Source organism: Ruegeria profundi (assembly GCF_049800715.1).
GTDB classification, from domain to species: Bacteria; Pseudomonadota; Alphaproteobacteria; order Rhodobacterales; family Rhodobacteraceae; genus Ruegeria; species Ruegeria profundi_A.
This window is the reverse complement of the sequence record NZ_JBNAFO010000019.1, coordinates 1-50015: the sequence shown is the minus strand read 5'-3', so window position 1 is coordinate 50015 and position 50015 is coordinate 1. Positions and strand designations below refer to the sequence as shown.

Genomic DNA, 50015 nt, shown 5'->3' with positions numbered 1-50015 from the left:
GGAGGAAATTGATGTCGATTAAAGAACCGTTTACGGATTTGGACATTAAGACCGCGGATAGTGGTTTTTATGAGAATAACAGCGTTCCGATTGCGCTGATCAGTAAGGGTGTGATGGTAGCCCTTGTGCTTTGGGCGCTGATTTTTCCGGCGAACGCGAATAGCACTCTGGGCAGCTGGAACTCTCAGATTCTGGAGGTCTTCAACAGCTTCTACGTGGTCATCGTGGGGCTGTTTTTCTTCTTTCTGGCCATCGTTGCGCTGCTGCCGGCCACCGGCAAGCGGGTGATGGGGACGCCCGGCGAAAAGCCCGAGTTCTCAAATTTCTCATGGTTCTCGATGATGTTTGGGGCGGGTCTGGGTGTGGGCCTGATGGTGTTCGCCACCGCCGAGCCTCTGGGCCTGTGGGGCTCGAACCCCGTGGTTGTCGCTGGCGACGTCCCAGGCAATGAGCCCGAGGCGGTCCAGTCGGCCTATCGCTACACCTATCTGCACTACGGCTTCCACGCCTGGGCGATCTACGTGGTGACCGGCCTGTCGCTGGCCTATTACGCCTATACGCGCAACATGCCGCTGACCATCCGCTCGGCGCTGACGCCGCTGTTCGGCAAGCTGATGAACGGCTTCCTGGGCCATGTGGTCGACGTTCTGGGCGTTGTGGCAACGATCCTGGGTGTGTCGGTCACCATCGGCTATGGCGTCAGCCAGTTCATCGACGGTGTCTATGCGATCACCGGGATGGAGTGGATCATGGACCTCAATGGTGAAGTTCCGGCCCCGTCGAAGGTTGGCCTGATTGCAGGTCTGCTGGTGATCATGGGCCTGTCGATCATCTCGGCCGTGTCGGGTGTTGGACGGGGTGTTAAGTACCTGTCGAACCTGAACTTGGTGCTGTCGATCATCCTGCTGGGCACATTTGTCGTCTTCGGCTCGTTCGTCTTTGCGATGACCACCTATGGCACCGCGCTGGTGGACTACATCCTGCACTTCCTGTCGCTGAGCTTTGGCGCCTACGGCCCGCTCTCGGCCGAGGCGTTTGCAGCGGCTCTACCGGCCGAGGCTCAGGCCCATGCGGATGCCCTGATGGGTGGCGCGACCAATGCCTGGGGCAGCTATGACGGCTTCAAGAGCGGCCTGGAAGGCGCGGCAGCGGAACTCGACGAGGCCACTCTGGCCGCGGCCTATGCCGCCGGTGAGCAGGGTCGTCAGTTTGGCTGGCAGGCAGGCTGGACCACGTTCTACTGGGCCTGGTGGATTGCGTTCTCGCCCTTTGTTGGCCTGTTCCTGGCGCGCATCTCGAAGGGTCGCACCGTGCGTGAGTTCATCCTGGGCTGTGTCTTCGCACCGGCGCTGGTCTGCTTTGCATGGATGACGGTTCTGGGCGGCACCGCGATCGATCTGGAACTGGCCGGTGAAGCCGGAGGCGCGATCATCGGGGCCTCGAACACCAACAAGCTGTTCGTGACGCTGTCCTACATGATCGACGGTGGTCTGTTGTCGATGCTGAACGTGATGTGCGTTGTGCTGATCATGACCTTCCTGGTGACCTCGGCGGATTCGGGCATCCTGGTGATGAACACGATCATGTCGGGCGGCAGCCAGGAGACGGGCATCAAGCACCGCATCATCTGGGGTCTGATCCTGTTGGCGGTGATCGGCGCGCTGATCCTTGCAGCGGGTGAGAACAACCCGATGGACGCTCTGCGCAACGCGATGATCATCGGCGCGCTGCCCTTCACTATGGTGATGGGTCTGATGATGGTCGCCCTCGCCAAAGCACTGTTCCGCGACAGCCAGCGTGACAAACACGCCGAGGCACCACAGGCCGCAGAATAAACACACCTAAACACAAACAAGCCAAGCGCCGTCCAAACACAGGGCGGCGCTTTTCGTTGATACAGTGCTGTCTATTAGAAACGGCGATATTGGTTACCCGGCGACGACACTCTGTCGTTGCACACCCAATCCCTCAATCCCAAGCTCTATGCGGTCGCCCGGCTTGAGGTAGGTCTGCGGGTTTTGCCCCATCCCAACGCCCGGAGGCGTCCCGGTCGAGATCACATCGCCCGGTTGCAGTGACATAAATTGCGACAGGTGCGAGATCACCATCGCAACACCGAAATGCATCGTTCTGGTCGAACCGTCCTGATAGCGATGCCCGTTTACCTCGAGATACATCGGTAGGTTCTGCGGGTCCGCCACCTCATCTCGTGTCACCAGCCATGGGCCGATGGGGCCAAATGTGTCGGCGGACTTGCCTTTAACCCACTGGCCCGAGCGGTGAAGTTGAAAATCACGCTCGGACAGGTCGTTGACGACGCAATAGCCTGCAACATGATCCAGCGCTTCTTCTTCCGAGATATACTTGGCCTCTTTCCCGATGACGACGCCCAGTTCGACCTCCCAATCGGTTTTGACCGAGCCGCGCGGAATTTCGACGGTATCGTCCGGGCCATTGATCGCTGAGGTGGCTTTGAAGAAAATCACCGGCTCTTGCGGCAGTTCCATACCGCTTTCGGCGGCGTGATCGGCGTAATTCAGACCGATGCAGATGAACTTTCCCACCTGACCGATGCAGGCGCCAATTCGGGGGGTGCCTTCGACTTTTTGAAGGGTAGAGGGATCCAACGCACGCAACCGTGTAAGCGTTTCATCTCCCAGCGCCTCGCCCGATATGTCGCTAACCTCCCCCGAGAGATCGCGAATCGCACCCTCGGCATCCAGCAGCCCGGGTTTCTCAGCGCCCTTCGGGCCAAAGCGGAGTAGTTTCATATCGGGTTCCTTCGTTGCTCAGATCGTTCAACCGCCTTCAAGGGCTACGGCTGTACGGTGGTATTTCTGCTGACATCGCTCGCAAGGTGCATCCGGCAGCGCTAGACATCCTCGGGAAGCAGATCAGTAGGAATGTCCTGATAGCAGACCGGCCGCAGGAAACGACGGATCGACAAAGTGCCGACCGATGTCGCCCCGAAATTCGTCGACGCCGGGTAGGGGCCTCCGTGAACCATGCTGTCGCAGACCTCGACCCCTGTGGGGAAGCTGTTGGCCAGCAGACGCCCAGCTTTCCGCTCCAGCAGTGGCAGCAGCGCCTGCGCATCGGACTGGTCGCCCGGGTCCAAATGCAAAGTGCAAGTCAGCTGGCCTTCGATGGCGCGCGCAATCTGCTGCATCTGAGCTGTGTCGCGGACGCGGACGACGATGCCGAGCGGGCCAAAGACCTCCTCTTGCAGTTTGTGATCGGCCAACCAGTCATCGCCGGACACCGTGAACAAGTAGGGGGAAGCATCACGCGTCGCGCAGCTGGTGCCTATGATCTGGGTGACCCCGGTGCCCGCAGCAACACGCGAAACCCCCTGACGGTAGGCTTCGGCAATGCCATCGGTCAGCATGGTTTGCTCGGCTACGGCGGACAGGCCAGCTTCGGCGGCAGACTGGAACGCATCCGCCTCGGGGCCGTCAATGACAACCGCGATGCCGGGGTTGGTGCAGAACTGCCCAGCTCCCATGGTCAAAGAGCCAGACCAGCCGGTCCCGATCTCAGCCCCGCGCGCGGCGGCGGCTTGCGGCAGGATGAACATTGGATTGACCGAGCCCAGCTCACCGAAGAACGGGATTGGTTCGTCGCGTTGCGCACATAGATCGAACAGGGCGCGACCTCCTGCCAGACTGCCGGTAAACCCAACCGCCCGGATCAGAGGATGCTGCACCAGACGCGTTCCCACATCCCGCTTACCGCCTTGCACCAAAGAGAACACACCGGGATGCACGCCTGTCGCCTTGATAGCAGCATCAATGGCCTGCGCGACGATCTCACCCGTACCCGGATGCGCCGAATGGCCCTTGACCACGACGGGGCAACCTGCGGCCAAGGCGGCGGCCGTATCGCCCCCCGCGACCGAGAAAGCTAGTGGGAAGTTGGACGCGCCGAACACGGCCACAGGCCCCAGCGGGCGCTGGATCATACGTAGGTCGGGGCGGGGCAGGGGAGCGCGATTGGGCATCGCCGGATCGTGGCGCATGTCCAGATAGTCGCCCGCCTCAATGTGATCGGCGAACAGACGCAGCTGACCGACGGTACGGCCGCGTTCGCCTTGCAAACGGGCCTCGGGCAGGCCGGTTTCTTGCGTTCCGATTTCAGTGATTGCATCGCCGCGTGCGTCAATCTCGTCGGCGATCTTGCGCAGCAAGGCGGCGCGCTCGGCCCGGGTCGACCATCCGAACGAGGCAAAGGCCTCCTCGGCAGCGTCTACGGCACGGTCGACCAATGCGGGCGTGCCAACGGCAAAGTCATGGCTGGGACCATGGGCCGGTTCCGATGTAAAAGTGGCGTCTGCGCCGCCCCATTCGCCAGCGATCAGGTGTTTTCCGGTTAACATGTTGGTTCTCTCTTAAAGCAGGCCGCGTTGGGCGAGGTTTCGCATCAGGTGTGAGGCCCCGAAGGTCCATTCAGGACATTCCGTGGACAGGCGCACCGTGTTTGTCAGTGCCCCAAGCTGTTTATTGGCGATGGTGACGATATCGCCCAGTTTATGTGTGAAGCCGCCTCCGGGTGTGTCGCGGTCCTGGGTTGGGGCAAAGAGCGTGCCTAGAAACAACATCAGTCCGTCCGGATATTGGTGGTGGCGTCCGATGGTCTGTTTCACAAGATCCGCCGGATCGCGGCTGATCTGGGACATCGAAGACGCGCCATTCAGAACAAACCCATCGGGTCCGGTGACAGTCAGCGTCAACTCGGCCTTGCGCACGTCGTCGAGGGTGAAGCCATCATCGAAGAGCCGGATCATCGGTCCGATCGCGCATGAGGCGTTGTTGTCCTTGGCCTTGCTGAGCAGCAGGGCCGAGCGCCCCTCGACATCGCGCAGGTTCACATCGTTGCCCAAGGTTGCGCCCTTGATCTTACCTTGTGAGGTGACGGCCAGAACCACCTCGGGTTCTGGGTTGTTCCAGGTGGAAATCGGGTGCAGCCCGATATCGGCATCCGAGCCGACCGAAGACAAAACCTGCGCTTTGGAGAATACTTCGGCATCTGGACCAATCCCGACCTCCAGGTACTGGCTCCAGAGTCCTTCTTCGATCAGCGCCTCTTTGACCTTTGCGGCCTCATCCGAGCCGGGCGTGATATTGGACAGGCTGTCGCCAATCCGCGCGCCGATGCGCGACCGTATCGCCTCGGCTTTGGCTGGGTCGCCTGCGGCCTGTTCCTCGATCACGCGCTCGACCATTGAACCGGCGAATGTGACGCCGCAAGCTTTGACCGCTTGCAAGTCACACGGAGCGAGCCACTGATGATCCGCGTCAAACGGGCCAAGGTCTTCGCCTTGCGCCGCACGGACGTAATCCGCTGCATCGTCCAGCTCGAGAATATCCCGGACGGTTGGCGCAGTTTTCGACGTAATGTCGACCACGCGACCATCCCGCAGAGTCACAACGCAGGGGCCAATCCCAGCGCGCTCAATACGTCCGAGCCACAGCCCGTTGGAGTCCAGATTTGGTAAAGTCATATCAATCCCTGAGGTTATAGGCCCGCGCGGCGTTGTCACCCATGACGGCATCTCGTTCGGAGCTGCTGAGCTGGCTCAGCAAAAGGTCTGTGGTTTCCAGCCAGCGCTCAAAGCTGCTGGCCAAGGTACAAACCGGCCAGTCGCTGCCCCAGATCAGGCGCGACGGGCCAAAAGTATTCAGAAGGTGGTCCACATAAGGTCGCAGATCATCGACAGTCCAATCGGATGCCGCTTCGGTGACAAGGCCGGACAGTTTGCACCATGCGTTGGTCTCACTCGCTAGGGCTGCCATATCCGCGGCCCAACCCTCGAGTATTGCGTCCCGGATCAGCGGCTTGGAGCCGTGATCAATGACAACCTTCATGTCCGGATGACGGGCCAGTAGATTTCTGAGCGGTCCCAGATGCTGCGGCAAGGTCAATGCGTCGAACGTCAGACCCCGCGCAATAAGTTCGGTAAAAGCGGGGGTCAGAGCGTCGCCGAGCATCCATTGTTGGTCGGCAATATCCTGAATCATTGGGCGCAGACCAACCAACGCCGGGTGCGCATCCAACGCAGCGATTTGGGTCGCCGCATCCGAGGCTTCGAAATCGACCCAACCTACAACACCTTTGATAAATGAGGTCTCGTCCGCCAGGGACAGCATATATTCCGTCTCGGCCACCGTCGGAGCAGCCTGCACCAGCAGCGTACCTTCAATGCCAGCGTCTTTCAGCATTGGGGCCAGATCATCGGGGGTAAAGTCGCGGTAGATCACGTCCAAGTCAGGCGTCAGCCAGCCATAGTCCCCCCGTGCCACGGCCCAGAAGTGCTGATGCGCGTCAATCCTCATCCGATCACGCCCTTTTTCAGGATGATATTGCCGTAGAGCCTGCGCTCGCCCGTTTGAACGATGGCAAACGCGTCCGCCGCACGCTCATAGAAGGCAAACCGCTCGAGCCCCTGAATCTTAGCAGGGTTGTCCGCAGTCGTGTCGATGATCTCCTGAAAATCCTCGACGGTTTCGGGAATTGCGTCCGGATCACCGACTACCTTCATGGTCAGGGCCGGGTCGGTCACGAATGTATCAAGAGGCATCACGGACAGCACAGCCCGCAGCACCTCTCTGGCGGTTGACCCATCCGCCCGGATGCAATCCGGGCCGGTGCTTGTACCGGGAAAGTTCGCATCCGCGATCACGATTTCATCGCCGTGACCCATGGCTCTGAGCGCATGTAGCAGGCTGGGCGACAGAATGGGGTCGATGTTACGCAGCATCGGCGGCCTCACTCGGAAGCGGTGCATCCGGACGGATCAGCCCCTCGGAGCGCAGATCAGACCAGAGGCCCGGGGGCACTTCCCGCTCTAGCAGGTCCACGTTGGATTGCACCTCGGCTGCGCTGACGGCACCCGGCACGACTGTTTTGACGCACGGATGGCCCAGAACAAATTGCAGGGCCGCCGCGATCAGAGGGGTGTCATGCGCAGCGCAAACGGCCTCGATCTTACGGACGCGCGCCAGTATTTCCTCGGGCGCATCGGCGTAGTTGTATTTTGCACCCGGCACGGCTCCGGTCGCGAGGATGCCGGAGTTGTATGGCCCGCCCAGAATGATCCCCACGTCGCGCTTTTCACAAAGGGGCAGAAAGCTGTCTAACGCCTCTTGCTCAAGCAGCGTGTAGCGGCCGGCTAGCAGGAAGCCGTCGAAATCACCCAGACCCAACAGCTTTTCACACACCTGCCATTCGTTCACACCTGCGCCGATGGCGGCAATCTCTCCGGCGTCGCGCAGCTCAACCAGTGCCTTGTAGCCGCCACCGTCGAACAGCTCACGCACCTTGGCGTCGGACATTTCCTGACTGCCCTGGCTGAACACGCAGACGTCATGCACCAGAAGGATGTCGGCATTTGCGACCCCGATGCGCTCACGGCTGGCCTCGTAGGAGCGCATCACCCCGTCATAGGTATAGTCGAATTCGATCCGTTTTTGCGGAACGTCCACGAAAGCCTCGGGCGTGACCTCATGTGGTTCGCAATCCAGCAGCAGGCGCCCGATCTTGGTGGACAGCTGGATGTTCTCGCGGCCAAAGCGGGCAATCGCTTCGCCAAAGCGGCGCTCGGACCGCCCAAGCCCGTATTGCGGTGCGGTGTCAAAGAACCGAATGCCCGCATCATAGGCGGCCTGAAGCGCGGCCTGCGCGTCTTCATTCGACACTTTGCGGTAAAGGTTTCCCAGCGGGGCACCGCCAAATCCCATCCGGGTCAGCGGAACGGGCCGCGCAGTGCGGTTATTGAGCAATTCTGTCTGTGAAACGGTCATCCTGCCTCGCTATGCGACTGTTGCGTGAAGTTGAAAAGGTGGGGTTTTTGCTGCTTGAGTTCCTCGATGCGCGGCATCAACTGTCCCAAGTGGGCGCGCATGGCGTCCTGAGCGGTCTGTTCGTTGCGGCTGCAAATCGCGTCAAAAATGGCTTTGTGTTCCGCCAGTGTTTCCGCAATCCGGCCCGGGGTCGGCAGCAGCAGCATCCGCGCCCGGCTCACCTGCAGAGAAACATTCTGCGCAACGTTGGCGAGGTGACGGAAGCCGGTGAAGTCCATCAGCATGCCGTGAAACTCTTCGTCGGCCTGATAGAAGCCGGGAATATCATCATCTTCGATCAAAAGCTCTTGCAGGCGCATATTGCGGCTGAGGCGTTTGCGCTGATCTTCGGTCAGGTCCCGCGTCACTTTGGCGACGGTTGCTAGTTCGAGTGCTTCACGGAGAAAGGCGCCTTCGCGGATTTCGTCCATCGAGAAATAGGACACACGCGTCCCCGATTGCGGGACCACATCCACCAAACCTTCAGATGCAAGCCGGGCGATGGCGTCCGCAACAGGCGCGCGTGACACGCCTAAACGCTCGCAAACCGGGGCCTTCCGAAGATTCGCGCCCGGTGGAAAGTCCAGCGCCAGAATCGCCGTTTTCAAAGAGTGGTGAACCCGCTGAGCCAGCGACCCTTCGGTGGTCGCAATCTCGGGCAGGAGAGAGGCGTCAATATCTTGGAGCTTGTTCATGATCAGGGTTTAACATTCTAACATGTTAGTTGACAAGAGAAGATCTACCACTTAGCAACATGGGTCAAGCAAGCGGGGAAGTGATGCAAGCACACGACGGCACAAATGTTCTGGAAAAGGCTGCGCGGGACGTGGTTCAGCTGAACCCTGATGACAATATTGTTATTGCCCTGCGTGACTTGCAGGCGGGCGAGCAGCCGACACATGTGCCGACACCTCTGACCTCGCAAGTGGCCCGCGGGCACAAGATTGCGACGATGCCGATTCGGGCTGGCGAAAATGTCATCCGCTACGGCCAGATCATCGGTCAGGCCAAAAACGACATCGCACCCGGGGATCACATCCATGTCCACAATCTGGGAATGGGCGCGCATCAGCAGGACTATGCGCATGCCAGCGCCAATGCTCCGCTGCCGGCGCTGACTGCAGATCGGACGTTTGACGGGTATCACCGTGCCGACGGTCGGGTAGGGACCCGCAACTATATCGGCATCCTGACCAGTGTGAATTGCTCGGGCTCGGTTGCAAGGTTCATTGCAGAGGCGGCCGAAAAGTCCGGGCTGCTGGATGATTTCCCCAATGTCGATGGGGTGGTGCCGATTGTGCATGGCACGGGCTGCGGCATGTCCGGCAAGGACGAAGGCTACGCCACCTTGTTCCGCACACTGGCTGGCTACGCGCAGCACCCGAATTTCGGAGGAATCCTGCTGATCGGACTGGGATGCGAGGTCATGCAGGTCGCAGACCTTGTCGGAGGACGCCCGATCCGGTCAGACGGCGCGTTGCGCTACATGACCATCCAGAACGAGGGTGGTACACGCCGCACGATCGAACGCGGTTTGGATGAGCTGCGGGGAATAGCCGAGCTGGCCAATCAAGCCGAGCGCGCGCCGGCACCAATCAGCGCAATCACCGTTGGGATGCAATGCGGCGGATCGGACGGGTATTCCGGGATCACGGCCAATCCAGCCCTTGGGTATGCCTCAGACCTGCTGGTGCGCCACGGCGGAACAACGATCCTGTCCGAGACGTCCGAGATCTATGGGGCGGAGCATCTTTTGACCTGCCGGGCCGAGACCATCGAAGTGGGCGAAAAGCTCATAGAGCGCATCCACTGGTGGGAAGACTACACCGAGCGCAATGGCGGCGAGATGGACAACAACCCAAGCCCCGGCAACAAGCGCGGCGGGCTGACGACCATTCTGGAGAAATCGCTGGGCGCTGTCGCCAAAGGCGGCACGGCCCCGCTCCGCGATGTTTATAAGTTCGGCGAGAAGGTGGACAAACACGGATTCGTCTTCATGGACAGCCCCGGATTTGATCCATGCTCGGTTACAGGGCAGGTGGCCTCAGGCGCAAACCTGATCGTGTTCACCACCGGGCGTGGTTCGGTGTCGGGTTATCAGCCAACACCCTGCATCAAATTGGCGACCAACTCGGAAATGTATGCCCGGATGGCAGACGACATGGATCTGAACTGCGGCGACATCGTCACCGATGGCGTCGGCATCGAAGCCAAAGGCGAAGAGCTGTTCGAAATCCTGATCCGTGTCGCCTCAGGCGAGAAAACCAAAAGTGAAGAACTTGGCTTTGGGGGCGTGGAGTTCGTCCCCTGGCAAATCGGCGCGGTGATGTAAGCCGCACCGCCCTTGGGGAGAGGGGCAGAATGGGAGGAGAAATGACGAAACTGGTCGACATGACGGGGATTGATAAGCACTTCCCCGGTGTGCATGCGCTGAAATCCGTGCAGTTCGATCTGTTTCCGGGTGAAGTTCACGCGCTGATGGGCGAGAACGGTGCCGGGAAAAGCACGCTGATGAAGATTCTCTCGGGCATCTATCAGCGTGACGGCGGCGATCTGGTGATCGAGGGGCGATCTGTCAGCCCAACCACCCCGCGTGAGGCGCAGGATCTGGGCATCGGCATCATCCATCAGGAACTGAGCCTGATGAATGACCTGACCGTCGCGCAGAATATCTTCATCGGACGCGAACCGCGCAAAAGCTTTGGTCGTCTGGACGAAGCCGCGCTGAATGCGCAAACGGCCGAGATCTTCGCCTCGATGAACCTGAACCTCGACCCAAAGGCGCTGGTCGGCAGCCTCACCATTGCAAAACAGCAGATGGTCGAGATCGCCAAGGCTTTGTCCTTCCGGTCGAAAGCTCTGATCATGGACGAGCCGACTGCCGCCCTGAATGACGCCGAGATCGCCGAGTTGTTCGTGATCATCCGCCGCCTCAAGTCTGAGGGTGTGGGTATCGTTTATATAAGCCACAAAATGGATGAGCTGAAGCAGATCTCGGATCGGGTCACGGTTATGCGCGACGGGGAATATGTCGGCACGGTGGGTGCCGCAGAGACCCCGATCAGCCAGATCATCGCAATGATGGTGGGGCGTGAGGTGAATGAGGAACCTCTGGACGTGCCCGATCTGGGCGATGCTGAGGTTTCGCTGCAAGTTACAGGCTTGAGCCGCAGCAAAGAAATCCAAGATGTCAGCTTTTCGGTTCAGAAAGGCGAGATACTCGGCTTTGCCGGACTAATGGGCGCTGGCCGAACCGAGGTCGCGCGGGCAATCTTTGGCGCTGATCCAAAAGATGCCGGTGAAATCCGAGTGCATGGTCACGTGGTCTCGATCAAGTCGCCGACTGACGCGGTGAAGGCCGGGATCGGGTATCTATCTGAGGATCGCAAACATTTCGGCCTCGCCACGGGGATGAATGTGCGGGACAATATCGCGCTGGCCTCGATGGATCTTTTCACAAGCGCAGGCGGCGTTCTGAACGACAGTGAAATCAGCACCACCGCCAAAGGCTACATCGCGCAGCTGGGCATTCGGACGCCATCAGATGTGCAAGAGGTTCGGCTGCTGTCCGGCGGTAATCAGCAAAAGGTGGTCATCGCCAAATGGCTGCTGCGCGATTGCGATATCCTGATCTTCGATGAACCCACACGGGGCATCGACGTCGGTGCAAAATCCGAAATCTACAAACTGCTTGAGGAGCTGGCAAAGCAGGGCAAGACGATCATCGTGATCTCGTCCGAATTGCCCGAGATCATGCGCCTCAGCCACCGCATCGCCGTGATGTGCGAAGGCCGGCTGACCGGCATTCTGCCCGGCGGAAAAGACACCACACAAGAAGACATCATGCATCTGGCCACGCAACGCGCTGCGGCGATGCAGGTAACGGGGACAATTCAATGACCACAGCTACGGATATCGACAAGAAAAAACCCCTCGGGGGTTTGTCGGAAAGCGGCGCCTACCAGAAAATGCTGGCCTTCGCGAGCTTGATCGCGTTGCTGATCGGCTTTTCGATCGCGTCGCCGAACTTCATGCAAACCTCGAACATGATTGCGATTTTGCAGGCGACCTCGGTCAACGGTGTACTGGCGGTTGCTGCGACTTTGGTGATCATCACCGGCGGGATCGACCTGTCGGTGGGCACGTTGATGACCTTTTGCGCGGTGATCGCGGGGGTGGTGCTGACCTATCTGGGCATGCCGTTGCTATTGGGTGTCGCGGCCGCAATCGCGGCGGGTGCGTTCTGTGGCCTGTGTTCGGGGACCTTCGTCGCCAAGATGAAAATCCCACCCTTCATCGCCACACTCGGCATGATGCTGATCCTGAAGGGGCTCTCGCTGGTGATCTCGGGGACGCGACCAATCTACTTCAATGACACGCCGGGCTTTGACCAGATCTCGCGCGGGTCGCTGATCGGAGAGGTCTTCCCAGCGCTGCCCATCCCCAATGGCGTGCTGATCCTGTTCATCGTCGCCATCGCCGCCTCTTATATCCTGAGCCGCACAGTTCTGGGCCGCTATACCTTTGCGCTGGGGTCGAACGAAGAGGCGGTGCGCCTGTCCGGTGTCAACACCGATATGTGGAAGATCCGCATCTATGCGCTGGCCGGAGCGATCTGCGGCATTGGCGGCATTCTAATCGCCTCGCGTCTGAACTCGGCACAGCCTGCCTTGGGCCTTGGGTACGAGCTGGAGGCCATCGCGGCCGTTGTCATCGGTGGCACATCGCTCTCGGGCGGTCGCGGCACGATCCTGGGCACATTGATCGGCGCCTTGATCATGGCGGTTCTGACCAACGGGCTGCGTGTCCTGTCTGTCGCGCAGGAGTGGCAGACCGTTGTCACCGGCGCGATCATTATTCTGGCGGTCTATGCCGACATGGCACGGCGCAAGAAGTCCGGCTGAGAATAACAAAATAGAAAACGACCAACTGTGGAGGAGAAAACATGTTTTCACGTCGTTTCATTCTGGGGGCGCTGAGTGCCGCAACCCTGGCAGGTCCCGCCTCGATGGCGGCTGCCGAAGAAATCTATATCCCGCTGGTGTCCAAAGGCTTCCAGCACCAGTTCTGGCAGGCGGTGAAGTCCGGCGCAGAGCAAGCAGCGGATGAGTTTGACGTCACCATCACCTTCGAAGGCCCGGACAACGAAACTATGGTGGACCGTCAGATCGACATGCTGGCAGCAGCCCTGGCCAATAATCCCAAAGCCATCGGCTTTGCCGCGCTGGACAGCCAAGCGGCGATCCCGCTGCTGAAACAGGCCAATGACAAAGGCATTCCAATCATCGCCTTTGACAGTGGCGTCGACAGCGACATCCCGCTTTCGACCGCAACCACGGACAACCTTGCAGCGGCCGGTCTGGCAGCGGACAAGATGGCCGAGAAGATTGGCGGCAAGGGTAAGGTTGCCGTTGTGGCGCATGACCAGACCAGCCGCACAGGGATCGACCGCCGCGACGGGTTCGTAAACCGCATCGCTGAGAAATATCCGGACATCGAAGTCGTCACGGTTCAATACGGTCAGGGCGATCACCTGAAATCGACCGAGGTGACCAAGGCAATCCTGACTGCAAACCCGGATCTGAATGGTATCTTCGGCACCAACGAAGGTTCAGCCATTGGTGTTGTGAATGGCGTTCAGGAACTCGGCACTGAAGGTCTGGTCATCATCGGCTACGACAGTGGCAAGGCGCAGAAAGACGCGATCAAAAGCGGTCTGATGGCTGGTGCGATCACGCAGAACCCCGTTGGTATCGGCTATGAAACCGTCAAAGCTGCCGTTTCGGCCCTGAACGGTGAAGAAGTACCGACCCTGATCGACACGGGCTTCTACTACTACGATGCCTCGAATATCGACGACCCGAAAATCTCGGCCGTTCTGTACGACTAAGACCATCCACTCACGAAAACCTGTCCGGCCTGCCCTTACTGGGTGGGCCGGATGCTTTAGAGGTAGCTCGGGTCAACTAGTGGCCATGTGTCCTAGGCCTGGGGTGCAGGCCCGAGTGACTCGCGTATCTTTGTCGTGGCTTCGAGCTGTACACTTGACCCCGCATCCTCACCTTTGCGCAAAGCGACCAGCATACGAGCGGCGCCTTTGCCCATGTTTCGATGCGGAACATGAACAGTTGTCAGGGCCGGAGTTACGATCTCTGCTATTTCAATGTCATCAAACCCGGTGATGGAGACATCTCTCGGCACTTCGAGGCCCATCTTCCGGGCCTGCCTGAGAGCACCAGCGGCAAGAACATCGTTGCCGCAAAGGATTGCAGTCGGTCTCGGGTCCAATTCCATCGCCGCCTCAAGGGCGCGGGCTCCGTTGTCGATCGAGTAGGGCGTTTCGATCACGTGCAGGTTACCGGCATCAAGTTTCCGAGACAGCATCGCTTGTTCTACGCCCTCACAGCGCAACCGAGCTCTGTCGTTGCCGTCCCGCTCCGCAGTGACAAAGGCAATGGCGCGATGTCCCAAGTCGAGTACCTGCTCGGTCAGCGCCTGCATCGCGCTTCGGTTGTCGAACCCGATGGACAGTTGCGATTGGCTGGGATCATAAACCCAGGCGACCACACACGGGATCCGTTGTTTCTTAAGGAAATCGTAAACCTGTGGGGTCCGGTCAAAGCCAATCAGCAACAGCGCATCCGCACCGCGCGCCACGAGGCTGCGGATCTGCTCTTCTTCAAGCTCAGGGTTATATGAAGAGCTGGCGACGAGCAGGGTTATGCCATGCCTCTGAAGCTCTTCCTGAAAGGCTTGGAGGCCACGTGCGAAGATGGCGTTTTCCATCGTCGGGATAATTGCCCCAAAGGTTCTGGTGCGCTTGGCGGCAAGAGCCTGAGCCCCGAAATTCGGTGTATAGCCAAGTGTTTTGACCGCGCTGAGGACCCTCTCGCGCGTTTTCTCGGATACCATTTTGGGATTGTTGAGGCACCTCGAAACTGTGGCCGTTGAAACGCCTGCGCTTTGCGCAACGTCTTCCAGTGTCGGTGACGTCCGGCTTGGCTCGTCTGGAAATGGTGCCTTCGTCATCTACCTAAATACACTCGTGGTTTTGGCGCTCCATTTGCGCCCTTCGGAATGTGGGGTCAACTGGCGTGCCCGTCTAGATACAGTGTAAGCGCTTGCAATGCAAAATGTAAGCGCTTACAGTGGCTTCGAATCGGAGAGGAGGGGGTTTGGCAATGTTCATATTTGCGGCCATTGCGCTTTTTCTGGCGTTCCTGATCAACGTCGTCGCGGGCGCATTTGGCTACGGCCAATTCCTGGGCGACGTAGGAGAGATGGTGTTGCTCTTCGCGGCATCGCTCGCATTCGTTGTCGTCACGCTAAGGAAAGAGGCGGCTGCACAATCAAAAAAACAATAAATGACATGACCCATAGGGAGGAAAACATGGATCGTGAAAAGCAGGAATTGGCTTCGGCTTCACGCCGGAACTTCTTGAAGCTGGCAGGAAGCGGTAGCTTCACCGCAGCATTGGTTGCAGGGGCTGCGGGGACCTTGTGGTCTAGCGAGGCTGCGGCACAAACCGCCAAGGAAGAGCGTGAACGCGAGGATGCAGCGGAATTCACGATGACCCTTGCGACAGCCTATGTCCTGGGTGCGTCGCGCAGCTATCCGATTATGCAGCTGGACCTGAAGGAAAACATCCAGAACGCCACCAATGGCAAGGTCTATGTCAAGCTGGCACCGGGTGGTCAGCTCGGGGCCGGTGGCGCCTTGGTGCAGGCGGTGCAGGCTGGCACCATCCAATGCGCGCAGCATTCCCTGTCGAATTTCGCGCCCTATGCGAGCGCGGCTGACCTGATCAACATGCCCTATTTCTGCGGCTCGAACCAGCGCTTCACCAACCTAGTGACCTCGGATGCGTGGAAAGCCGAAGTGCACCCCAAGATCGAAGCCGCAGGTTTCAAAGCGCTGTTCTACATCAATATCGACCCACGTGTTGTAGCCGTGCGCAAGGGTGGAAACGCCGTGATCACGCCCGGCGACATGGCGGGGGTCAAGTTCCGCGTGCCCGGCTCGAAGATGCTGCAGCAGTACTATCGCATGGTCGGCGCGAACCCGACGCCGGTGGCCTGGGGCGAAACGCCTTCGGCGATCAAGCAGGGCGTGGCGGATGCTCTTGATCCGTCGGTTGGCGCGCTCTTTGTGTTTGGTTTCAAGGACATCCTGAGCCATGTCACCTTTACCCAGGCGGTGCCGGACAGCCAGATTTACTCGATGAATCTGGAATGGTTCAACTCGCTACCCGCAGATGTGCAGGAAGGCATCGAGTTCGCGGGCGAGCTGACCTCGCATCAGAACCTGGCCAAGGTTCCATCTGCACGTACCTACGCAATGGCAGAACTGCGCAAAGCGGGTGTTGAGTTCCACAGCCTCACCGAGGATCAGCTTGCGGAATGGAAAGCCGCTGGTGGATACCAACTGTCCGATTGGGACGAGTTCAAGGTCGAGCTCGCCGGTTCCATGGACAACTTTGCCAAGCTGGAAGAAGCGGCTGGCACGAAAGGACGCTACTACGTCCACGATGCTTGATACGCCTCGTCGCGTTTCAGGGGCGGCATAGTTTCTGGCCGCCCCATAAAATCTGACGACAACTTGGAAATCCGGCTGCCGGCTGCCCTTGAGGTGCCGGTGAACGGGAGGATTGCATGCAACGAATACTGCAAGAACTGAACCGGAATGCCGAGCGCTGGCTGCTGCTCGTGTTCTACACGATGCTGGTGGCGACGATGTTCATCGAAGTGCTTCGGCGCGAGTTGTTGTCCTATTCCTCGATTTGGGGCGAGGAAATCGTCCGATACTCGTTCATCTACCTCGCATGGATCGGCGCTGCCGCTGCGGTTCGTGAACGCGGCCATATCCGCATTGACGTGATCATGCACTATGTCAGCCCGCGGATTAAGGCGTTGCTTTATCTCTTTGGGGATTTTGTGATGGTCGCCGTGTCGGTCGTGGCGCTCTATTACTCGTATGAAACGGTCCACGTTTCCGCAAAATTTGGATCTGTGACAGACGGTCTGCGCATCAGCCGTGTCTGGTTCCTGATGGCCGTTCCAATCGGTTTCGCACTGGTTCTGCTGCGCCTCTTCCAATCCATCCTCCGCGACATCGCGGACCTTCGTGCGGGTCGTCCCGTATACGAAGGTGACAAACTGTTCGACTGAGGGGGCTGGACATGCTTTGGAACCAACTCGATCAATCCGTTGTCCTCGGCTGGGATTTTTATGGCCCGGTCATCCTGTTCGTCGTCCTTGTCGCACTTGCCGTTCCCGTCTGGGCCGCCATCGGTTCCGCCGCGATCCTGATGCTTGTCTGGTCAGGGGCCCTGCCTTTGAGCCTCGTCGGAGAAAAGCTGTTTTCTGGCATCGACTTTTTCGCGCTGACGGCTGTACCGCTGTTCATCTTAACAGGCGACGTCCTAGTCAGAACCGGGCTCAGTCGAAAATTTCTTGATGTGGCCGAGGCTTTAACGCAATTCGCCAAGGGCGGCTTTGGATCAGCCACGGTGCTTGTCTGCGGGATGTTCGCCGCGATCTCGGGCTCGGACGCCGCAGGGGCCGCAGCTGTTGGCCGTATGACGATCGACCGATTGGTCGAATCCGGCTACCCCCGACCATATGCCTGTGCTCTTGTTGCGGCTGGTGCCTGTACCGGTATCCTGATCCCTCCATCGATCGCCTATATCATCATCGGCCTTGTTTTGGGCATTTCTGCCTCGACACTGTTCCTGGCCGCTCTGATCCCCGGCATCGCGATCCTTCTGTCCATTCTTGCCACGAACATCATCATGAACCGCCTCAAGGGCTGGGAAGGTGGTGGCAACATCAGCATGGGCGAATACTTCTCTCGGCTAGGCAAAGCCCTGAAATCCGGTTGGTATGCCTTTCTGGTACCCGGCATCATCTTTTACGGCATCTTTTCGGGTCGACTGACGCCGACCGAAGCAGGTGCGACAGCCGTGGTGGTGACGATCGTCATGGGGTTCATCCTGCGCACTCTGAGCCTGAGCGATTTTCCAGCGATGCTGGTTAGTTCAGCCAAGGTGAACGGGGTCATTCTGCCGATCATCGCCTTTTCGGCTCCCTTGGCCGAAGCACTGGCCATCATTGGCGTCCCGCAAGGCTTTGTGGCAGCCGCCACCTCTGTCAGTGACGAACCGCTTGTCCTTATCCTGATGATGGTCGGCATCCTGATCGCAGCGGGCTGCGTGATGGAGACGACGCCGAACATCGTGATCCTCGCGCCGATCCTTAAGCCTCTGGCAGATGACATCGGCATGAACGAGATCCAGTTCTGCATCATGATGATCACAGCTTTGGGCGTTGGTTTTATCACGCCACCCTTGGGGCTGAACCTTTTCGTGGTCGCAGGAATAACGGGCGAGTCGATCCTGAAGATCGCTTATCGCGCCATTCCGTTCGTCCTGTTCATGCTGATCGTCACCCTGTTCATCGCTTACGTGCCGACGATCTCGACCGTTCTTCTGCCAGATATTTACAAATAGGAAGCAATCAATGCCGAGAGAATATCTCAAAAAAGCGACGCTGACCTCGAAAAGCGATGCTTCGGAAACCAAGAAAATCGTCCGCGACATTCTCGATGAAATCGAGGCCGGCGGGGATGAGGCAGCCATGGCCTACGCCCGGAAGTTTGACAATTACGATGGTGAAATCCTGTTGTCACCTGAGGCCATCGAGGCTGCGTCGGCCCTCGTACCCGAAAAGCTGAAGCAGGACATCCAGTTCAGCCACGCCAACGTCAAGAAGTTCGCTGAGGCGCAGTTGGGCACGGTCAAAGACTTTGAAACCGAGGTCGTGCCTGGCTTTATCGCCGGTCAGAAGGCGATCCCGGTGGATGCCGCAGGCTGCTATGTGCCCGGCGGGCGGTATAGCCACATCGCAAGCGCGATCATGACCGTCACCACAGCGAAAGTCGCTGGGTGCAAGCACATCGTTGCTTGTTCTCCACCACGCCCCGACGTGGGTATTGCGCCTGCCATCATCTATGCGGCGCGTATCTGTGGTGCAGACAAAATCTTGGCCATGGGCGGTGTTCAGGGCGTTGCGGCGATGACGTTTGGCCTATTCGGCTTGCCCAAGGCCAATATTCTCGTGGGTCCGGGAAACCAGTTCGTGGCTGAGGCGAAGCGGATGCTGTTCGGCCGTGTCGGCATCGACATGATTGCTGGCCCGACCGATAGCCTGATCCTGGCCGACAAAACAGCCGATCCGATGGTGGTCGCGGCTGACCTCGTGGGTCAGGCCGAGCATGGCTATAACTCGCCGGTTTGGCTGGTTACCGATGACCGCGCGCTGGCTGAAGAGGTCATGCGGCTGGTGCCAGAACTGATTGCCGATCTGCCAGAAGTGAACCGCGACAATGCCACCGCCGCCTGGCGCGATTACGCAGAGGTCATCCTTTGCGCGGATCGTGAGGAAATGGCTGCAACTTCCGATGCTTATGCACCCGAACACCTGACGGTTCAGGCGGAAGATCTGGAGTGGTGGCTGGATCGCCTCAGCTGCTATGGCTCGCTGTTCTTGGGCGAGGAAACCACCGTGGCCTTTGGCGACAAGGCGGCAGGTACGAACCATGTTCTTCCGACCTCTGGGGCGGCCAGCTACACAGGTGGCTTGAGTGTGCACAAGTACATGAAAATCGTGACTTGGCAGCGCGCGACCCGTGAAGGAGCCAAGCCCGTCGCTGAAGCGACCGCACGGATTGCACGCCTCGAAGGCATGGAAGGCCACGCTCGCACGGCTGACATACGCCTGAAGAAGTACTTCCCAGACGAAGAATTCAACCTGACGGCGCAAGGCTAGAACACTTGTCTTCCTCTCGATTATTCAGCGTTGACGGCCGCGTGGCCGTTGTGACCGGGGCCAGCTCTGGCCTCGGACAACAAGCGGCAACGATCTTGGCAAACTCTGGCGCAAAGGTGGTGGGCGTTGCCCGCCGCGCCGACGCCTTGGCAAGCTGGGCCGATGAGATGGGCGGAAACGTTGCCGTCGTCGCGGGCGATGTGGCCGATCTTGAAAACCAACCGGAGCTGGTGCACGAAATAGCTGCTCCGTTCGGCGCGCCGGATATTCTTGTTCATGCTGCGGGCCTCAACCCCAGACTGCCAGCCGAGGACCTGTCACCAGATATTTGGAACGCGACCCTCGCGGTCAACTTGTCTGCCCCCTTTTTCCTGAGCCAGGCTTTTGTTCCGGCCATGAAGGAAAAAGGCTGGGGGCGGATCGTCAACTTTGCCTCGCTACAATCCTTCCGCGCCTTTCCAAACGGACTTCCCTACGGCGCTTCAAAGGGTGGCGTGGCCCAGATGACCCGCGCCATGGCCGAGGCGTGGTCGTCCGCGGGGATCAACACAAATGCGATTGGCCCGGGCTTTTTTGAGACCGAACTGACTGCGGCGGTCTTTGCTGATCCCGAACGCGCCGAACGTAACGCAGCTCAAACTTGCATTGGCCGCAACGGGGCGCTCGGAGATCTCGATGGGCCTCTGCTCTTTCTGTGTTCAGAAGCCTCTCGCTACGTGACCGGTCAAATCCTGATGCTGGATGGAGGGTTCACCGCCAAATGAAAGCTCTTGTTTATACAGACGTTAAAGCCCTGTCTTACGAAGAGACCAGGGACCCAACCCCACAGTTGGGCGAGGCGCTGATCCGGGTGGAAAGCGTGGGTATCTGTGGCTCGGACATGCATGCCTATCTGGGTCACGACAACCGCCGCCCAGCCCCTCTTATCCTTGGGCACGAGGCGGCTGGCACCATCGTTGACGGACCCCGCGCAAGTGAGCGTGTGACGATCAACCCTCTGGTCAATTGCGGTGCCTGTCCGGCCTGTGTTTCCGGACGTGAAAACCTGTGTCCGACGCGGCAGATCATCTCGATGCCCCCGCGCGAGGGCGCTTTCGCCCAGCTTGTACGCATCCCCGAAGCCAATCTGGTCACGGTTCCTGACGATGTTTCACTGGCCAAAGCGGCACTGGCCGAACCCATCGCCGTCGGCTGGCATGCGGCCCGACTTGGCGTTGAGGCGCTGCATCCATCGGAACCGCGCCAAGCGCTTGTCATTGGTGGCGGCGCAATTGGAGTGGCCGCCGCTTTGTCCCTGCAAGCGATGGACTTTGAGGAAGTTGTAATCGTCGAGAGAAATGACATCCGCCGAGAGTACCTCGCCGCCACCTGCGGGATGCAAGTCGCCAAGGAGGTTCAGGGCGAGTTCCCTGTTGTTGTCGACGCTGTCGGATTTGCGGCAACAAGAGCGGCTGCTTCTGCAGCTGCCAAGCCCGGAGGTGTAGTTCTGCATATCGGCCTGGGCGAAGACACAGGCGGCCTGGATGTGCGTCGCATGACGCTGCAGGAAATCACCTTCATCGGCACCTACACCTATACCGCACAGGATTTCCGCGACACTGCCGCTGCCATGTTCGAAGGCAGGCTGGGCGCACTGGACTGGGTGGAAAGCCGCCCGTTGTCGGATGGCGCGCATGCCTTCGAAGACATTCTGGCTGGGCGCGTTGCGGCCCCGAAAATCATTCTAAAACCTGACGCCTGAGGAGACTACAAATGGCTGAAATCCCCCACTTGCTCGTCCACGAACATGCCGACAATGTCGGTGTTGTCGTGGTCGAGGGTCTGACGGCTGGCACCGATATGCTGGTCTGCGTAACCCATGACAATTCGACCTTCCGCCTGACATCGGGCGCTGATGTGCCGATCGGCCACAAGATCGCGCTGAAGGACTTCAAGGACGGTGATACCGCGATCAAATACGGCGAGGACATCGGCAAGATCATCGCCGACATCCCCAAGGGCGGTCACGTCCACACTCACAACTGCAAAACAAAGCGCTGGTAAGGAGTCCGTCTCATGGCACTCGATTTCAAAAATATTTCTGTGCATGCTTACCGTCGTGAGAATGGCCGTGTCGGCGTTCGAAACCACGTGGTTATCCTGCCGGTCGACGATATCTCGAACGCGGCGTGCGAAGCCGTTGCCAATAACGTCAAAGGCACACTGGCCATCCCGCATGCCTATGGCCGCCTGCAGTTTGGCGCGGACCTGGAGCTGCACTTCCGGACCATGATTGGCACCGGGGCGAACCCTAATGTGGCCGCTGTTGTCGTGATCGGCATTGAGCCCGGTTGGACCAAACGGATTGCCGATGGCATTCGAGAAACTGGCAAACCGGTCGCTGAATTCTCGATCGAGCAGAAAGGGGACTTTGAAACCATCCGTCAGGCCAGCTGGGCCGCGAAGGAATTCGTGCATCTGACCTCGGAATACCAGCGCGAAGAATGCGCGCTGAACGAGCTTTGGATCTCGACCAAATGCGGTGAGTCCGACACCACCACCGGTCTGGGGTCCTGCCCGACGGTTGGCAATATGTACGACAAGCTGCTACCCGAAGGCATCACCGGCTTTTTTGGCGAGACTTCGGAGATTACCGGCGCTGAGCACATCTGTCAGAAACGCGCGATCAACGAAGAAGTTGGCGAGCGCTGGTACAAGATGTGGAAAGCCTATCAGGACGACGTGATCTTCGCGCATCAGACCGATGACCTGTCGGATTCCCAGCCGACCAAAGGCAACATCGAAGGCGGCCTGACCACGATTGAGGAAAAAGCCTTGGGCAACCTCGAAAAGATCGGTCGGACCTCGCAATATATCGACATCCTCGATGCCGCCGAAGCGCCAAGCTCGGGCGCGGGGCTGTACTTCATGGACAGTTCTTCGGCTGCGGCGGAATGTGTGACCCTGATGGCAGCCGGTGGCGCAGTCATCCACACCTTCCCTACGGGTCAAGGCAATGTGGTGGGCAACCCGATTGTTCCGGTTATCAAGATCACCGCGAACCCTCGGACCGTGCGTACGATGGGCGAGCACGTGGACGTCGACGTTTCGGGTATCCTGCGCCGGGAACAGACCATTGACGAAGCGGGCGATGCCTTGATCGACATGATCCGCCGCACAGCCAACGGCCGCAACACAGCCGCCGAAGCGCTTGGCCATCGCGAATTCTCGATGACCAAGCTCTATCGCAGCGCCTAGATCTGGCAGGGGCGGCGCAAAGGTACCGCCCCACCCAAAGATAAAACCATGGCACATATGGAAAACATCAGCCTTTCCGAGGCAAAAGCCCTGGTTTCGGGTGCATTAATGGCTCAGGGGGTTTCTAAGGAACACTCTGAGTCCGTCGCCAATGCGCTGGTGGCGGCAGAAGCAGAAGGCCAAGCAGGTCACGGTTTTTCGCGCCTTGGGGACTATGTCGCGCAGGTGCGAAGCGGAAAGATAAACCGGGACGCAAGCATTGCTTCTCGCTTGACCAGTCAAACCGCGATCTCCACTGACGCCGATTTCGGGTTTGCGTACCCGGCGCTGGATCACGCCATTTCGCAAGGCATCAGCGTGGCGCGCTCATACGGCACTGCAACGATGTTGATCAAAAACTCACATCACGCGGGGGCGTTGTCGGTGCAGGTCGAAAAGCTCGCCGCAGAGGGCCTTGTAGGCTTGATGTTTGCCAATGCCCCTCCAGCAATTGCCCCTTGGGGCGCCGCGAGCCCGGTTTTTGGCACCAACCCCATCGCCTTTGCAGCCCCGCGACGCGACGCGCGGCCACTGGTAATTGACTTGGCGCTTTCGCATGTTGCGCGCGGCAAGGTCATGCATGCTAAAAAGACAGGCCAGCCCATCCCTCCGGACTGGGCCTTTGACAAAGACGGCAAGCCCACAACCGACCCAGCCGCCGCATTGGCTGGTTCTATGGCCCCCGCCGGAGGGGCAAAAGGAACCGTCCTCGCCTTGATGGTCGAGGTTCTCGCGTCGGTTTTCACCGGTGCGAACCCCAGCTTGGGCGTGGCTTCGTTTTTTAACGCAGAGGGGCCTTCTCCGGGGTCTGGACAGTTCCTTATTGCCATGAGCCCAAGCAATCTGGTCGCCTTCACTGATCGTCTCGAATTGGTGCTGACGGCCATCGAAAGCCTCGAGGGCGCACGGCTTCCGGGGGATCGGCGGGCAAACTCGATCAGCCGCGCGCAGGCGCATGGCATAGCGGTTCCCAGTCAATATCTTGATCTGGCTCGCGAACTCGCACGCGCAAATGTCTGAGGCCGCCAAGATGATCGTTTCCCGCGGCACGGCCGCCACAAACGCCCCCTAAATCGACAAAGGAACTGACTATGTACAAGCACATTCTCATCCCGGTCGCTCTGGACCACGAAGGCGTTGTCGCCAACAAAATCGCCGCCGGGCGGCGTCTGCTTGCCGAAGACGGCCGGATGACCTTGCTGACAGTGCTGGAAGACATACCCGGTTTCGTCGCCGAATTCGTGGAGTCGAAACCCGAGAACCACCTGACAGCGCGTATCAAGGACGAACTGGATCGCCTTGCGAGCGGCGCGGACGACATCTCGACCGAAGTCATCACCGGCAAACCGGGCCTGAAAGTGGCGGAATATGCCCGTGAAAACCATGTTGATTTGGTTATAGTCGGATCTCACAAACCCGGCGTTCGGGACTATCTTCTGGGCTCGACGGCGTCGCGTATTTCACGCCGCGCGCCGTGTTCCGTCTTTATCCTTCGATGAGGGGTAAGGGGTCTCAGACCCTCAAAAGACCCGGTACTGGCCGCCCGGAAAAAGAGACGCGGCTGCTGCTTGGCCAGAGCGACGGAACAAACCTGAGCGAGCAGCCCTATGATCGACGCCGTTTGTCTTATGCGTCCACATTCAGCAACCCGGTTCAGCGAAGGGCGATTAAAGCGATCGAGCTTGCGACAAGCAAATTCCATTTGTTGCGTCGCATCCGAAAATTCGAGGCAATGGGCGTACCCTCTGGGCAACCCTTCTGGGGGCAGGCCCTCAAGGTGATGGGCATCGCGCTGCAAACGCCCTATGAAGAAATTCGTCAAATCCCGAGCAAAGGGCCCGTAGTGGTTGTCGCCAATCACCCGCACGGACTTGTCGACGGCATGATCCTGGCGGAACTGATCGGTCAGATCCGAACCGACTATAAAATTCTAACGCGGTCTCTGCTGACGGGTGTCGTTGAGATTGACCAGTTCATGATCCCGGTCCCCTTTGATCATGAACCCGACGCTCTTGAAAAGAGCCTGGAAATGCGCCGAAAAGCTATGGAGCATCTTGCGAATGGAGGGTTAATCGCATTGTTCCCTTCCGGGGTTGTTGCCTCGTCGGACAGTTGGTGGGGGCCTGCAGTCGAACGCGAATGGAATCCCTTTACAGCCAAACTTATCCAGCGCTCTGGCGCCACAGTTGTCCCCATTCGCTTTCCCGGACGAAACAGTCGCGCATATCAAATTGCCAGCAATGTCTCTGCCACACTGCGTCAAGGGTTGCTTTTGTACGAGGTGCGGCATGCCTTGGATAAACCCCAGCGACCGATCGTCGGTGACCCTATTGAGAGAGACGAGATTGAAAAACGGGCCGGCGATCCACGGGAACTGCTCAACTTTCTAAGACGGCGCACTGTCTCTTTGACCAGTCGGCGTTGATCTCCCTTAGGGCCAGTCAAAAAGAGAGCGTTTCAGGCAGGAGAGACTGTTAAGTGCCTACTAGTATTGCCTATTGCGCCTTTCATATAACGTTTGGTTCATCGGCTTGGACGACATGCAATTTGTTTCGAATCGTGGTCTGCGCTTCTGCCGCAAACAGAGCTTCCAATAGAAAGAACATCGACTGCGCGGACCATTCGAGTTTTTGTCTGGTGAGGTGATAGAGACTCAACCGAAAGTTGCGCAGACAGCGACCAATACCCGAAACCTAGGTCGCGCCCGGCCATATTTGACGACCCCGTTTCGACCGACGGTGCCGAAATTCGTCACGTAACGAAGGAACGCCAGAAAAACGGGTTTTGCATTGGGGTTGAGCATGCTTGCAGCTACAAAGGCTTCCAAAGTCTATCAAACCGATGCTTTTCCTATTGGCCTGAACTTAGTTTCTCATTCCAACTCATCTGCGATGGCGCCCGTCATGCGCCTTGGTGATCATGCAAATTCTATGCTAGTGAAAGGTGCGCTCTGGTTCTTGAAGTGCAAAACAAATTAGAACGAAGATTCCAACAAAGGGAGAAATTAAATGTTTGAAAACAAAAGAACTGTTCGTGCGCCTGATGGCCGTCTGATCATTATCGACCAATCCGGAGTTTTCACTCAACCCGGTACCAATTCTGCACATCGCCAATCTGCGATCGCTGCCGGAGAAGTATGCCAGGGTGACCCTTCGCAGGTCGGTGCCAAGATTGACCCCGGTCAGCATGGAGCCAAAATTGACCCGTCTCAACTGGGAGCAAAGATTGATCCGGCCCAAGTCGGGGCGAAGATTCAACCAACTGCTTAGAGCCAGTCAAAGCAACGTATGTGAGTGTTGGCTCATGCCTTTGAGCCAACATTCGTGTCGCGCAGTATGAATCGTCATTGCGCGCACTGATAGGTTGTTCCCAGTCGCGTGAGAACTTGGTTTGAAACAATATTTTGATGGGACACATCGCATTCGCTCGCCCAAGCAGACGGTTGAGCTATTGCGGGACCTGTTTCCGGTTTTTGGCATTACGCGCATAGCGGATGTCACGGGGCTTGATCGTGTTGGGCTACCGACAACCGTCGTATGCAGGCCAAACTCGCGATCAATGGCCGTTTCTCAAGGGAAGGGCGTGACATATGACGCTGCGGTCGCTTCTGCCGTGATGGAGTCCATCGAGATTTTCCACGCGGAACGCATTGTGGCTCCGGTCATACTCGCGAGCCTTGAAGATATCAGATACACACACAACGTTTTGCCAGTTGATCAGTTGCCGCTTAGCTATGAGGTGGAGTTTGATCCTTTCGCACCGAACCTCTGGATCGAAATGCAACTATTGACGGGTTCCGGAAATGTGTGGGTTCCCTACGAATTGGTTCATACAAACTACACGCGCCCTCTGCCACCCGGGAGCGGGTTCTTCCTATCGAGTTCGAACGGTCTGGCCTCGGGTAACTCACTTTCCGAGGCAAAGTTGCATGGCTTGTGTGAGGTGATCGAACGGGATGCTGTTGCGCTATGGTCGAGTTTGCCGTGGCCGGAACGAGATGCGCGTCGGATTGATCAACGGACGATCGAAGACCACGGTTTGTGCCAGACCCTACGCAAGTTCAAAGACGCCGACATTAGCTTGGCGATTTGGGACGTGACGACGGAAATCGGCGTGCCCGCCTACTTGGTATGGGCATGCGAAAATGGAAACGTGCCGGTACTTCTCTCTCGCCCATCTGTTGGGGCAGGGTGTCACCCGTCTCGGCAGATCGCGCTCTCGCGCGCCCTGACAGAAGCTGCGCAGGAACGGCTGACATTGATCACGGGCGCGCGCGATGATCTACACTCGGACTATTACTCGGAGATGAAGTTCCAAGAAACGATTGCCCGACCTGGATGCCTGAGTTTTGACTCCAGGCAGTCGTATGAAAGCAAATCTCCCGAGGGAGATCTTGTTTGGCTCAAATCGCGGTTGACTGCAGCTGGGCTTGACGGTGCCTGCTTCATCGACATTACGGCCGACTATGTCTCCGATCACATCGCAGTTGTTCGGGTGCTCGTCCCCGGGTTGGAGGGGCCGCATGACGACCCGCGCTATACGCCGGGCTTACGTGCGCAAATCGCATCAGAGTTAATGCAATGACCGTTTTTGTTTTCTGCGGCCCCACCATTCACGAAAGTGAAGCCAAACAGATTTTGACCGCTGAGTATCTACCGCCGGCGGCTCAGGGGGATGTATTGAATGCGGTAGCGCGAAAGCCACGCGCCATAGGAATAATTGACGGCTATTTTCAATTCACACCGTCTGTGTTGCACAAGGAAATACTCTGGGCGCTTGATCAGGGTGTACATGTATTCGGCAGCTCCAGCATGGGTGCCTTAAGGGCAGCGGAACTGCATAGCTTTGGTATGAAAGGGGTCGGCCGCATCTTTGAGAAATACCGCGAAGGTCTATTGACGCGTGACGACGAGGTTGCCTTGAATCACGGGCCTGCCGAACTGAAATACCCGTCGCTGTCAGAGCCGCTTGTAAACATCAGAGCAACACTTGAGGTTGCTTCGGAAAACAAAGTCATTTCCCAGGAAACGGCCGATAAGCTCCTGAAGCTTATGGATCAAGAGTATTTCTCCAACCGCTCGTACAAACACATGCTGCACCTCGGCCTACAGGACAATGTGCAACCCGATGAATTGCTTCGGCTTGAACGATGGCTTGAGAGCAACACGGTCAATCAGAAGAAAATTGATGCGATCGAAATGCTTCATTCTATGGACACATTTCTACGCGAAACACCTGGTCCGTTCACTGCGCGCTTTCGGCTGGAACGCACGTCGATTTTTGATCAGCTCACGTCATGATCGCCCGCCTCAAACCATCGCAACTCTACGCCAATGGTCCAGCCTACTTTGCGCTAGGTGTTTTTTTTATGTCTGCGATGGACGCAGTCGCCAAGGTGCTATCCGAGACGTATTCAGGGCTTCAGATCATCTTGTTCGAAAGCGCCTTTGGCCTTTTGTTTTTCGTTGTTTTCATTGCGCCTCGAAACTGGAGATCTTTGGCCTCACCAAGATGGCCACTACTGATGGCCAGGGGATTGCTGACCCTAGGCACAATGTACTTTTTCATTTCCGGCCTTCAAAATTTGCCGCTTGCCGAAGTGACCATGATCTTCATGGTCGCGCCTATCTTTTCGATGGTCTTGTCTTCACTTGTGTTTCGAGAACATCCCGGGCTTCCACAACTACTTGCACTCGTTTCAGGCGCTATGGGCGCTTTACTTTTGATACGCCCGCCGGGTTTAGGTCTTAACGCGGCGGCCTTTTTCCCGTTGGCGGCAGCGTTGTGTAGCGCACTCGGCTTAATCACGGCGCGTGCTCTTTCGCGACGGGATACACCGGAAGCAATCGCCGGATATGAATATCTCATGGTCTTTGCCGCGGCCGCTATTTTGGTTCCCTATGGGAGCTACGTTCCAAGTTCTTCCGACATCTGGCTCGTTGGCTTGTTGGGTGTTTGTGGCGCTTTGTGTGTGTATTTCAGAACGTCAGCATGTTCGTTCTCACCGATTAGTACGCTGGCCTCGATTGAGTATTCCGGAATGCTTTGGGCGGTCTTCTTCGGATATTTGATTTGGAATACCTTGCCCGATTTGTGGGGCTGGATAGGCGCTGGTCTCATCACAATTGGTGGTCTTTTGGCCAACAAAACCAAAGAGGACGCATCTCTTGTCTAAAGATGCGATTTTTGGCGAAAACAGCCTCTTCTCACATGGACCAGGACGGATATGTACTAGCCTTCTTGACCTTATCCCTTGGTGACAAGCGACTGGTAGGTTGGTGCGTTAGGCTTGCAACTTGCCCGCATAGAAATCGGTCAATTCTTCCGCCAGAGACTTGTAGAGTTGGTGCACGTCTTCAATTCCCGGAACTTCAAGCTGATCGATCCTTTCCAAAAAAGGACAGTTCACAACGCTGATTGCCTGCCCTTCGTGGTCCAGCACGGGGTAGGCGAGGTTCGTTACCCCAATCGCTGTGGCTGATGGCATTTGCTCATAACCCCACTCGCGTATGCGGGCAACATGCTCCTTGAATTCAACGACGTCCAATTCCGGCTCACCTTGCGCCAGCCTGTGATTCTCCAGCAGGTCGTCGAGGTCGGCGTCACTGCGAAACGCTGCAAGAACACGGCCTGTGCCGGTATTCCCAAGGCCAATCACGGTTCCGACGCGCAATGCCAAACCCCAGTTCCCGGGTGAGGCGATCGAAGCGACAACAACTATGTCTCCATTGCTCTCCATACCCATATGGCAGGATTGCCAGGCCTTTCGCGTTACGGCCCGCATTTTGGGTGTCGCCATCTCAAGCAACCGCTCGACCGGAGGATACCTTTGCGAAATCGCAAACGTTTTCAGGCTGAGCGAATAGAGATCATCGTCAGAGGACCGGATCACATAACCGCGTCGCACCAGTGTGGACAGCATGCGGTAGATTTCGCTTTGGGACCGGTCCAGAGCGCGTGCAATGTCACCTTGCGCCAGCCCGTCGGCATGCAGCGATAGTAACTCGATGATGTCCAAACCCTTCTCTAGGGCAGGGGCACGATATTTCTCTGAAGTTGCCGACACGTATTCCTCCCAATTCGCGCTTGCGGGCGAATGCGTGGGCAAAGTGCCTTGAATGAACGGTGGATGTCAACATTGATTTATATGTGAATAGATGTTTTGTATACGAACAAAGATGGCGCGCAAGAGCCGCCAAAAAAAGAACTCAGGGAGAAGCAAGTGATGAATTCGTTATGTAAAATTAGTAACTTGCTTGAAAGCTGCGCTGTTTTGCGTGCAGGGGCAACACATGCCGAATCGAACTGTGGATCGTTCGTCGGAGCTGCAGAAAATACACGGCTTTGCGTATGATCACGGGGCTCGAAGATATCTCCGATAGTGAGATTTGTATCAGCAGTCGGGTGGTCAACGACCTGCCTCCGCGTGAAAGTAACATCGCGATGATGTTCCAGAACGACGCGCTGTACCCATATATGACTGTGCGCGAGAATCTGGGCTTCACGCCGCAGATCGCCAAGCGCCCCGAGGCCGAAATTACCAAGGTCGTGACCGAGGTCGCGGCGATCCTTGAGCCGGACGAATTGATGGGCGACAAACCAGCGGAACTGACCGGTGGTCAGCGCCAGCGCGTCGCCAATACCATCGTCTACGTGACCCACGATCTGGTTGAGGCGATGACGCTGGACGACCACATCGTTCTGAAGGATGCGCTCACGGTCCCGGCCTCGGCACGCGATCATGTAAGCGCGGGACATGTGGTTCAATTCGGCTGCCGCGCCGACAATCTCACGCAAGTCGGCCACGCGGTCGAGGAAAAGGGCGCTTTGGTCGATCTGGAGCTCCCGGTTGCACTGGAAGAACCGTTGGGCATCGAAACCTTTATGTTTGCCGGGCTGGCGGGGGTCGAGGTTCAGGCCAAGACGTTCAATCCGCACCAGGTGGAGCAGGGTGAGACGCTGCCATTCCATCTGGTTCTCGACAAATGCCACGTCTGCGACGCGGCCACCGGCGAGGCGCTGAGAGGGTAAGCAACCATGGCCACCATCACACATATCGAACTGCGCATGATCGACCTGATCCCAAAGGTGAAACGGGTCGATGCCATTCAGTCCTTTGTCAGTCAGGAAACGCCCATTGTGACCGTGACCGACAGCGACGGGGCAAAGGGTGTGGGCTATTGCTATACCATCGGCACCGGCGGCCCGTCGGTTATGGCGCTGCTTGAAAAAACGCTGGCACCTGCTCTGATCGGGCGCGATGCGGACCGGATCGAAGGCATCTGGCGCGATCTGTTGTTCCTGACACATGCGACGGCGGTGGGGGCGATCACTTCGCTTGCTTTGGCCGCGATTGATACCGCTCTTTGGGATTTGCGCTGCCGCAAACAAGGGCTGCCGCTGTGGAAAGCCGCGGGAGGATCGCGGGATCGCGTCCCGCTCTATTCGACCGAGGGCGGTTGGCTGCATCTGGACACACAGGCCTTGGTCGATGACGCGCTGTCGATGCAGGGGCAGGGGTTCCGTGGCTCGAAAATCAAGATCGGGCGCGACCAACTAAGCGAGGATGCCGCCCGTTTGGCTGCGGTGCGTGAAGCGGTTGGGCCGGGATATGAAATCCTAACCGATGGCAATCAGGGCTTTACCCTGTCCGAAGCGATCCGCCGAGCTCAGGTTTTGGAAGACTATAATATCGGCTGGTTCGAGGAGCCTTTGCCCGCGGATGACGTCGCAGGCCATGCCGAACTGTCGCGACGGACCTCGGTGCCGATAGCCGTCGGCGAAAGCATGTACTCGCTGAGCCAGTTCAAGGACTATTTACACGCGGGTGCGGCCAGTATTGTGCAGGTTGATGTGGCGCGGATCGGAGGCATTACCCCATGGCTGAAAGTGGCGCATCTGGCCGAGGCGTATAACGTCATGGTCTGCCCGCATTTCCTTATGGAACTGCATCTACCACTGGTCTGTGCGGTGCCAAACGCAAAATGGCTGGAATACATCCCACAGCTCGACAGCGTTACGACGGACACGATACGCATTGAGGATGGGCTTGCCATTCCGTCGGATGTGCCCGGGCTTGGTATCGCGTGGGACTGGGACGCGATCGCTGCCCAGTCCACGCCGATTGAGATCAGAGAGCGTGCATGATGCAACGTATGGGCATGTTGAACGGGGTGAAGACCGTAAAGCCGTACGAATACAAGCGTCTACACGCTGCCGTCCGGCCGGATGTGCTGGCTCACATCGTCAAAAGCAATATCCGAAACTACACAATCTTTTTCCGTGAACCCGAGAACCTACTGTTTGGCTACTGGGAGTATTGCGGCACCGATTTCGATGGGGATTTGGCCCGCATGGCAAAAGACCCCAAAACGCAGGATTGGTGGAGTTTCACCGACCCTTGCTAGAACCCTCTGCCCAGCCGCGCCGAAGGCGAGAAATGGGCGCCCACAAATGAAGTATTCCACACGGATTGAGGACGACATGACCAAACAACAGGGCCGTCTGGCCGGAAAAAAAGCACTGATAACCGCCGCAGGGCAGGGCATTGGCCGCGCCAGCGTCGAGAAATATGTGGCCGAAGGCGCGCAGGTGATTGCCTGCGATATCAATGATGCAACGCTTGCGGAACTGGCTGCGATCGAGGGTGTGACGGCTCTGAAGCTGGACGTCACCGATGCGGATGCCGTGGCTGAGGTCGTCAAAACCGCCGGAGCGCTGGACGTTTTGTTCAACTGTGCAGGGTTCGTTGGCGCTGGTTCGATCCTTGAATGCGACGATGACCAGTGGGATTTCAGTTTTGATCTGAACGTCAAGGCGATGTACCGGCTGGCCAAGCTGGTGCTGCCCGGCATGTTGGAGAATGGCGGTGGCTCGATCATCAACATGTCCTCGGTCGCCTCGTCGATCAAAGGCGTGCCGAACCGTTTCTCGTATTGTGCGTCCAAAGCGGCTGTGATTGGCCTGACGAAATCCATCGCTGCCGACTTCATCACGCAGGGCATCCGCTGCAACGCGATCTGCCCTGGCACCGTAGATAGCCCCAGCCTACACGACCGCCTGCGCGCCACCGGCGACTATGAGCAAGCGATGAAAGACTTCATCGCGCGCCAGCCCATGGGCCGTATCGGTCACGCAGACGAGGTTGCCGCCTTGGCCGTCTATCTGGGCAGCGATGAGACCGCATTCACCACCGGACAGACCTTCGCCATCGATGGCGGCTGGACCGTTTGATCAGGGAGATTTGAGATGAAACTGCTGCGTTACGGTCCGGTCGGACAAGAAAAACCCGGCCTTATGGATGAAAATGGCGTGATCCGCGATTTGTCGGGTGTCATTGACGATATAGCGGGCGACGCGTTGTCGGATGCCGGGCTTGATGCCTTGCGCGCGTTGGATGTGGATGCTCTGCCCGAGGTCGAAGGTACCCCGCGCATTGGAGCCTGTGTCGGGCATGTGGGCAAGTTCATTTGCATCGGCCTGAACTATGCCGACCACGCTGCTGAATCTGGCATGGCCCTGCCCGAAGAACCGGTGATCTTCTTCAAGGCGACCTCGGCGATCATGGGGCCTGATGACACTGTGGAAATCCCCCGCAACTCAGTCAAAACCGATTGGGAGGTCGAACTGGGTGTGGTGATCGGCAAGCATACAAAATACGTATCCGTCGAGGACGCGCTGGACCATGTCGCGGGCTATTGCGTGGTCAACGATCTGTCGGAACGCGACTTCCAGCTGCACCGCTCGGGCCAGTGGGTCAAGGGCAAGTCCGCCGACACGTTTGGCCCCATCGGCCCATGGCTGGTGACGCGTGATGAGGTGTCGGACCCGCAGAACCTGCCGATGTATCTTGAGGTGAATGGGCACCGGTATCAGGACGGCTCGACAAAAACGATGCATTTTGACGTAGCAACCGTGATCTCGCACTTGTCGCAATTCATGTCACTGCAGCCGGGCGATGTGATCTCAACCGGGACACCTCCGGGCGTGGGTATGGGGCAGGACCCGCAGACCTACCTCAAGCCCGGCGACCGGATGGAGCTGGGAATCGAAGGGTTGGGCGTTCAGCGCCAAACCGTTGAGGCCAGCAAGTGACCCGGATAAACGGCATTCGAACCGAGGATCTGAGGTTCCCGACCTCGGACAGTCTGGACGGGTCGGATGCGATGAACCCCGACCCCGACTACTCGGCGGCTTATGTGGTGCTGGAAACTGACGGCGCGCATGAGGGTCACGGACTGACCTTCACCATTGGCCGCGGCAATGAGATCTGTGTGGCCGCGATCCAAGCCCTCGGTGCGTTGGTCAAAGGGCTGGAGCTGGACTGGATCACCGACGATATGGGCCGGTTCTGGCGTCATATCACCGGCGACAGCCAACTGCGTTGGATTGGTCCCGACAAGGGGGCGATCCACCTAGCGACCGGCGCGGTCGTGAACGCCGCGTGGGATCTGTGGGCCAAAGAGGCCGGCAAACCCGTCTGGCAATTGGTCAGCGAAATGACCTCCGAAGAGATCGTGCGCCTGATCGACTTCCGCTATGTGACCGATGCGATCACCCCGGATGAGGCGTTAGCGATGCTCCGCGCCGCTGAACCGGGCAAAGCGGAGCGTATCGCTAAACTGAAGGCCGAGGGCTATCCTTGCTACACAACCTCGGCGGGCTGGCTGGGCTATCCCGACGACAAGCTGCGCCGCCTGTGCCATGAGGCTAAGGAGGCGGGCTTTACTCATACCAAGTTCAAAGTTGGCCGCGATCTGGATGACGACATTCGCCGCCTGACCATCGCACGTGAAGTACTGGGCGAAGACATGAACATCATGATCGACGCTAATCAGGTGTGGGAGGTCGATCAGGCGATCCGCTGGGTCAAGGCGCTGTCCTTTGCGCGACCCTTCTTCATCGAAGAACCCACCAGCCCTGACGACGTTTTTGGCCACAAGGCGATCCGTGAAGGCGTCGCGCCGGTCAAGGTGGCGACGGGCGAGATGTGCCAGAACCGGATCATGTTCAAGCAGTTCATCAAGGAAGGCGCGATCGACATCGTTCAGATCGACAGCTGCCGGATGGGTGGGCTGAACGAGGTGCTCGCGGTCATGCTGATGGCGGCAAAATACGATCTGCCGGTTTGGCCCCATGCCGGAGGCGTGGGCCTGTGCGAATACGTCCAGCATATGTCGATGATAGACTACATCGCGATCTCGGGTGAGAAGGACAGCAAGCGGATCGAGTATGTCGATCACCTGCATGAGCACTTTATCCACCCATGCGTGGTTAAGAACGGAGCCTATTTGGCGCCGGCGCAGCCCGGGTTCTCGATCGAGATGAAAACCGACAGCATCAGAGAGTTCCGGTTTCTGCCCCCAATGGCAGCGGAATAAACCCCTATGGCTTGCCTCAAATAGCAACATCAATCGGGCTGCGCTTTACCCGACCTGAAGGAGATACAATACGTTCAACTTTGGGAAACGGCCTTTGGGGCCGCCAGTATTGTTGGGCTCGGCGAAACCGCAGCTTTGTCGCAACGCCGGTTTACTGCAAGAAACTTTGACCCACCATGCGCGATACATGACACCATCCAAGTATTGGCTCAGGTTTTCGAACCATACCATGACGGATTGCCAGCTGATTCGTCATGCAGGTTATGAAAAAAATGTATATCTGCGAACTGGCCAAGACGCTTCGACAGGTTTGACTAAGTGACATCTAACATGTTTTTCGCGCACCGCTTTTGCGAAATTGGGGCAAGCCGCAGTTACCCTGACGTTGCATTGTTTGATCGGAAAAACGGCATCCTCTCATGCGGCCACGAACATATCCTTGTACTGGTCACGCAGGATGTTCTTTTGAACCTTTCCCATAGTGTTGCGGGGAAGTTCATCCATCAGAATCAACTTCCGGGGGTGTTTGAACCGCGCGAGGCTGTTGCACACAGCAGCCTGCATCTGTTCAAGGTTGGGGGTCTCGCCCGGTTCCGCGACAATCACACCAAGAACCGTTTCACCGAAGTCCGGGTGGGGTACGCCGACGACGGCGCTTTCCAGCACGCCGGGTTGGTCATCCAGCACCAGTTCAATCTCCTTGGGGTAGATATTGTAACCGCCTGAGATGATCAGGTCCTTGTTTCGGCCTACGATCTGGACATAGCCCTTTTCATCGATCCGGCCCAGGTCGCCGGTGATGAAAAAGCCGTTCTCGCGCAACTCGGCCGCGGTTTTTTCAGGCATTTGCCAATAGCCTTTGAATACGTTTGGTCCGCGCACCTCGATCTCTCCGATCTCGCCATTGGGCAGGGCGTTGCCATCAGAGTCGCAGATTTTCAGTTCAACCCCGGGCAGAGGGACCCCGACGGTGCCTGCGCGACGCTCCCCTTCATAGGGGTTTGACGTATTCATGTTGGTTTCGGTCATGCCGTAGCGTTCGAGTATGCGGTGTCCGGTGCGCTGTTCGAACTGCACATGTGTTTCGGCCAGCAAGGGCGCGGAACCGGAAACAAACAGGCGCATGTGTTCGGTCAGTTCCTTTGTGAACCGACTGTCATCCAACAGGCGTGTGTAGAAAGTGGGCACGCCCATCATCGTCGTGGCCTGAGGAATCCAACGGACAATCTCGTCCAGATCGAACTTGGGCATGAAGATGATTCTGCTGCCCGCAGCCAGGGACACATTGGTTGCCACAAACAGTCCGTGAGTGTGAAAGATCGGCAGCGCGTGCAGCAGCACATCGTCGGATGTGAAACGCCATTCTTCGACGAGCGTTTCGGCATTCGACAACAGGTTGTTCTGGGTCAACATCGCGCCTTTGGACCGGCCCGTGGTGCCCGATGTGTAGAGGAATGCCGCCAAATCCTCGCCGTCCCGATCGACTGTGTCGAAACTGATAGGCATAGCCGATGCCTTTTCCATCAGGCTACCGCTGCCATCCGCGTTCAGGGTCTCTACGCGCGCGCTCAGTTGCGCGCCAATGGGGGCAAGTTTCTCTTCACTTTTGGCGTCACAGACAATCAGCGAGGCACCGCTGTTTTCAATAAAGTAGGTCAGCTCATCGACGGTATAGGCGGTATTCAAGGGTAAAAACACCAGGCCGGCCTGCGCGCAGGCGGCATAGAGGGCCAGCGCTTCTGCTGATTTCTCGATCTGCGCCGCAACCCGGTCGCCGGGTTTTAGGCCTAACTGTGTGGTCAGGTGGGCGATCTGCGCTGCGGTGTTCAGAAAGTCCTGATGCGTTATTTCCGAACCGTCGAGCAGATGCAAAAAAGGTGTGTCCTTACCGGCGTGAGCGCCGAACAAACCGTCATAGAGAGGATTGGCCATAGGGATTACCTTTCCTGTGTCGATGTGAGAGAGGCGGACGCGGCAAGCGATCTGACCTCGGTCGAGGCGATCACCTCGCGGGTATTCGCAAAGTGTTCGTGGTTCTGCGACACGCGGCTGAGGTCATAGAGATAATTGACCATGGTGCCACCGGACTGTGCCCGCCCCTTGTCCGAAGTATCCGCATCGGCATGAACCGCGTGAACCAACGCACCGTTTCCAAGATGGAACCGCGCCACCGGGTCGAAAGGCATTTTGCCTCGGCCCTTGGCGTTCAGCAGGTAATGCGCCGCCAGCGCCTTCATCTGATCGGGCTTTTCAACTTCCCATTCGATGTTTTCCTGCATCAGCCACTGGCTCAGGCCGGGAATGGGCGACAGAGTGACAAAGGTCTTCAGCCCCGACATTTCCGCCGCCAAATCCGAGGCCACTTGCTTGATCAGCGAGTTGCCGAACGAGATGCTGGCCAACCCGGCCTGACAGTTCGAGATCGAGTAGAACACAGCCGTATCCGCCTGATCCTGCGGCAGCGGATCACGGTCTTCGGCAAGCAGTGCCTGCACAGAGCCCGGGATGCCTTGGTTCAGCGCCACTTCGACAAAGATCAGCGGCTCATCAGGCATTGAGGGGTGGAAGAATGCAAAGCAGCGCCGGTCAGTGGGCTCCAGCCTGCGGCGCAGGTCGTCCCAGCTGTCGATGGCGTGGACTGCCTCATAAGCAATGATCTTTTCGAGAATATGCGCCGGGCTTTCCCAGTTGATCGGACGCAGCACCAGAAAGCCACGGTTGAACCAGCTGGCGAATAGATGCCGGAAGTCCAGATCCAGCGCCTGCAGTTCTGGCTCCTTGCCGCCCAGTCGCAGCAGATCGGCACGCATCTGTACCAGTGCGCCGGTGGCACCGGGCACCCGGTTCAATCGGCGGATCATTTCCTGCCGGGCCGGTTCCACCGCAGCCGCAAAGCTGCGATAGGTCGCTTTCGACGGGTCGCGTTCGTATTCATCCAGCGACGACCGCACCGCCTCGGGGTCGATATTCATGGCCGAGGCGATATAGCGGAGGAACTCCAGCTTTTCCTCGTCGCCCAGAGTGTCGAACCGGGTTAGGATTTCCTCGGCCAGCGCCAGCCCCGAAGTCTCGCCCGCTGACCCGACCAGAGCATCGGCCAGTTCGGTCAGCGGGCGGCCATCGAGAGCCGCGGCGCCCGAGCGGCGATAGCGTCGCTCGAACACGGTGGACAGAAGATCCGCCAGAAGGGTCATACCGCCGCTCCCATCACCAGGTCAGGCAGCCAGGTGGCCAGACCGGGGAACAGGCACAGCAGGACAATCGCGATTACCATGCAGGCCACGAAGGGGAGGGAGCCTGTCAGGATGGTCTTCAACGAGATGTCGGGCGCGATGCCGTTGATCACATAGAGGTTCAGGCCGACAGGGGGCGAGATCAGGCCAATCTCCATGTTGATGGTCAGTACAACCGCAAACCAGATCGGATCGAAGCCAGCGGTGGTGATGATCGGCAGCAGGATCGGCGCCGCCATCAGGATCACAGCCACGGGCGGCAGGAAGAACCCGGCGATCAGCAGGAACACGTTGACCGCACCCATCAGAACCCAGCGGTTCACGTCCAGCGTACCGATCCATTCGGCAATCGCCTGCGTGATGAACAGCGAGCTGAGCATGTACGAGAACACACCGGCAGCGGCGATGATGAACAGGATCATCACGCTTTCCTTGGTGCTGTCGCGCAGCACGACCCAGATATCCTTGGGGTTCCACAGCTTGTAGATGATCATTGCGATCAGCAGGCAGAGCAGGGCGCCAACGGCAGCCGTTTCCGACGGCGTGGCGATACCGCCATACATGGCGTACAGCACACCCAGAATGATGCCGAGGAAGGGTAGAACCCGCGGCAGGATCTCGAAACGTTCACGCCAAGTGTAGCTTCCAGACCCCAGACGGGTGGCGTCACCGGATTTCCAGGTCGAATAAAGCGACCAGGCCATGAACAGACCAACCAGCATCAGGCCGGGGATCACGCCGGCCAAAAACAGGCGACCAATCGAGGTCTCGGTGGCGATGCCGTAGACGATCATAGTGACCGAGGGCGGGATCAAGATGCCAAGCGTACCACCTGCAGCGATGGAACCTGCGGCAACGCCGTCGGGATAGCCGCGCTTGCGCATCTCGGGGATGCCCATCTTGCCGATGGCGGCACATGTGGCAGGTGAAGATCCGGACATGGCTGCGAACAAAGCGCAGGCGCCAAGGTTGGATACGACCAACCCTCCGGGTACACGGGTCAGCCAGCGTTCCAAGGCTTCGTACAAGTCGGCTCCGGCCCTCGTCGACGCGATGGACGCCCCCATGATGATGAACATCGGGATCGACAGAAGGGCAAAGTTATCCAGCTTTCCGAACAAAATCTCAGGCATCAGTTCCAGCGAACGCGGGCCGTCGAAGACAATCAGAAACCCGGCTGAAACGATCAGCAAACCGATGGCGACCGACACGCCCGAAAACAGAACAAGGATGGTGGCGATGGCGACAATGGCGCCGAGCAGAAGGGGGTCCATCGGCTTTACTCCAGACCAAAGGGTTTATCGATGCCAAGCAGGACGGCGACGAGGTCAGCAATCAGCTGAAGCAGCAGCAATCCAAAGCCGACCGGGATGGACAGGTAGGGAATCCACAGGCGCACACCCCATACGGTGTCGGATTTCCAGCCACGCTCCCATGCGAAGTGCCAATACTCGTAGCCGTAGAACAGCATGACAGAGACGATGGCGATGGACAGGGCCGAGGTCAGGATCGCCATAAAATAGCGGGGGCGCGGGGCCAGCGAGATCGGGATCAGGTCGACATTCACATGCCCACGCAGGCGTTGCACATAAGGCAGACCAACAAGCGTAGCAGCGATGACAAGATAGATGACCGCTTCGGTCTGCCAGATGGTCGAGCCATTCAGGACAAAGCGCACGACGATCATTTGGCAGGTGATGGCGACGGCAGCAACGATCATAGCTGCGGAACACCATCCGGCCAGAGTTGAAAGCGCAGCGACAAGACGAAGGAAAGGATTGTTCCCGGTATGGGAAGCAACGGCAGAGCTATGGCCAGCCATTTGCGTCTCCTAGTGATTGAGATGCAATTAAGTCTGAAGATCAGAACTGAGATCAGTGCCGGGCGGCAGCAAGGCCGCCCAGGCGAGAAAGGGTCACTCGACCGCCAGAGCCTTGTCCAGCAGCTCCTGCCCGTCCGGGACTTCTTCCACGAACGCCTTATAGGATGTTTCCTGCGCCAGAGAGCGCCATGCTTCGAAGTCTTCCGCGCTCATTTCGGCGATCTCAACGCCCGCTTCGGCGAAGACTTTGGCTGAGTTTGCGTCCTGCTTCTTGGCTTCTTCCAGATAGTAGGTCTGTGCCTTTTCAGACGCGGCCAGCAATGCGGCCTGCTGATCTTCGTTCAGCCCATCGAAGGTGGATTTGTTCATCAGCAGTGGCTGATACATGAACCACAAGGCAACGTCGCCCGCCGGAGTGTAGCAACTGACCTGTTCGTAGATGCGATAGCTGACGAAGGACGATGACGACGTATTGGCCGCCTGCAAAACACCAGTCTGCATCGCGTTGTAGATTTCCGATGACGCCATCGAGGCGATCGAAGCATCGGCCCCGGCCAGCATCTGCTCAAAGGATTTACCCGCTGCGCGCGTCTGCAAACCTGCGATATCTTCGGGCTTGGTGATGCACTTGTCTTTTCCGGCAAAACCACCAGCCAGATAGCCATGGACCAGAACCATCACATCATCCTCGGCCATCTTCTCTTCCAACGCCTCCATGAAGGGAGACTCGGAGAGACGCGCTGCGTGATCGTGGTTTTTCACCAAGCCGGGCATCAAAGTCAGGTTATAGGCGGGCTGCTGACCACCGGCATAGCTGAGCGGCAGAACGGTCATGTCCAGCTGACCTCGGCTGAGCGGCTTGTATTGCTCGCGCGGCTTGAACAGCGATTTTGAACCGAAAATCTTGATCTCCAGATCGACATCGGCGGCTGCGACCTCATCGGCCACGATCTGTGCGACCTGGTGACGGATGTCCTTGTTGGACCACTGGTGCGACAGGCGCAGCTCTTTTGCGGATACAAGCGTGCCAGCAGATACAAGTGCGGCGACAGCAACGGCTGTCTTAAAAATGGTTTTCATTATTTCCTCCCTGTTTCGACCCGGCGCACCGGGGTCAGGGTATGCTTAAGTCGGTTATGTTTTTTAGTCAATGTTTTTGTATACAAGATCAATGCTCTTGAATTTTTTGCAAATTGAGTCCTATACATAATCCTATGGACTTACGACTTGCCGATAATATCGCCCAGGAACTGGAAGAGTTGATCTTTGACGGTACATTCTCAGACGGCGACCGTCTGGATGAGGTCAAATTGGCCGAACAGTTTGGAGTCTCAAGGACGCCACTTAGAGAGGCATTTCAACGACTTGCGCTGTCGGGACTGGTCGATCTCATCCCGCGTCGTGGTGCCTTTGTACGACAGCCGGGCCCGGTAGAACTGATGGAGATGTTCGAGGTCATGGCCGAGTTCGAAGCTGTCTGTGGCCGACTTGCCGCTATGCGTATTTCCGAGGAGGCCTTGAAAGACCTGACAGACGCGAACGCGAGATGTCAGCAGGCCGTCGATACTGGTGATCCAGATACGTACTATCTCGAAAACGAACGGTTTCATCGCATAATTTACAAGCAATCCGGGAATTCGTTTCTGGAACAAGAGGCCTCCAAACTGCATCGGCGCCTCAAACCTTTCCGGCGGCAACAGCTTCGATTTCGTGGCCGTATGGCGCAGTCGATGTCCGAACATGAGGACATCGTTCGCGCTCTTGAGGACGGCTTGGCGGACGATACTGCCAATGCCCTTCGTTCCCATGTCGCAGTTCAAGGCGAGAAGTTTCATAACCTCATGGCATCGCTTAAAAACACTGCTGAGCGATAAGCGGGCGGGGGTTCACCACCTCCAGCCACGCAGCCCAATTCTATTCCAGCACGGGGAAATGCCATGTGACAGGAATGGCGTCTTTCAGAACGCGGTTGTTCGCCTCACATTCAAAATATCGCATTGAGTAGCGGCACGGTTCTGGCAAAATTGCTACGGCAGTCAAAATGGTGGGATTATCGGCTATGGAACACTCATGGATTGATAAGTTCAAAGGTCTCAGCCGCCTACCGGATACTGTGCGCAACGATCTGATCAGCGGTAGCCAGATCGTCAACGTACCCGCTGGCACCCAGATATTCGCGCCAGGCCAAACGGTTGACAATCTATTGCTTCTTTTGGAGGGAACCGTCCGGGTTCAGCAGAAATCTGAGACCGGGCGCGAGGTGTTCCTCTACCGTGTTCATGCCGGTGAAAGCTGCGTGCTGACCACGGCGTGTATGCTGGCCTTTGAAGACTATTCCGCCGACGGCATAGCCGAGACAGACGTTTCAGCGGTGGCTATCCCGCGCCAAACGTTCGACGATCTGGTTGCGAAATCCCCTGTGTTTCGCGAGTTCGTCTTTACAGCTTACTCTCGCCGGATCACCGATCTCTTTACTTTGATCGACGATATCGTGTTCAAGCGTATGGACGTACGACTGGCTTCTCGGCTGCTAGAGCTGGCGGGGGCAGGCGAGACCGTACACGCAACGCATGCTGTGCTTAGTACAGAGCTGGGCACGGCGCGCGAAGTGATCTCGCGGACCTTGGCGGAATTCCAACGCCGTGGCTGGGTAGAACAGTCGCGTGGCGAAGTCTGCTTGACCGACCGTGAGGGGCTGGAACGCTTGGCAAGATCGGCGACGCCCGAGGTCTGAACACAAACTTTGTATTTGCTTCGGCAGTTTGGTGACCATGTCACCAAAGCTGTGAGCAGCGCTGTGTAATTGTGATTTCATCGATTCCCGATGGAGAGTGACATGACCACAAATATGGGCAAACTTGACCGCACGTTGCGCATTCTGATTGCTGCGATGCTTTTATACTTGGCTTTGGGCACGAGTGTGCTGGGGGCTGGGCTCCTGTTCTGGCTAGCGTTGATCGTAGCGAGTGTGTTCACCCTCACGGCCTTTGTAGGCAACTGCCCGCTTTACCGCATCGTTGGCCTAAAGACATGTCAGGACTGCTGATGATCGAGACAGCATTTACCCCTTGGGCGTCGCTGACAGGCGGCGTTCTGATTGGAGTAGCCTCGGTTCTGCTGATGTTGCTGATTGGGCGCGTGATGGGGGCAACCGGTGTTTTGGCCGGTCTGTTGCGGCCGGCATCTTCCAGTGATTTTGCTTGGCGCTCTGCGTTGCTGGCCGGCATGGCGACCGGCCCCGTGGTGGTGTGGTCGATGTCTGGGCACATGCCTCAGGTACAGGTGCCGGTCTCCACTGCCGCGTTTGTTCTGGGCGGTGTGATTGTTGGTGTAGGCGTAACCCTGGGTGGAGGCTGCACCTCGGGCCATGGCGTGTGTGGAATGGCCAGACTAAGCGTTCGCTCAATCGCAGCCACAGCAACGTTTATGCTGTTCGCCTTTGCCACCGTTTTCGTCACACGCCACGTTTTTGGAGTATAGAGCGTGAAACTCATCGCAACCTATCTGATCGGTTTGGTCTTCGGTGTCGGCATCTCGCTTTCCGGCATGGCCAACCCAGCCAAGGTGCTGAATTTCTTCGACCTGTTTGGTGCCTGGGACCCGTCCCTGATCTTTGTCATGGGAGGCGCGCTGATAACCACCTTTGTCGGCTACAAGATGGTCTTCGGCCGCGCCGCGCCCGTGCTTGAACCTGCGTTTCATTTGCCATCGGCGCGAAAGATCGACGCCAAGCTCGTCGGTGGGTCCGCCCTGTTCGGCATCGGTTGGGGCATCGCCGGATTCTGCCCGGGTGGCGCATTGCCCGCACTGGGCACGGGCCAATGGGAGGTCTTTGCGTTCGTCGGTGCCTTGGTCGTGGGCGTCGCCCTCGGCAAGGGCCTGCAGGCGGCGCTGGCTCCTGATTTGCAAACACATACCTGAGTTAAAACCCGGAGGAGACAAGATATGGCCACTTACCCTGTAAACATGGCGATCAAGCCAGACGTATTTGCGTTCTTTGACGCTGCAACGAACACGATCAGCTACATCGTGAAAGACCCGGACTCGAGCGCTTGCGCGATCGTCGACAGTGTCATGGATATCGACTATGCGGCCGGGCGTATCACCTTTGACCACGCGGATGAACTGATCCGGACCGTGGTCGACAAGGGCCTGCAGCTGGAGTGGATTATCGAAACCCATGTGCATGCCGATCATCTGTCCGCTGCGCCGTATATTCAGGAAAAACTAGGGGGCAAGATCGGGGTCGGCTCCAAAATCACCGTGGTGCAGGATACGTTCGGCAAGGTCTTCAACGAAGGAACCGAGTTTCAACGTGACGGCTCGCAATTCGATGCGTTGTTCGAAGATGGCGACACCTATATGATTGGGAATATGCAGGCCTATGCCATGTACACGCCCGGACATACGCCAGCCTGCATGGTTCATGTCATGGGTGACGCGGCCTTTGTTGGGGACACGCTTTTCATGCCGGACGGGGGCTCGGCCCGGGCCGATTTTCCGGGCGGCGACGCCGGCGTTCTGTATGACTCGATCCAGAAAGTTCTGGCATTGCCGTATGAGACGCGTCTTTTCATGTGCCACGACTATGGGCCGAACGGGCGCGATATTGCCTGGGAAACCAGCGTAGCCGAGGAAAAGGCCCACAATATCCATGTTGGCGGTGGCAAGACAAAAGAAGAATTCGTCAAGTTTCGCACCGAACGCGATGCAACACTGGCGATGCCAAACCTCATTATCCCTTCACTGCAGGTCAACATGAGAGCAGGCGAGGTGCCCAAGGATCCCGACGGCAACCCGATGCTCAAAGTGCCTGTAAACACCCTCTAATGGGCCAGAAGGAGAACAGAGATGGAGTTTCGCACGATATCACCCAAATTCACCGTCAGCCCTCAGATCTCGGTCGAGGATGTCGGGACAATCGCTGCGCGGGGTTTCCGCGCGATCATCTGCAATCGGCCAGATAGCGAAGGGGCGGATCAGCCCTCGTTCAAGGAAATCGCCGCCTCGGCCAAGGCCGCAGGGATCGAAGCCCGCTATGTTCCCGTGCAATCAGGCATGGTGAAAGATCAGGATGTCGAGGCGTTTGGCGCAGCGCTTGAGGACCTGCAACGCCCGGTGTTTGCCTATTGTCGCACCGGGACACGCTCGGCCACGCTATGGTCCTTTCACGAGGCTATGAAACGGCCGATTGCCGAAATCCTGACAGCCACCAAGGCAGCGGGCTACGACATGAACGGCGTGGCCCGCCGGATCGCAAATGGCGGCAAGACCCCAACAGATACGGGCGACGCCCATATTCAGGTTGTGATTGTCGGCGCGGGGGCAGGGGGGATCTCGGTCGCTGCCAGTCTGAAATCGAGGCAACCCGATCTGGATATTGCCGTCATTGATCCGTCAGATGTTCACTACTACCAGCCCGGTTGGACCATGGTGGGCGGCGGTATCTTTGATGCCCAGACGACGGCCAAGACCATGGGCAGTCTGATCCCCAAAGGCGTGCATTGGATCAAGGCGGCCGTCGCCGCGTTTGAGCCGGAAAGCAACGCCGTCGTTTTGGATGGTTGCCGAGTGGTGAAATACGACCGACTTGTCGTCTGCCCGGGTCTGAAGCTGGATTGGGGCAAGGTCGAGGGGCTAGAGGAAACTCTTGGCCGCAACGGCGTAACCTCGAACTATCGCTATGATCTTGCACCATATACGTGGCAGTTGGTGCGTGAGATGCAAAAGGGCAGGGCAATTTTTACCCAGCCACCGATGCCAATCAAATGTGCCGGTGCGCCGCAAAAGGCCATGTACCTATCCGGCGACACCTGGTCTCGGCGGGGCGTTTTGAACGACATTGACATCCAGTTCATGAATGCGGGCGGAGTGCTGTTCGGCGTCAAGGACTATGTCCCGGCGCTGGAGGACTATGTTAAAAAATACGACGCCTCGTTGAATTTCTTCCACAATCTCGTTGCAATCGACGGCCCCGCAAAGACGGCGGTGTTCCAGGTGACCCAACCAGACAATGAGCCGCGCAAGGTCGAAGTCTCCTTTGACATGATCCATGTCTGCCCACCGCAGACCGCTCCAGATTTCGTACGGGTGTCACCGCTTGCGGATGCGGCTGGGTGGGTCGATGTCGATCAGGTCACGCTAAGGCACAAGAGCTTTGACAATATCTGGTCCCTGGGCGATGTGATGAATGCACCGAACGCTAAAACAGCGGCGGCGGCACGCAAGCAGGCGCCCACCGTGGCGGATAACATCGTGGCTGACATCGCAGGTCGGTCTGCGACGGCGCAATATGACGGTTATGGCTCGTGCCCGCTGACCGTCGAACGCGGTAAGATCGTATTGGCCGAGTTCGGCTATGGCGGTGCGCTCAAGCCCAGTTTTCCGCGTTTTCTTATAGACGGCACCAAACCCAGTCGCTTGGCGTGGTTTCTAAAGGAAAGCCTGCTGCCGCCGATTTATTGGAAGGCAATGCTGCGTGGCAAGGAATGGATGGCGCGTCCTGAAAAACTGAACGTGGTCCCGGAATAGTCCTGCGCATCGGAAGACCTCAGATGATTAACAACCTTCGCCGATTGGTCCCCGTTCTGGATTGGGGCCGGAATTATACGCGCGGCGCATTTTCCAACGACCTGATTGCGGCCTTGATCGTGACGATTATGTTGATCCCGCAATCGCTTGCCTACGCTCTGTTGGCGGGATTGCCGCCCGAGGCTGGCATCTACGCGTCGATTGTTCCGATTGTGCTTTATGCGATCTTCGGGACAAGCCGCGCGCTGGCAGTCGGGCCGGTGGCCGTGGTGTCGCTTTTGACCGCCACCGCGATCGGGCAGGTGGCCGAGCAGGGCACAGCAGGCTATGCCGTCGCAGCGCTGACCTTGGCCTTTCTGTCTGGCGCGTTTCTGGTGCTTATGGGCGTGATGCGGTTGGGGTTCATGGCCAATTTCCTCAGCCACCCAGTGATTGCCGGGTTTATCACAGCCTCCGGCGTTTTGATTGCGACCAGTCAGCTCAGGCACATTCTGGGTGTCGATGCGCATGGGCACACACTGCCTGAAATGATCGGATCAATCCTTGCGCATTTACCCGAGACAAATTGGGTGACGCTGGCAATCGGCAGCCTTGCCACCGGCTTTTTGTTCTGGGTGCGCAAGCACCTCAAACATTTTCTTGGGTTCTTGGGGGCAGGGCCGGTTCTTGCCAACATTCTGACGAAAGCCGGGCCTGTCGCCGCCGTGGTCGCCACAACTGTTACCGTCTGGGCTTTGGGTCTGAATGCTCAAGGGGTGCAGATTGTAGGGACGGTGCCACAGGGCTTGCCTCCGTTCACAATGCCTGACCTTTCCCTTGATCTTGTAGGAGAGCTGATTGCTCCGGCGATCCTGATTTCGATCATCGGATTTGTTGAAAGTGTCTCGGTCGCGCAGACACTGGCCGCAAAGAAACGCCAGCGGATTGATCCGGATCAGGAGTTGATCGGTTTGGGCGCAGCCAATCTGGGGGCAGCGTTTACTGGGGGCTATCCGGTTACGGGTGGGTTTGCGCGTTCGGTTGTCAATTTTGATGCCGGAGCGGAAACACCGGCTGCCGGTGCATTCACTGCCGTAGGGCTAGCCATCGCCGCCTTTGCACTGACCCCGTTAGTCTACTTCCTGCCCAAGGCCACTTTGGCCGCGACGATCATTGTTGCCGTCCTAAGTCTTGTGGATTTTTCAGTTCTGAAAAAGACATGGGTCTATTCTCGCGCAGATTTTGTAGCGGTCGCCGCCACCATTGGCCTTACGTTGGGGTTGGGGGTCGAGGTGGGGGTTGCCTCGGGCGTGGTAACCTCGATCCTGCTGCACCTTTACAAGACTTCGCGCCCGCATGTGGCCGAGGTCGGGCTCGTGCCCGGCTCGCAGCATTTCCGCAACATTCTACGTCACGAGGTTGAAACCATCCCGTCCATAGTGACGTTACGCGTGGATGAAAGCCTGTATTTCGTCAACGCGCGGTTTCTGGAAGATCTGATCCAGCACCGTGTGCCTGACGGAAGCAGTGTCAGTCATGTGATCTTGATGTTTTCAGCGGTGAACGAAGTTGACTACTCCGCGTTGGAAAGTCTTGAAGCGATCAACCAGCGCTTGTCAGATATGGGCGTCGGTCTGCATCTGTCGGAGGTCAAGGGACCGGTCATGGACAGGCTGAAGCGATCTCATTTCCTTGATCAATTGAACGGTCGAGTATTTCTGTCGCAATATGAGGCTTGGATCACGGTCGGCGCGCATGACAATGTTGTTGAGACAGTCCGAAACCGCTCGAAGCTTTAGATTTGTCAGGCTTAACTTCCGATTGAAGCGCGGCGCTTACGCCCTGTATAGCGAGTGATAAATGGCAGTAACGAATCCTCTGACGGGTGTGTCTCCGCTCAACATACAGTAGGCGTATTCCCACATCCTTTTTTGAAATGGACAACCGTTCGTCGGTTCCTCCAACAGTTCTTTTGCGACGAAACCTGCCTTTGGCATCTGTAAAACGCCCGTTTGGGTCATAGTAACGAATATCCCAAGTGTAAGCATCCGGCCAATATGCAATCTTCTAGCCAAGACTAGTGAAACCGCGATTTGTATGTATCCTGAAAGAGTGCAGATTTTTTATCATAATCATAACTATGCGATGTAAATATCGAAATTATGCCTTTTGTCGGAGTACGTAGTCAATGGGACCGAATTATTGAGACACATCACCCATTGAATTCGACACCTTAAGATACTTGCGCTTATTTAATGTTTCGATGGTTCAAGCGTTTCAAGTCTACATCAAACGAAACGCCAGTGAGCCTCTTCGCAACCCGGAAACCGGCGCAGTTTGTTTTACTTGAGTTTAGTTGATCAGCAGAATGCCCTGCCCCTGCACTCAGCCCAAAGCGGCCGATTGCGTCAGCCGCATCGAAGGACTGCTTCGAGCCCACTTTGACCGATGCTGCTCGACGCCCCAATGACAGCAATGCGCAGAAAGCGGACTTTGCAAAGTCTTGGGTACAGATCGTAATAGAAGTCTATTTTCTCAGAACTCTGGGCCTAAGCATCGCTGACTGGGGATTAGAAACGCGAACGACGGATTCAGTTTAAAGGTTCAAATCCATCTCAGCGGATCGCCCAGAGACTGTTGATCTTCCCCGAGTTCAGAGCGGAGTGAACAAAAAGAATGATGCGGCGTGACGCCAATTTATTTCCTACCGACCCGGAGCGGGCAGGGATTGGCTCAAGGCAGTTCCAGGAAGGGTCAAGATAGACGCAGAAAACAAATGGCTGAACAGAGTTCTGGACTGTGACATAGATGATCTTCGCCGAGGTTGGGTGTGGGTGAACTAGTAGTTGAAACGCAAACCTAAACCGGCACCTTTATCGTAGGGGCGGTCGGAACCTATACCGATGAGGAAATCAGCATAAATTGCGATGCCAGGACTGAGGTTCTTGCCAATCTGGAACTCAGCGGTCGCTGGCCAAGCATCATTCTCCCAGTCATATGGTGCTTTGATATCAGCCTTGACCCAGTACCCATCGCCAAACGGTTGTAGCGCAATCAACCGCATCGCGGTTTGGTTTATGTCCGTCGGGCCATTGTATGAAGCAAAATGCTGGAGCAGTGGGATCAGCGT

General features: G+C 57.6%; 50 protein-coding genes. 35 read left to right on the top strand and 15 right to left on the bottom strand.

Annotated elements, in window-relative coordinates:
• Positions 1–11 precede the first annotated feature (11 nt).
• Positions 12–1835 carry a BCCT family transporter gene (locus ACP15L_RS21680; protein WP_170468484.1) on the top strand — a complete coding sequence of 608 codons (1824 nt, stop codon included), beginning with the start codon at positions 12–14 and terminating at the stop codon, positions 1833–1835.
• A 93-nt stretch (positions 1836–1928) separates the two neighbouring features.
• Here the strand turns inward: ACP15L_RS21680 and ACP15L_RS21675 are convergent, their stop codons facing one another.
• The 7 genes from ACP15L_RS21675 to ACP15L_RS21645 all read right to left on the bottom strand — a co-directional run bounded on the left by ACP15L_RS21675 (position 1929) and on the right by ACP15L_RS21645 (position 8533).
• Positions 1929–2771, bottom strand: coding sequence for a fumarylacetoacetate hydrolase family protein (locus ACP15L_RS21675; RefSeq protein ID WP_425085744.1), 843 nt, complete (start codon positions 2769–2771; stop codon positions 1929–1931).
• Between the two features lie 101 nt (positions 2772–2872).
• Positions 2873–4375 (bottom strand): aldehyde dehydrogenase (NADP(+)), encoded by a 1503-nt coding sequence (locus tag ACP15L_RS21670; RefSeq protein ID WP_425085743.1) that lies wholly within the window; start codon positions 4373–4375, stop codon positions 2873–2875.
• A gap of 12 nt (positions 4376–4387) precedes the next feature.
• Positions 4388–5500 carry a fumarylacetoacetate hydrolase family protein gene (locus tag ACP15L_RS21665; protein ID WP_425085742.1) on the bottom strand — a complete coding sequence of 371 codons (1113 nt, stop codon included), beginning with the start codon at positions 5498–5500 and terminating at the stop codon, positions 4388–4390.
• Position 5501: 1 nt separating this feature from the next.
• Positions 5502–6332 carry an amidohydrolase family protein gene (locus ACP15L_RS21660; protein ID WP_425085741.1) on the bottom strand — a complete coding sequence of 277 codons (831 nt, stop codon included), beginning with the start codon at positions 6330–6332 and terminating at the stop codon, positions 5502–5504.
• Positions 6329–6757, bottom strand: a complete 429-nt coding sequence (locus ACP15L_RS21655; protein WP_425085740.1) for an RbsD/FucU family protein — start codon at positions 6755–6757, stop codon at positions 6329–6331. Before ACP15L_RS21655 ends, ACP15L_RS21660 begins: the two co-directional genes overlap by 4 nt.
• Positions 6747–7799 (bottom strand): aldo/keto reductase, encoded by a 1053-nt coding sequence (locus tag ACP15L_RS21650; protein WP_425085739.1) that lies wholly within the window; start codon positions 7797–7799, stop codon positions 6747–6749. The genes ACP15L_RS21655 and ACP15L_RS21650 overlap by 11 nt, the downstream gene beginning before the upstream one ends.
• Positions 7796–8533 (bottom strand): GntR family transcriptional regulator, encoded by a 738-nt coding sequence (locus tag ACP15L_RS21645; RefSeq protein ID WP_425085738.1) that lies wholly within the window; start codon positions 8531–8533, stop codon positions 7796–7798. Before ACP15L_RS21645 ends, ACP15L_RS21650 begins: the two co-directional genes overlap by 4 nt.
• A gap of 83 nt (positions 8534–8616) precedes the next feature.
• Between ACP15L_RS21645 and ACP15L_RS21640 the strand changes: the two genes are divergently transcribed.
• The 4 genes from ACP15L_RS21640 to ACP15L_RS21625 are packed head-to-tail and all read left to right on the top strand — an operon-like array spanning position 8617 to position 13728.
• Complete coding sequence (locus tag ACP15L_RS21640) at positions 8617–10170, top strand: UxaA family hydrolase (protein WP_425085737.1); 1554 nt, start codon at positions 8617–8619, stop codon at positions 10168–10170.
• Between the two features lie 41 nt (positions 10171–10211).
• On the top strand, positions 10212–11738 hold the full coding sequence (locus ACP15L_RS21635) for a sugar ABC transporter ATP-binding protein (protein ID WP_425085736.1): 1527 nt from the start codon (positions 10212–10214) through the stop codon (positions 11736–11738).
• Positions 11735–12742, top strand: coding sequence for an ABC transporter permease (locus tag ACP15L_RS21630; RefSeq protein ID WP_170378165.1), 1008 nt, complete (start codon positions 11735–11737; stop codon positions 12740–12742). The genes ACP15L_RS21635 and ACP15L_RS21630 overlap by 4 nt, the downstream gene beginning before the upstream one ends.
• 41 nt (positions 12743–12783) lie before the next feature.
• Entirely contained in the window at positions 12784–13728 is a 945-nt protein-coding gene (locus tag ACP15L_RS21625; protein ID WP_170689178.1) for an ABC transporter substrate-binding protein, read from the top strand.
• Between the two features lie 92 nt (positions 13729–13820).
• Here the strand turns inward: ACP15L_RS21625 and ACP15L_RS21620 are convergent, their stop codons facing one another.
• Entirely contained in the window at positions 13821–14867 is a 1047-nt protein-coding gene (locus ACP15L_RS21620) for a LacI family DNA-binding transcriptional regulator (protein ID WP_425085735.1), read from the bottom strand.
• Between the two features lie 152 nt (positions 14868–15019).
• On the opposite strand from ACP15L_RS21620, the gene ACP15L_RS21615 reads away from it, so the two are divergent.
• The 16 genes from ACP15L_RS21615 (at position 15020) to ACP15L_RS21540 (ending at position 29115) form a co-directional block, all read left to right on the top strand.
• Positions 15020–15202 (top strand): hypothetical protein, encoded by a 183-nt coding sequence (locus tag ACP15L_RS21615; protein WP_170467628.1) that lies wholly within the window; start codon positions 15020–15022, stop codon positions 15200–15202.
• 26 nt (positions 15203–15228) lie between these two features.
• Positions 15229–16374 (top strand): TRAP transporter substrate-binding protein, encoded by a 1146-nt coding sequence (locus ACP15L_RS21610; RefSeq protein WP_170549844.1) that lies wholly within the window; start codon positions 15229–15231, stop codon positions 16372–16374.
• A gap of 116 nt (positions 16375–16490) precedes the next feature.
• Complete coding sequence (locus ACP15L_RS21605) at positions 16491–17006, top strand: TRAP transporter small permease (protein WP_170378174.1); 516 nt, start codon at positions 16491–16493, stop codon at positions 17004–17006.
• 11 nt (positions 17007–17017) lie between these two features.
• Positions 17018–18346: a TRAP transporter large permease gene (locus tag ACP15L_RS21600; RefSeq protein WP_170378176.1), complete on the top strand. Its 1329-nt coding sequence runs from the start codon at positions 17018–17020 to the stop codon at positions 18344–18346.
• Positions 18347–18356: 10 nt separating this feature from the next.
• The gene (gene hisD / locus ACP15L_RS21595) at positions 18357–19664 is read left to right on the top strand and encodes a histidinol dehydrogenase (RefSeq protein ID WP_425085734.1); all 1308 of its coding nucleotides are present in this window, start codon (positions 18357–18359) and stop codon (positions 19662–19664) included.
• A gap of 41 nt (positions 19665–19705) precedes the next feature.
• A complete protein-coding gene (locus ACP15L_RS21590) occupies positions 19706–20428 on the top strand; it encodes an SDR family NAD(P)-dependent oxidoreductase (protein ID WP_425085733.1) in 723 nt (240 codons plus the stop codon).
• Positions 20425–21405 carry a zinc-dependent alcohol dehydrogenase gene (locus ACP15L_RS21585; protein WP_425085732.1) on the top strand — a complete coding sequence of 327 codons (981 nt, stop codon included), beginning with the start codon at positions 20425–20427 and terminating at the stop codon, positions 21403–21405. The genes ACP15L_RS21590 and ACP15L_RS21585 overlap by 4 nt, the downstream gene beginning before the upstream one ends.
• Positions 21406–21416: 11 nt before the next feature.
• Positions 21417–21707, top strand: coding sequence for a UxaA family hydrolase (locus ACP15L_RS21580; protein ID WP_170378184.1), 291 nt, complete (start codon positions 21417–21419; stop codon positions 21705–21707).
• Between the two features lie 12 nt (positions 21708–21719).
• A complete protein-coding gene (locus ACP15L_RS21575; RefSeq protein ID WP_425085731.1) occupies positions 21720–22901 on the top strand; it encodes a UxaA family hydrolase in 1182 nt (393 codons plus the stop codon).
• A 48-nt stretch (positions 22902–22949) separates the two neighbouring features.
• The gene (locus ACP15L_RS21570; protein WP_425085730.1) at positions 22950–23960 is read left to right on the top strand and encodes an Ldh family oxidoreductase; all 1011 of its coding nucleotides are present in this window, start codon (positions 22950–22952) and stop codon (positions 23958–23960) included.
• Between the two features lie 71 nt (positions 23961–24031).
• Positions 24032–24439: a universal stress protein gene (locus ACP15L_RS21565; protein ID WP_425085729.1), complete on the top strand. Its 408-nt coding sequence runs from the start codon at positions 24032–24034 to the stop codon at positions 24437–24439.
• Entirely contained in the window at positions 24415–25365 is a 951-nt protein-coding gene (locus tag ACP15L_RS21560; protein WP_425085728.1) for a lysophospholipid acyltransferase family protein, read from the top strand. The genes ACP15L_RS21565 and ACP15L_RS21560 overlap by 25 nt, the downstream gene beginning before the upstream one ends.
• A gap of 583 nt (positions 25366–25948) precedes the next feature.
• The gene (locus ACP15L_RS21555) at positions 25949–26209 is read left to right on the top strand and encodes a hypothetical protein (RefSeq protein WP_425085727.1); all 261 of its coding nucleotides are present in this window, start codon (positions 25949–25951) and stop codon (positions 26207–26209) included.
• A gap of 121 nt (positions 26210–26330) precedes the next feature.
• The gene (locus ACP15L_RS21550; RefSeq protein ID WP_425085726.1) at positions 26331–27524 is read left to right on the top strand and encodes a YcaO-like family protein; all 1194 of its coding nucleotides are present in this window, start codon (positions 26331–26333) and stop codon (positions 27522–27524) included.
• Positions 27521–28240 carry a TfuA-like protein gene (locus tag ACP15L_RS21545; protein ID WP_425085725.1) on the top strand — a complete coding sequence of 240 codons (720 nt, stop codon included), beginning with the start codon at positions 27521–27523 and terminating at the stop codon, positions 28238–28240. The genes ACP15L_RS21550 and ACP15L_RS21545 overlap by 4 nt, the downstream gene beginning before the upstream one ends.
• Positions 28237–29115: a DMT family transporter gene (locus ACP15L_RS21540; RefSeq protein ID WP_425085724.1), complete on the top strand. Its 879-nt coding sequence runs from the start codon at positions 28237–28239 to the stop codon at positions 29113–29115. Before ACP15L_RS21545 ends, ACP15L_RS21540 begins: the two co-directional genes overlap by 4 nt.
• Before the next feature lie 108 nt (positions 29116–29223).
• On the opposite strand, the gene ACP15L_RS21535 is transcribed toward ACP15L_RS21540, so the two are convergent.
• Complete coding sequence (locus tag ACP15L_RS21535) at positions 29224–30006, bottom strand: IclR family transcriptional regulator (RefSeq protein ID WP_425085723.1); 783 nt, start codon at positions 30004–30006, stop codon at positions 29224–29226.
• Between the two features lie 278 nt (positions 30007–30284).
• Between ACP15L_RS21535 and ACP15L_RS21530 the strand changes: the two genes are divergently transcribed.
• Genes ACP15L_RS21530 through ACP15L_RS21505 form a run of 6 tightly spaced genes read left to right on the top strand, consistent with a single transcriptional unit; the run spans position 30285 to position 35320 of the window.
• Positions 30285–30971 (top strand): ATP-binding cassette domain-containing protein, encoded by a 687-nt coding sequence (locus ACP15L_RS21530; protein WP_425085722.1) that lies wholly within the window; start codon positions 30285–30287, stop codon positions 30969–30971.
• Positions 30972–30977: 6 nt separating this feature from the next.
• A complete protein-coding gene (locus ACP15L_RS21525; protein WP_425085721.1) occupies positions 30978–32087 on the top strand; it encodes a mandelate racemase/muconate lactonizing enzyme family protein in 1110 nt (369 codons plus the stop codon).
• Positions 32084–32347 carry an L-rhamnose mutarotase gene (locus tag ACP15L_RS21520; RefSeq protein ID WP_425085720.1) on the top strand — a complete coding sequence of 88 codons (264 nt, stop codon included), beginning with the start codon at positions 32084–32086 and terminating at the stop codon, positions 32345–32347. Before ACP15L_RS21525 ends, ACP15L_RS21520 begins: the two co-directional genes overlap by 4 nt.
• 46 nt (positions 32348–32393) lie before the next feature.
• Positions 32394–33173 (top strand): SDR family oxidoreductase, encoded by a 780-nt coding sequence (locus tag ACP15L_RS21515; RefSeq protein WP_425085719.1) that lies wholly within the window; start codon positions 32394–32396, stop codon positions 33171–33173.
• Between the two features lie 15 nt (positions 33174–33188).
• Positions 33189–34034, top strand: a complete 846-nt coding sequence (locus ACP15L_RS21510; RefSeq protein WP_170720298.1) for a fumarylacetoacetate hydrolase family protein — start codon at positions 33189–33191, stop codon at positions 34032–34034.
• Positions 34031–35320, top strand: a complete 1290-nt coding sequence (locus tag ACP15L_RS21505; RefSeq protein ID WP_425085718.1) for an L-fuconate dehydratase — start codon at positions 34031–34033, stop codon at positions 35318–35320. The genes ACP15L_RS21510 and ACP15L_RS21505 overlap by 4 nt, the downstream gene beginning before the upstream one ends.
• A 417-nt stretch (positions 35321–35737) precedes the next feature.
• On the opposite strand, the gene ACP15L_RS21500 is transcribed toward ACP15L_RS21505, so the two are convergent.
• The 5 genes from ACP15L_RS21500 to dctP all read right to left on the bottom strand — a co-directional run bounded on the left by ACP15L_RS21500 (position 35738) and on the right by dctP (position 41455).
• Positions 35738–37252, bottom strand: a complete 1515-nt coding sequence (locus ACP15L_RS21500; protein ID WP_425085717.1) for a malonate--CoA ligase — start codon at positions 37250–37252, stop codon at positions 35738–35740.
• Between the two features lie 5 nt (positions 37253–37257).
• A complete protein-coding gene (locus ACP15L_RS21495) occupies positions 37258–38514 on the bottom strand; it encodes a malonyl-CoA decarboxylase (protein ID WP_425085716.1) in 1257 nt (418 codons plus the stop codon).
• Positions 38511–39827 (bottom strand): TRAP transporter large permease, encoded by a 1317-nt coding sequence (locus tag ACP15L_RS21490; protein WP_170463731.1) that lies wholly within the window; start codon positions 39825–39827, stop codon positions 38511–38513. The genes ACP15L_RS21495 and ACP15L_RS21490 overlap by 4 nt, the downstream gene beginning before the upstream one ends.
• A gap of 5 nt (positions 39828–39832) precedes the next feature.
• Entirely contained in the window at positions 39833–40375 is a 543-nt protein-coding gene (locus tag ACP15L_RS21485; protein WP_170378218.1) for a TRAP transporter small permease, read from the bottom strand.
• A gap of 93 nt (positions 40376–40468) precedes the next feature.
• A complete protein-coding gene (gene dctP / locus ACP15L_RS21480; protein ID WP_170463727.1) occupies positions 40469–41455 on the bottom strand; it encodes a TRAP transporter substrate-binding protein DctP in 987 nt (328 codons plus the stop codon).
• Positions 41456–41589: 134 nt separating this feature from the next.
• On the opposite strand from dctP, the gene ACP15L_RS21475 reads away from it, so the two are divergent.
• The 8 genes from ACP15L_RS21475 to ACP15L_RS21440 all read left to right on the top strand — a co-directional run bounded on the left by ACP15L_RS21475 (position 41590) and on the right by ACP15L_RS21440 (position 48684).
• A complete protein-coding gene (locus ACP15L_RS21475) occupies positions 41590–42249 on the top strand; it encodes a GntR family transcriptional regulator (RefSeq protein WP_425085715.1) in 660 nt (219 codons plus the stop codon).
• Between the two features lie 185 nt (positions 42250–42434).
• On the top strand, positions 42435–43109 hold the full coding sequence (locus tag ACP15L_RS21470) for a Crp/Fnr family transcriptional regulator (RefSeq protein WP_425085714.1): 675 nt from the start codon (positions 42435–42437) through the stop codon (positions 43107–43109).
• 102 nt (positions 43110–43211) lie between these two features.
• Positions 43212–43421 (top strand): YgaP family membrane protein, encoded by a 210-nt coding sequence (locus tag ACP15L_RS21465; protein WP_425085713.1) that lies wholly within the window; start codon positions 43212–43214, stop codon positions 43419–43421.
• Positions 43421–43855 carry a YeeE/YedE family protein gene (locus ACP15L_RS21460; RefSeq protein ID WP_425085712.1) on the top strand — a complete coding sequence of 145 codons (435 nt, stop codon included), beginning with the start codon at positions 43421–43423 and terminating at the stop codon, positions 43853–43855. The genes ACP15L_RS21465 and ACP15L_RS21460 overlap by 1 nt, the downstream gene beginning before the upstream one ends.
• A gap of 3 nt (positions 43856–43858) precedes the next feature.
• A complete protein-coding gene (locus tag ACP15L_RS21455) occupies positions 43859–44296 on the top strand; it encodes a DUF6691 family protein (protein WP_425085711.1) in 438 nt (145 codons plus the stop codon).
• Between the two features lie 24 nt (positions 44297–44320).
• The gene (locus ACP15L_RS21450) at positions 44321–45205 is read left to right on the top strand and encodes an MBL fold metallo-hydrolase (protein ID WP_425085710.1); all 885 of its coding nucleotides are present in this window, start codon (positions 44321–44323) and stop codon (positions 45203–45205) included.
• A 21-nt stretch (positions 45206–45226) separates the two neighbouring features.
• A complete protein-coding gene (locus ACP15L_RS21445) occupies positions 45227–46906 on the top strand; it encodes a TIGR01244 family sulfur transferase (protein WP_425085709.1) in 1680 nt (559 codons plus the stop codon).
• A 23-nt stretch (positions 46907–46929) separates the two neighbouring features.
• The gene (locus ACP15L_RS21440) at positions 46930–48684 is read left to right on the top strand and encodes a SulP family inorganic anion transporter (RefSeq protein WP_425085708.1); all 1755 of its coding nucleotides are present in this window, start codon (positions 46930–46932) and stop codon (positions 48682–48684) included.
• Between the two features lie 1040 nt (positions 48685–49724).
• Here the strand turns inward: ACP15L_RS21440 and ACP15L_RS21435 are convergent.
• The coding region (locus ACP15L_RS21435; protein WP_425085056.1) for a hypothetical protein at positions 49725–50015 on the bottom strand (291 nt) is incomplete at its 5' end.

Bases quoted from the DNA above. Each gene is read 5' to 3' on its own strand.
- ACP15L_RS21440 (WP_425085708.1), top strand. From the start codon at position 46,930: ATGATTAACAACCTTCGCCGATTGGTCCCCGTTCTGGATTGGGGCCGG.
- ACP15L_RS21585 (WP_425085732.1), top strand. From the start codon at position 20,425: ATGAAAGCTCTTGTTTATACAGACGTTAAAGCCCTGTCTTACGAAGAG.
- ACP15L_RS21545 (WP_425085725.1), top strand. From the start codon at position 27,521: ATGACCGTTTTTGTTTTCTGCGGCCCCACCATTCACGAAAGTGAAGCC.
- ACP15L_RS21490 (WP_170463731.1), bottom strand. From the start codon at position 39,827: ATGGACCCCCTTCTGCTCGGCGCCATTGTCGCCATCGCCACCATCCTT.
- ACP15L_RS21665 (WP_425085742.1), bottom strand. From the start codon at position 5,500: ATGACTTTACCAAATCTGGACTCCAACGGGCTGTGGCTCGGACGTATT.
- ACP15L_RS21680 (WP_170468484.1), top strand. From the start codon at position 12: ATGTCGATTAAAGAACCGTTTACGGATTTGGACATTAAGACCGCGGAT.
- ACP15L_RS21485 (WP_170378218.1), bottom strand. From the start codon at position 40,375: ATGGCTGGCCATAGCTCTGCCGTTGCTTCCCATACCGGGAACAATCCT.
- ACP15L_RS21605 (WP_170378174.1), top strand. From the start codon at position 16,491: ATGCAACGAATACTGCAAGAACTGAACCGGAATGCCGAGCGCTGGCTG.
- ACP15L_RS21675 (WP_425085744.1), bottom strand. From the start codon at position 2,771: ATGAAACTACTCCGCTTTGGCCCGAAGGGCGCTGAGAAACCCGGGCTG.
- dctP (WP_170463727.1), bottom strand. From the start codon at position 41,455: ATGAAAACCATTTTTAAGACAGCCGTTGCTGTCGCCGCACTTGTATCT.
- ACP15L_RS21635 (WP_425085736.1), top strand. From the start codon at position 10,212: ATGACGAAACTGGTCGACATGACGGGGATTGATAAGCACTTCCCCGGT.
- ACP15L_RS21460 (WP_425085712.1), top strand. From the start codon at position 43,421: ATGATCGAGACAGCATTTACCCCTTGGGCGTCGCTGACAGGCGGCGTT.
- ACP15L_RS21600 (WP_170378176.1), top strand. From the start codon at position 17,018: ATGCTTTGGAACCAACTCGATCAATCCGTTGTCCTCGGCTGGGATTTT.
- ACP15L_RS21650 (WP_425085739.1), bottom strand. From the start codon at position 7,799: ATGACCGTTTCACAGACAGAATTGCTCAATAACCGCACTGCGCGGCCC.
- ACP15L_RS21495 (WP_425085716.1), bottom strand. From the start codon at position 38,514: ATGACCCTTCTGGCGGATCTTCTGTCCACCGTGTTCGAGCGACGCTAT.
- ACP15L_RS21540 (WP_425085724.1), top strand. From the start codon at position 28,237: ATGATCGCCCGCCTCAAACCATCGCAACTCTACGCCAATGGTCCAGCC.
- ACP15L_RS21655 (WP_425085740.1), bottom strand. From the start codon at position 6,757: ATGCTGCGTAACATCGACCCCATTCTGTCGCCCAGCCTGCTACATGCG.
- ACP15L_RS21470 (WP_425085714.1), top strand. From the start codon at position 42,435: ATGGAACACTCATGGATTGATAAGTTCAAAGGTCTCAGCCGCCTACCG.
- ACP15L_RS21660 (WP_425085741.1), bottom strand. From the start codon at position 6,332: ATGAGGATTGACGCGCATCAGCACTTCTGGGCCGTGGCACGGGGGGAC.
- hisD (WP_425085734.1), top strand. From the start codon at position 18,357: ATGCCGAGAGAATATCTCAAAAAAGCGACGCTGACCTCGAAAAGCGAT.
- ACP15L_RS21570 (WP_425085730.1), top strand. From the start codon at position 22,950: ATGGCACATATGGAAAACATCAGCCTTTCCGAGGCAAAAGCCCTGGTT.
- ACP15L_RS21620 (WP_425085735.1), bottom strand. From the start codon at position 14,867: ATGACGAAGGCACCATTTCCAGACGAGCCAAGCCGGACGTCACCGACA.
- ACP15L_RS21515 (WP_425085719.1), top strand. From the start codon at position 32,394: ATGAAGTATTCCACACGGATTGAGGACGACATGACCAAACAACAGGGC.
- ACP15L_RS21575 (WP_425085731.1), top strand. From the start codon at position 21,720: ATGGCACTCGATTTCAAAAATATTTCTGTGCATGCTTACCGTCGTGAG.
- ACP15L_RS21525 (WP_425085721.1), top strand. From the start codon at position 30,978: ATGGCCACCATCACACATATCGAACTGCGCATGATCGACCTGATCCCA.
- ACP15L_RS21640 (WP_425085737.1), top strand. From the start codon at position 8,617: ATGCAAGCACACGACGGCACAAATGTTCTGGAAAAGGCTGCGCGGGAC.
- ACP15L_RS21580 (WP_170378184.1), top strand. From the start codon at position 21,417: ATGGCTGAAATCCCCCACTTGCTCGTCCACGAACATGCCGACAATGTC.
- ACP15L_RS21610 (WP_170549844.1), top strand. From the start codon at position 15,229: ATGGATCGTGAAAAGCAGGAATTGGCTTCGGCTTCACGCCGGAACTTC.
- ACP15L_RS21625 (WP_170689178.1), top strand. From the start codon at position 12,784: ATGTTTTCACGTCGTTTCATTCTGGGGGCGCTGAGTGCCGCAACCCTG.
- ACP15L_RS21445 (WP_425085709.1), top strand. From the start codon at position 45,227: ATGGAGTTTCGCACGATATCACCCAAATTCACCGTCAGCCCTCAGATC.
- ACP15L_RS21450 (WP_425085710.1), top strand. From the start codon at position 44,321: ATGGCCACTTACCCTGTAAACATGGCGATCAAGCCAGACGTATTTGCG.
- ACP15L_RS21555 (WP_425085727.1), top strand. From the start codon at position 25,949: ATGTTTGAAAACAAAAGAACTGTTCGTGCGCCTGATGGCCGTCTGATC.
- ACP15L_RS21565 (WP_425085729.1), top strand. From the start codon at position 24,032: ATGTACAAGCACATTCTCATCCCGGTCGCTCTGGACCACGAAGGCGTT.
- ACP15L_RS21615 (WP_170467628.1), top strand. From the start codon at position 15,020: ATGTTCATATTTGCGGCCATTGCGCTTTTTCTGGCGTTCCTGATCAAC.
- ACP15L_RS21465 (WP_425085713.1), top strand. From the start codon at position 43,212: ATGACCACAAATATGGGCAAACTTGACCGCACGTTGCGCATTCTGATT.
- ACP15L_RS21475 (WP_425085715.1), top strand. From the start codon at position 41,590: ATGGACTTACGACTTGCCGATAATATCGCCCAGGAACTGGAAGAGTTG.
- ACP15L_RS21645 (WP_425085738.1), bottom strand. From the start codon at position 8,533: ATGAACAAGCTCCAAGATATTGACGCCTCTCTCCTGCCCGAGATTGCG.
- ACP15L_RS21500 (WP_425085717.1), bottom strand. From the start codon at position 37,252: ATGGCCAATCCTCTCTATGACGGTTTGTTCGGCGCTCACGCCGGTAAG.
- ACP15L_RS21520 (WP_425085720.1), top strand. From the start codon at position 32,084: ATGATGCAACGTATGGGCATGTTGAACGGGGTGAAGACCGTAAAGCCG.
- ACP15L_RS21670 (WP_425085743.1), bottom strand. From the start codon at position 4,375: ATGTTAACCGGAAAACACCTGATCGCTGGCGAATGGGGCGGCGCAGAC.
- ACP15L_RS21630 (WP_170378165.1), top strand. From the start codon at position 11,735: ATGACCACAGCTACGGATATCGACAAGAAAAAACCCCTCGGGGGTTTG.
- ACP15L_RS21510 (WP_170720298.1), top strand. From the start codon at position 33,189: ATGAAACTGCTGCGTTACGGTCCGGTCGGACAAGAAAAACCCGGCCTT.